Source organism: Chitinophagales bacterium, assembly GCA_041392475.1.
In the GTDB taxonomy this organism is placed as follows: domain Bacteria; phylum Bacteroidota; class Bacteroidia; order Chitinophagales; family UBA2359; genus JAUHXA01.
The window spans coordinates 1-57,671 of the sequence record JAWKLZ010000004.1 but is presented as its reverse complement, the minus strand read 5'-3'; the positions used below and the strand labels follow the sequence as shown (position 1 = coordinate 57,671).

Sequence of the window (57,671 nt, the reverse complement as noted above, 5' to 3'; positions counted from 1 at the left end):
TATCATCAAAGATGACTCTGTGATTGTAGTAATATACCAAGCAATAAATGGGCAGACTTAACATCAATCCTCCAAATACTATTGCTAAAGTAATTTTATCTTTCCCTTCTGTATAGAGCATCATGAAGATTATAAATATTGCCAAACAAAGCACTATTAAACCTGCATTTTTATAAAATTTATTAGCTCTCAGTACATATTGTCCTTTTGAATTTTTACTAACATCTGTATTTACATATGTGCTTATATAGCTCATAATTAAATGAATAATAACTCCCGTAGCTGCAATTGTTATTAAGTTTACCCAGACCATGGCTTATATATTTTATTTATAATAAAAAGTATTTAACCAAAGATATGCTTGTTTTAGTTCCATTTTGGAGATTTTAAACGAAAAAATAAAGCCATTCCCAATACACCCCCCAAACCCGAACTTTGGAGCAAGATGGTGTACATTGGCGTTTTCGGCATCACATACTGCAGGATTATTTTGCGGAGAGGTGTGAACAGAAACGGCTAGATGTAAAGGAACTTACTCATTAAGCGAGGTTCACGCTGTACAAGTGTTCTTTTTTATCTAAAAGTTCCTGTTCAAATTGAATTGGGTTCAAAGCATATTGTTAGCCAACAAATAACGCCTTTCTAACATGGAATCAAAGTGATTAAGGTCAAAAATCTTTATTGTAGCTTGACCTATATTTGTTTTTGCCAAAATGAGTCCACTATCTTCTACCTCGAAGTGATTACTCCAAACATCCATTCTTGGATTGAAAAAGCGTACAGGAACATGAATTCCTTCTAAAAAAGTAGCAACATCTGTCCCTTTGTTCCAATTGCAAATAGGACAAGAATAGGCTAAGTTATTGTTGTCTGATGTTCCCCCATGCTTCTGACTGATAATGTGTTCTATGTGAAAAGCAAGAAATGAATAACGTTCATAAATTCGACAATACTCACAACGATAATCAGCTCTTGTTGCAACGAATTGTCGAACCGATTCAGGAATATATACACTCATAGATTAGCCATTTCTAAGTGATATATCCGCTTTAATTTTAGCAAGTCGAAGAAGCCTTTCCAATACAATAAAGTGATTCAATTCGTCATACTCCTGCTTGCTGATACCTGGACCTCTTGATTTTTCCATCAACAAATCAAACCTGTCTTGCACCTCCTTTGAAGCCTTCAATGCCAATATCTTTTTGGGTTCAAGAAGGGCGATTACCTCTGCAATTTGGTCATAAACGCCATAAATCGTTGTCATAGAATGTTTTTTGATTGAACATTGTAAAATACACAAATACCCTTTAACAACAATTCCAAAAGTTCAAGTGTTTCTTGTGATTGATTTCATTTTCGGAATTTGTTGAAATTCTACCTCACCAAACTCACATTCCCCTTCCGCTCCAAACTCACTTCCTCCCCACACTCATTCACCACCGTTGCCTTCAAGTGCCAAACATAGACCCCAAGTGCCGCCTCTTTGCCTGTATTCAGCGCAACCCCATTCCAAGCCGCATCCACATCTTGACTGCCAAATACTTGTTTGCCCCAACGGTTGAAAACCATCAACTCATAATCCGCAAAAGCATAAGGAAAAACAGGATGGAAAGAATCGTTTAGCCCATCTTCATTTGGTGAAAAAGCCGTCGGAAAACTCAAAATCTGATTCAACCCTGCAAAGTCCAAACACTTCTCTACAAGCGGAACCGAACAGGTTGCCATTGCAGCCTCGCTATTGGCACATTCCACGGCTCCGATTGCAGTCACTTCAATGCTTACCTCGTCCGTTGCCGTTAGGTTTTCTACCGTATAAGTCGTGGCAGTTTGGGTGAAATTGTCGGTCATTGCGCCACTCAAAACAACTTGGTATTCAATAGCGTTTGTCGATGCACTCCAACTGAAGGTGATGCTGTTGTCGGTGATTTCCCCACATTCCACCAAAACCGCTTCCAAAGGTGCAAAGACTTCAATTGTAGCACTTTCGGCATAAGAACAGCCATTGTTGAAGTCCGTGTATGCGTATTGAATCGTATGAATGCCGACACCAGCAGCAGCAGGATTGAAAAAGGTATTGTTTTCGACACCATTTCCAAAGAAAATGCCGCCTGCTGGCGTGGCAGTCAATTCAAAACTTGCTATATCACTGCAATAAAAAGGATTGAAATTATTGATTTCGATAACGAGAGGAGGACAGTCCGCAACATTGCAGGTGGAAACTCCCTCCGCATTTTGACCACAAATCGCACTTCCAAAAGCCACCACACTCAAGGTCACAAAGTCGCTAGGCAGCAAACCCGTGATTTCAAAATTGGTGCTATTCGTGTTGGAAAATACGGAATTGCCCCCATTGATAGAATAGCTAATATCGTAGCCATCTGCTCCTTCAATGGGCGACCAGTCGAATAAAACTGCATCAATAGTGCTGCTGCAATTGACCGTGATAGATGGCGACAAGCTATTGACGGTGATTTCAATATCTTGACTCGTAGTGACAACGCAAGGCGAATTTGGAGTATAAGTAATGGTAAAAACACCTGAGCCACTGGCATCTATATCTATTGTTCCTGTGCTGCTGTCAATTACTCCGCTACCACTCATAGCCCACGTTCCACCAAAAGAACTGCCGCCGAGCAAAGTAGGCTGAACCATATCCCCATTTCCTTCGCAGGTCTCAAAAGACGGAGGCAAGTCGAATTCAATCATTTCGATAGGTAGAATATCTATGACGGTGACGAAAAATTCACCATTAGAACTCGAAAAATAGACCTCATGCGTGCCTACCTGCGATTGGTCAATGAAGATTTCGCCTGTAAAAGAGTCAATTGATAAACCGTCTGAACCCGAAAATAGATAGTCTATACCACATCCAAAAACATCTATAAAAGGGGTTACGCTATTTTCATCTTCACAAAAAACGGTATTGGGATAAAACGCAAATACTTCTCCAAAGCCAGGTGGCATAAAAGACAAAGAAATAGGGGGACAGGACAAATCGAGTATAGGAATGTCGATGCTTGGGAAAAAACTCGATTGACCACAGCCACAATTGCAGTCGCCATTTTCGCATATTGGATGGAAGGTAATCAAAGTATCGTTCACATAATCAATTTGATAAACCCATTGAATCCTGTTGTTCAACTCCAATGGCTGGGAAAACAGTTCAACAAGATTGCCGCCTATTGTTTCCCATGCGCTGAAAGTTACCGAATTGGGACCTGCATATTGGGCGTTGGGTTGGATAATCAAGGTCGCAAAATTGTAAGGCGGAGGCAATTGTGTTGTGTCCTGCAAAGCCAATGAACTGTCGGCGCTGACCACATAATGCCACCGTCCAGCACCCGTTGAATAAGGAATCTCCACAATCAGGGTGTCTGCCACAAAACCCAAAGTGTCGGACTGACAAACATCCCCCAAACCTTCAAAAGAGCATTCACCTCCAATCGCACCGCAAGACCCCAAATCACCCAGCAAAGGCAAGAAAATATCGAAGAAATTAGCCGTCACAACCACCGAATCCACATTCACCAAATCCCCTTGACCACCCGACCAATTCGCCTCGCTGACTGTACATTCGTCAGGTGTAAGGATATTCACTGCAATGTTTTGCGCCTCACAATCGCTCAAAGGATTTTCAACGATGGTTTCGTACAACATCGGGCAACATTCTTGCAGCAAATCCAAACTCCAATCAAAAGTCGGCGGTCCCGTTCCTGCAATCGTTATCGTGTTGGAGCAGTCAGCAGAACCCCCACCAGGACAGCCGTAATCCACCTCCAAACCGATTTCCAAACCACCCGAAACTACATTATCGCTTGGGTCTTCAAAGCCCACTTTCACCGTATCTTCTGCGGCACATTCAGGCGTGTCCATTGTGTACACAAAGGTATAAACCCCACATTCGCTGACCGTTACCGAAGTTTCCGTACTATTCGCATCTTCAAATTCCACCACACCCACACTTTCATCGCAAACAATTGACCATGTACCGCCTTCGGGAGTAGCCATCAAAGTTGCTGTGAATCCACACAAAAGCGTGTCTGTTCCTGCAATTGGAGGGCATTGTGCCTGTATCAAAATAGTGACTTGCAGGCACAAAAAGCCCATCCACGAAATTTGTAAAAATTGTCTCATGTTATTTTTGTTTATATTTTATGATATTTTTTTGTAGCGAAAATTTGCCGTCGTTTGAAAAACACAGCGATATTTGAAAGATGTCACATTACGACCACCTTCACACCTTTTGTCACCTCTCCACTCTCCAAATCCTCCAATTGCAGCCAATACAAACCCTTCTGCAAATCTCGAACATCCAAATCCAAACCTTCGCTCTCCATAATCACCGCCCCATTTTTATCAAACAGTCTTACATTCAATTTATTAGAAAAACCAACAGGGGGCGAAATGTGCAGCCAATCACGAGAAGGGTTGGGGTAAAATTGCAGTTGGGAAAGGGCATTTGCTTCAATGACAGTCGGCAAGTCTTCTTCCACTTCTCCAATCGCAAAACGCACACTTGGCAATTGCACCGCCAAAGGTTTTTGCTTGTCATTCAGTAACTTCACATTCTTCAATCGGACAATCATCGGAATATCTGCGCCACTTTTATCAATACTACCCACCGAAAAAATACAGGCAATCGTACACAAGTCGCCACCCGTTGACACGCCCTTGTGGTCATTTCTGACCATCGCAATATCCCACTCATAGCGGTTGTGCTGCAACAATTGTAAGCTATCCAAAGTCATCATATCTAAGCCTTTTGTACCAATAGCAGAACCCTCATAAAAAATCACAGGAGCTTGAACAAAAACCGTATCAGGCACATCTGCTGCCACCAAAATTTCGATGGTCATCGAAACACCCAGCACATCTTCAAAAGCAGGATGGTTTTCGTCCGTTCCGATGCGGAACATATATTCATAACCCTCTTGAATCGTATCAATCAAATTAGCAGTCAATTGAAGTGGAATACCAAATTCTTCAATCGGGGAAAATCCATCTGTTGAAGCATTGTAGGCAACGTGGTGTTGTTTGTAGTTTTGACGAATCGCCATTGCATCCAAGTCATTCACCTCTCCATCGCCATTTGCATCTGCAAAATGATAGTTGAGGCCATTGTTAAATTCAAACAACCATTCCTCAGATGCTTTCGGCAAAAAATCATTGTTTGTGTTTGTTCGACTCGAACCTTCAAAACCATAAGCCAAACCCACCGCCAACAAATCGTGGTGATTCACCTCGCCATTATTGTCTGTATCGCCTGCCCAGATACTTTCCCCCTGCCATGCTTCAATGAAAAATTCACCTGCCGCAGCATCCCGTCCGTCAATCATCAAATAATACACCTGATTGGCTTCTGTTTGCAGCGTTGCCAAAGCCTGATTGCTCGTAGAACTCATATTGTCGTTGCAAACCAACAAGTTCAATTCACCACAACTACCTTCATAAACAGCGATTTGTGCATCCTTCAATCCATTCTCCACATCCGCCCCATTGTCGTGAATATAAAAACTATAGATTTCGCCATTTCCCTCAAAAACATACCACAACAAATTATCCAAAGAAGCATCTTCAAAACAAACCGCCAAAGAATGTGCTGCTACGGGATTGCCCATATTTTGATTGTTGAAAGGGCCAATAAACTCTGAAGCTGCCATTGAAGGTAGCGCAAAAGGTTCTGCAAGGGTGCATTTATTGTGGTCAAAATGAACGCTTTTGCTCTGCAAACTCAAATCACTTACCCCATCATTCGTCACGTTGCAATGGTAATCGCCCGCCCTCGTAACGATGTAAAAATCCTCTGTTGAAGTTTCTACCCATTGACCATTTCTGTACCAATGGTAGCGGTTGTTGGGTGAATTTCCTGCGGGCATAAACAAAACATCTTCGTTCGTCTTTGTCAAATCTGCCATTTTTTGGGGTGCATATCGGAAAGTCTCAAAAATTGGATTGTTTAGTTGGGCTGCAATGTTTTCCTCCAAACCATCGAAGGTGAATTGATTTTTTTGAATCCAACATATCTTCAAATTTGATAAATGCGCTAAGTCTGGAACCACTCCATTGAGTTGATTGTCATTGAGGTAAAGGTGAGTCAATTGTGGTGCTTGATTAAAGTTAGGAATTGCTCCCTCTAATTGATTACTGCCCAAATTGAGCCATTCTAAATTCGGCAATTGGTCAAAACTGGGAATTGCAGCCGTCAATTGATTGTCTGCCAAACTCAATAATTGTAGTTTTGGCATCACCGAAAAATTGGGAATTTCACCTTCAAGCTTGTTTCCACTCAAAGACAAATTCTCTAAACTGGGCAAATTGAAGTTGGGAATATTTCCTTCAATATCATTGCCGCTAAGGTTGAGCCATTTCAAATTGGGCAAATTCAAATTGGGCAAGACCCCAGTTAAGTTATTGTTGGACAGTGAGAGGCTAATGATGCGATTTTTGGTTTCGTCCAAAGTGATGCCTTTCCAATCCTCTATCTCGCCTTCCAACCATCCTGAATTGTCCATCCAGTTTTTGCCATTTGTAGTTTCGTAGAGTGCTACCAAAGCCAAAGAATCTGACTCGCTTACTTGCGCCATTGAAGGTAGCGAAAGGAGCAAGATAAAAAGGGGGAATGTGATGGTTTGTAAGGTGTTCATAGTAAATGGTATTTTTTCAATCATTTGAATATTAAGCGAGAAAAAATTCTCCGTGCCTCCGAGCCTCTGTGTTCAATTTGATTTCCCTTCAAATCTATCCCTTTTCGCCCACTGCCCCAAAAACATTTTTTCCGAAATTCACTAAAAAAACAGTCTTTGAAGTGAAAAAAGACGGGGGTTCTAAAAAATAGGACATTGACTAACAATGCCTTAACCATTTTCTTAAAAACCCTTATCTTGCAGCACATAACTGCAAAATCAAGCAAAAAAGAACAAGATGTATAAAGATAAGTTGGTTCAATTCCTCAAAACGCTGCCTGCCAAAGAATTGAAGGAGCTAAAAAAGTACATTGAATCGCCTTTTCACAACAACAATCGGCGGGATAAAGTCCTTCAATTGTTCGACTGTTTGTATGCACACCACTCCAATGATTTTACCCACTCCAAATTGCAGGAAATCAATGTTTTCGAGACACTTTTTCCACACAAAAACTACGAGTCTAAAAGGGACAAACAGCAGTTTAGCAACATCAAAAATCAGTTGATGAATTTGGTGAAAGATTTTTTGCTCGAAAAAAAATTGCAGGCAGATACTTCCACCAAAAATCGTTTGTGGTTGGAAGTGCTTTTTGAGCGAAAACTTTTGGAACAACTGCAAAGTGAAATTAGCAGCATCAAAAATCAATACGAAAGTCAGCCAACCAAACAAACGGCAGATTACCAAAACCTTCACCTCCTTCAAGAGTTCGATTTTGCCTTTAACATCGTCACCAAAGGACGAGCCACAAATAGCAATTTTCAGGCAGTAGCCGATAGTTTTGATGCTTATTTCATCGTACAGAAATTGAAGTATTTTTGTGTGATGCTCAATGAGCAATTGTTGACCGCTGTTTCTTATGAGTTTCGATTTGCAGACGAATTGTTGGGCTATTTGGAGGAGAGTCCTTATACCGAAATTCCTTTGGTCAAATTGTACCGTTTGTTGATGTTGTTTTTGAAGGAAGAAAAAGAGGGATTTATTGGAGAATTGAAGGAAGGGCTGCAATTGCATCGGGAAGATATTGCTAAAGGAGAATTACGACAGATATATACTTGCCTGATTAACTACTATAACACCCAATTGACGAGTGGGAAAACAGACTACTCACAAGCTATTTTTGAAGTCTATCAATTGATGGTCGAACAAGAAATCATTTACACCAATGACTTTATCACCCCGCCCGTTCACTTTATCAACATCATTCGTGCCGCCATTTATGCCAATCAATTGAAGTGGGCAAAAGACTTTTACGAATCCAATCAAGACAAAATGAGGACATCACAAGCCTCTTTGAAGGTCTATGCCAAAGCGGTTTTGCAGTTCCATCAACAAGAATTTCAAGCCACAATTGACACCCTTCAAGCCTACAAACACGAGCAGGATTTTTGGCGGTACAAGGAGCATAAAGTGTTGTTGATAAAGGCTTACTATGAACTTGACGACGACGAACAACTCCTCAAATTATTGACCGCCTTCAAACAATACCTCCTCCGACACAAAGATTCGACTTTCACACCTCATTTTCTACAAGTGTATCAAGCTTTTATCGCTTCTGTTGAAGGGCTGTACGCACTGCAAACGATGCCTGTTTATCCTGTGGAGGATAGAAAAAATGCTGCTCAAAAATTGAAGGAAGATATTGAAGGGGCGAAACACATTGCAGAGAAAAAATGGCTGGGGCAGAAGGTTGGGGAGTTTTTACTTCCGTGATTAAAAAGTTACAAATCTTTAGGTGTTATTATCTGAAGGTTGTCTATTCTTTCAAAATGTTTTTGGTTAAGTGTTGCTAATGGTAAGCCATCGTCTTTTTTATCCCCACGATAAACTTCATATTTTACAATAGAGGAAATTTTGAATTGATAATGAGCTGCTAAACGAAATAAAAAACTGTTCTCTTTTTTTGTTTTGCGATAATAATCAATGGGTACCGTACTGTCTAAACAAATTACTTCCATTGGTTAAAATGTGACTTTTTATCAGTGAAAAATTTTAATTCTTCTTGGCTCATAATTGGTCCAGATAACAGTAATTTTTGAAAATCATTCAACTCATTGTTTTTTTGAATTACCTCATTATTTTCCTCCTTACTTTTGAAGGGAAGAATAATGACTTCTACCAAACCAGAAAATAAATTTTTAGGCAAATCAATTTGAAGTTGATTGTTTTCTACTTTAAGTATTTTTCTAATTGCGTGCATATACAGTTATTTTCTTTTTATTAGGTAGTCTATCCAATTACTTAACAAATATTTGATTTGTTAAGTTTCTTCTTACCTCACTAAAGTCAAATTCCCCATCACAACCTCCTCTTTTCCATCTTCATAACGCACCACCGCATAATAAGCATACGTTCCAATTGGCTGATTTTCATTTTTATAGATGCCATCCCAACCCGTATTTACATCCTGTGTGCGAAACACTTCATTGCCCCAACGGTTGTAAATCACCAACTCAACCGCTTCGATATTCAAGCCCCTAATTTGGAAAACATCATTGACCCCATCTCCATTTGGCGAAAAAGCATTGGCAAGCACCAATTGATTTTCATATACCAAGTCCACCGAAACAGAAGTCGTTGCAGTACAGCCATTTTCATCAGTAGCCCACAGGGTATAAGTCGTTGGAATTTGTGGAGTGACAAAAAGATTTGGGCAATTCTCACAACCCAATACCTCATTCTCCGATGAAGACCACAAATAAGTCAAGTCGCCTCTATAAAAACCCTCCACAAAACCTTGAAGCTCTATCGAAGTGCCGTACATAATAGCCGTATCTGCAACCATTTGAAGGTAAAAATCTCCCACAAACACACTGTCACTAACAGCAGCAATGCAGCCATTTTCATCTTCCACGTTCAAGTAAATGAATTGCCAACCTGCTTGATTCCAATTGATTGTAAAAATTCCATTTTCCTCCAATTGTGGCACGGACTCATCTGAAGTCGACCACACATAAGGGATGTCTTCACTGAAACTACTGCTCAAATCAAAGGCAATAGGTTCACCCAAACAAGCCGCATCGGGTAAATTCAGACTGACTTCAGGGCAGCCAAAAGTCATGCAATGACCCAAACCCGCCAAACTGTTGCCACACAATCCATTGCCAATCGCCACTACTTCAATGTCCACCTCATCCCATTCCGACAAATCGTTGATTTCAATAAACGTATCTGGCAACATAGTCTCGATAGCTCCCTGATTGTTAATGTGGTAAACGACATTGTACTCCAATGCTTCTTCAATAGAATCCCAATAAAAATACACACTGTGTTCTGTACTCTGTCCACAATTCACCACGGGAACCTCCAAAGGCGCAACAATTTCCACACTGAAATCGGTGCTATAAGTACAATCTCCTTGCTCCAAAACATACTCCACAAAGTGCGTTCCTTCACCCAAACTTGCAGGGTCAAAAGTGCTTGACAAACTACCATTTACATAAAAATCACCACCTTCGGGTGTAGCCTCCAAAGTCACCGTTTCGGCATCGCTGCAATATTCCAAATCCAAGTTGTCAATACTCAATTCCAAAACTGCACAATCTTGAGCAATACAAGTTTCGGAAGCCGCAGCACTGTTGCCACAAATCCCGTCATTCAAAACAATGACCGTCAATTCTACTTCATCTTGCGGATTCAGGTCATTGACTTCAAAAGTATTATCAGTAGTTGTAGTCATTATTAGATTTTCACCATTGACGGTGTAAGTCACTTCAAACTCAAAACCCGTCATTTCACTCCAATCGAAAGAAACAGAACTCGTTGTACTATTGCTGCAATTGATGTTTACCGCTTCCAAAGGTTCAGAAACATCAATGGTTTGTTCGGAAATCTGAGAAATGCACTCATTTTGAGTAACTTGTAGTTGGATGTTTTTTGTTCCTTCATTGTTCCATTGAACCCTATACATTTCCTGTCCAATGTTTTCCGATATTCCTCCATCAAAGTCCCATTGATAGGTAGCAGTAGAATTGGCAGTGCCAGTATAGGTCACAATAGAAGGATTGCTTATGCATATTGAAGCAGCATCTATTTCAAAATCAGCAGTTGGTAAGGGATTAATTTCTACAAACACATTGGTAGAATAGGTGCAATCACCCAAGGTCAAAATATATTCGATGTTGTGTGCGCCAAGCCCCAAGACCGAAGGCTCAAAAATGGCTGTTTCGTAGGCATATTCAGTGCCATTGATGCGGAAAAGCCCTCCAGATGGACTTGCTTCGAGAGAAAAAGATGCCATGTTTTCACAATAACTATTTTCCACATTGTCAATGCTCACCTCCATTGCAGCACAATCTTGTGCGATACAATTGGCAGTCGAGGCTAAACTATTTCCACAAACACCTTCTCCAATTGCAACAACCGAAATACTGACTTCATCTTGTGGATTCAAACCCGTCACTTCAAAAGGTGGACTGTCCACCGTAGTCACTATTTCGCTGCCATTGTTGATGCTATAAGTTATTTCATAAGCTACTGCTGTGTTTACCTCATTCCAATTGAAGGTGATGCTGTTTGTAGTACTTTCCAGGCAATTCACCAAAGGTACAGGTAACGGTGCCTCAACATTTATCTCAAAAGGAAGCTGGTAAATACAGCCAGTTTCACTATCAGTGTATTGGTATTCAAGGTTATTAGCACCAATCATTGCCGTTGCAGGGTTGAAGAAACTGTTGGTTTCTATCCCTTCTCCAATAAAAATACCTCCTGTCGGTGTTGCAGAAAGTTCAAAGTTGGGTTCATTGCTGCAATACAAAGCATTGAAATTGGTGATTTCGAGCAGAAGTTCGGGGCAATCGTTGGTCACACACATTGCAGTAGCTTCAACGTTTCCACAAGGTTCGGTTCCTATTGCCGTCACAAAGAGTTGAACCGTATCTTGAGGGGCTAAATCATTGACCGTAAATTCAGAATTTTCAATGGATAGCGGATTATTGGTGAATGCCCCATTGACAGAATAACTGATTTCGTATCCTTGTGCATTTTCTACATCTTCCCAATCAAAACTTACTGAATTGGTAGTTGCAGCAATGCAATCTACCTCAAAGGCTTCCATCGGCTCAACCAATGTGATTTCTTGTGAGAAAGTTTCGGAAATACAGCCTTGGTTTTCAATATATAAGGATATTCCACTTGGAGTTTGATGGTTTGTCCATACAACAGTATATGGACCAAACCCACTTGTAGGAGTGGCTACCCCTCCGCCAAAATCCCAGTGAAAGGTAGCATTTAAATCGGCAATTCCTGTGAAAGTAACCACTGCTTCCATGTTTCCATCTGTACAAATAATATTTGGAGTCACTTCAAATATAGCAGTCGGTACGGCAATGACCATCACGCTTTCCGATGTATTGTAGGTACAATCAGTTATAGGATCGGTATAAGTGTATTGAATTGTGACATTACCACCACTTGAAGCAGTGGGATCAAATTCATTACCGTTTACACCTGTTCCGCTGAATATTCCACCTTCAGGATTTGCTTGTAGGAAGACAATACCTTCATCATTGCAATAGGTAGCAGATAAGTTGTCAATACTTACCGAAAGTTCGGGACAATCTTCTACCACACATTCAGCAGTGCCTGTCAGTCCATTGCCACAAGGTTCTTCGCCAATAGGAACTACGCTGATATTCACGATATCGCCAATCTCCAAATCAGTTACATCGAAATAGGCATTGAGGGTGCTTATGGTGATTGGTGTGCCATTGTTGATGGTATAGGTTATTTCGTAGCCAAAGGCAAATGTTATGTGTTGCCACTCAAAACTAACGCTACTGCTACTTGTTTCGGCACAAATCACATTGGGGGCGGGTAAAGGCGATTGCAGCATAATAGATTCCGTCTGAGTATTTGAAGTACAACCATTTTCGGTGATGCTCAGACTGACATTGGCTGTTCCATTGGCGTTGTTCCAAATCACTGCAAGTGGTCCTGAGCCTTCTCCTGATACCAATGTTCCTCCATTAAAATTCCAATTGAAAACAGTACTGTCACCGTAAGTTGTACCTATAAAAGTAACAGTAGCTTCACTGGTTCCATCAGCACACAATATAAAAGGGGTGATTTCAAAATTTGGAACGGGAACAGGATGTATCGTATAAGGGGCTGTTATTGAATATTCGCAGCCATTGGTTTCTGTCACCGTATAGGTCGCAATATGGTTTCCTATCCCTGCAAGGGAGGGATTGAGTTGGTTTCCTGTGATACCTGCTCCACTAAAGATACCACCAGAAGGCGTTGCGAACAACATAAAAGGGGAAGCGTCAATGCAATATTGTTCCTCCAAATTCACAATATTGAGATCCATCGGAGGGCAATTGAGCACCGTACATTCAGTCATTCCCGCACCACTGTTGCCACAGGGAGGATTTCCGATAGCGATGACCGTAATCTGCACGGTGTTGTCGGGCAAAAGTCCTGTGACTTCAAAAGTGGAATTGAAGGTATTGGTATTTATAGGTGAGCCGCCATTGACAGTATAAGATACATCGTAATTGATTGCATTGGTTATGTCTTGCCAATCAAAATTAATGTTGTTGACACCAATTTCTGAACAACTGACGATAGGTGTTTCTAAAGGCTCAGAAAGCTCAATACTTTCAGTATGGATGGTTGATACACAGCTATTTTGAGTGACAGTTAATGAAATATTTTGTGTGCCAGTACCATTGTTCCAAATAAGGGTGTAAGGCCCTACTCCAGTACCAGACAGCAAAATTGCGCTACCAAAATCCCAATTGAAGTTAGCTGAAGAACTGGCTGTTCCAGTGTAAGTAATAGTGATTTCGCTTATCCCATCTGCACAAACTGTTGGTGCAGATATGGTAAAATCAGAAGTAGGAACAGCATAGACTACTACATTTTTAGTAGCCGTATATTCACAGTTTGTCAAAGGGTCTGTATAGTTATATGTTATAAGGTGTCCTGTTTCAAGGGTGACGATGCTTGGATCAAATACACTTACTCCGTTTCCATTAATGCTAAATGTTCCTCCAGATGGTGTTGCAGTTAAATTGATGGGGGCATGGTCATTGCAGAATACAGATAGAATATCTATAGAAGGGTTCAAAATTGGGCAATCGTCTGCAATACAAGAAACAGTGACGGTATTGCTGTTGCCACATACGCCGCTATTGAGAGCTGTGACAGTAATTTCCACTTCATCGTTGGCGGTTAAACCTGTTATTTGGTAACCGGAATTGATTGTATTGTCGGTCATTGCGGGAGTTGCGCCATTGACAGTGTAACTTACATCATAACTACTTGCCCCTAAAATGTCTGCCCAGTCAAAAGTTACAGAATTGGTGGTGCTATTGCTGCAATTGACTACTAGTGGGGGCAGTGGATTTTGAAGGCTAAGAGATTGATTCGCTGTATTAGAAGGACATCCATTTTCTTCAATGTCCAGACTTATATTGACCGTTCCTGTTCCTGCATCTAACCAAGAAACGGTGTAAGGGCCTTCTCCTGTGCCTGTAACGACTGTTCCTCCACCAAAATCCCAATTAAAGGTAGCGGTATTTGTATCTACAACTGTTCCTGTAAATGTCACCGTAATTTCGCTGCTGCCATCGGCACACAATTCTGTTGCAGAAAGGGTAAAATCTGCAATGGGTGTATCGAATATATCTACTACCACCACTACCGAATCGGTACAACCATTACTTTCTGCAAAAATCCAGTAAGTCCCTGAATTGTTAATATTTGTACTACTTAAAACTGCTCCAACTACACCTGAATTGTTAGAATGGTAACTAATGCTGGGAGAAGTAGAATTGGTATCGGTAATAGTGATTGTGCTTAGGTCAAAATTTCCATTACAGCTACTTTGTGGAGGGATAGAATTGTTTATATCGGGATTTTGTTGGATGGTTATATCAGTTGTTGCCGCTTCTGAAGTGCAGCCATTGGCAGTGACTATAAGCGAATATGTTCCTGATTGAATAGGAGATGCATTGATGAGTATTGGATTTTGAAGCGGGGAATTGAAACTATCTGGACCAGTCCATTGAAAGCTGACATCTCCTGCAACGCTGGTGGTGGATCCTATTAGTTGAATGTTTGTTCCTTCACAAACTTCTATATCTGCATTGACAATCGCATCTGGCTGTTGGTAAACAACGACTTCGGTACTTGCAGCAGTAGAAGGACAACCATCTGCCGTAACGGTTAGGTAGTAAGTTCCTGCAATGCTGATGTCCGCATTGCTTAGTATTGGATTTTGTAGGTTGGAAGAAAAATCGTTCGGCCCTGACCAATTGTAGCTAATGTTTGCAACAGTACTAGTTGTTGTTGCTGTCAGTTGAATGTCTGTTCCTTCACAAGCAGGGCTATCGTTATTAGCAGTTGCATCGGGAATATCTGGCGTACTTACTATTGCTTGTTCTACGGATGTGCAGTCGTTGGCATCGGTAACAGTGACAGTATAAGTTCCAGAAGCTAAATTGATTGCAGTAGCAGTGGTTTGAACAGGTGTAGTGTTCCATGCGTAGGTATATGGAGTCGTTCCTTGGGTTACTATTGCAGTAGCTTCACCATCTTGCAGCCCACAAGTAGCATCTATGGTGGTGATGGTAAATTCCACTGAACCAATGGTTACTTGCACGCTTTTGGTATCTGTACAACCAGCCAAGTCGACAATTACCCAATATTGTCCACTTGTACTAACTGTTGAGCCAATGAGATTTCCTATGCTACCTGCATTATCGTTGTAAAAATTGACGGTTGCGGTATTTACATCCAAACCATTGATGTCGGTGAGTACCATGCTACTCAAATCGAAATTGTCTGTGCATGAAATTTGGTCTGGTATGGGAGTCAGGTTGGGTTGTGCGATGAATATTACATCTATCTGAAAAGGTAGACTTTCGCATCCATTACCAAGTGTTTCGGTTATCCAAAAAGAAGTCGTGCCAGCACTTGTATTGTCAATGTGGTCGGAAGGGGAAGCACCAACAGATGGAGTAAACGTAGAACCAGTGGCAATTGGCGCAGTTGTAATTATGGATGGATCAATATTGTACCATTTGATTGTACCTCCATTAGCAGGTATTGAAGTGAGCGGTATTACTGGACTATCTACACAGTATTCGATTGGTGTATTGCCACTTGGAGGAGTATTGGGTATGATTACAGTGACAACTATATTATCAAATGAACTACAAACTCCATCTGAAACTTCAAGGGTATAAATAATTTCTCCTTGAAAACTGGCAGGCAAGCTACTTGTATTGAGAGTAGGGGTAAGTAGCGATGTATTGTTCAAATAGTTGGTAGCACCACTTGGGCTGGCCGTCCAAGTATAAGATATGCCTGCTACGGGATTGGTAACAGAAGCATTTAATTGGAAATCGGGTGAAGTTGTACAAATGGTATAGTCATCTCCTGCAATGGCAGTAAAAGTGCAGGGAGGTAGTATGCTACAATCCAAAACTGCATCCCCCGTCCATGTAAGATTGAAGCCAGAAGATGAGCTTTCAAAATTATCCACCAATATGTAATATACTTCTCCTGGTAGGACATCGAGAGGGGCTACGAATCCATTTCCTCCTGAGCCTTCGGAAACGTCAGTAGCATTGTTGCCTAAACCTGTTTGTGGACAATAAAAGCAGGCATCATCTGCATAAGAACAACGAATGGGACTGCCCAAATTGCCGCAATCAACATCTGGACCATAAATAGCAAAATCGTAGTCTTCTCCTAAACCTCCTGCGGGATCTATAATAAATGCGAGTGATCCACCATCATTGAGTCCTGAGCCAATTTGGATGGAATACCAAGCTGCTTGATGTTCTAAGCTCAAACAACCATTATTATTAAAAGGAGAAGCAAAATCATTTTGACCTGCTCCATTACTATTGTAATTTAACAGACCGCTGCTGCAAACATGTAAAGCATTGACACAATCCGTAGGTTCTGGTTCGGGGCAAACACTTGTATTGATGGCAATATCGAAGTCGGTACAAGAATTTGGATTGATTTGTGAGGAAACTACAATTGTATAGGTTTCACCTGCGGTCAATTCCAATTGTAAGGTTGGATTTCCTCCAAATCCAGGGGTATCCGATGCTAAACATGAAGCGGATGAAGAACTCGGACACTCACTGAGTACGAAAGCTCCTGTATAAGAATCGGTATTGGTAATGTCAATGACATAACAATCTGTTGTTGGGGCGGTGAACTCGATTACAAAATCATTGCCTCCCATATAAGAACTGTTACATGCGCCACCACTGCCAAAAGTATTCTCGACTTGGCAGGTGGATAATCCAACGGCTGAGAAAGGCACAGTATTGACTATGTATGGATTAGTGCAGTCATTCCCCGCAATACAGGAATTGATATATATGTCAAAGCCGGTACAATCAGGTGAGGGCCATGTAGATACAATGATATAGTAGGTAGTTCCATTTATCAAATCTGTACTGAGGGTTGGGTCCCCGTCTATGGATGTAGAAAAGTCAATGCAATTGGTACTGGAGTTATCTGGACAGCCATCTAAAACAAATAAGCCTGTCCAATTCGAGGTATTGTAAGTATTGAACAAATGGCAACCTGATTGAGTGGCAGTGTATTCAAAGACGTAATCTTCGCCATTCATATAGGAGCTACCGCATGTCAAAGCAGCTGTATAATCATCCCCCGTTCCACAAGTAGTTAGGTTGGTTTGGGCAAAAGGTAGGCTATTGATAGCAGTTGGATTGCTGCAAGTATTTTGTGCATTACTTGCAGTCATGTGCCAAATAAAAAATACGACAAAAAAAGATAGGTTTATTCTGTTCACCTTCAATTTTTTAAATAATTACAAGTAAAATAATTTTGTGCGATAAATTAATTTTTCACGTCTATAATTTATCCATCTTCTGCAATGGCCTTTAGGATGGCAGATAAGGAACAGATTATTAAGGTAGTAAATGTTAAGTGTGGGGTAAGATTTTTGAGAATAGTGCTTAATAATAGATAATTGTGTGAATGGAGTTAAAATTAAAAGGCTAAAATTACGGCATTTTGTAAGGAAAAAAAAAAAAGATGCTTTTTTTATAGTGTTTTGTCAAATTCTAAAGGCTTTCATGGTAACTGTGTATATTTTTTATGCTTCTTTCGGTTATCTTTGTGGAAAATAATATTAATTTATTGTATGAATCGTATAGAAGAACTTAAAAAAATAGCAAGTCAAATACGTCGAGATATTATCCGTATGGTGAGCAGTGCAGAATCTGGTCACCCCGGAGCTTCTTTGGGGTGTACTGATTTTATGACCTCGCTTTATTTTGAAGTAATGGATCGAAAAGAGGGCTTTGATATGAATGGAAGAGGAGAAGATGTATTTTTCTTATCTAATGGACATATATCTCCTGTATTTTACAGCGTTCTTGGAAGGAGCGGTTATTTTCCGATATCAGAAATGGCTACTTTTCGTCAAATCAATTCTCGTCTTCAAGGACACCCTGCTACAGAGGAAGGACTGCCAGGTATCAGAGTAGCGAGTGGCTCATTGGGACAAGGATTGTCCGTGGCTATTGGTGCTGCTTTGGCAAAAAAACTGAATGGTGATAATCACCTTGTTTTTTCGCTGCATGGTGATGGAGAATTACAGGAAGGACAGATATGGGAAGCGGCAATGTTTGCAGCACACCACAAAGTTGACAATTTGATAGCTACTGTAGATTGGAACGGCCAACAGATTGACGGATCTAATGAGGAGGTCATGTCTTTGGGTGACTTGCCAGGTAAATGGGCCACTTTTGGATGGGAAGTGCTGCATGTAGATGGACACGATATACAAGCCATTTTGGATATATTGGCAAAGGCAAAAACATTGGTCGGACAAGGTAAACCGATAGTTATTTTGATGAAAACGGTGATGGGCAAAGGTGTTGACTTTATGGAAGGAACGCATCATTGGCATGGTATCGCTCCAAATGCAGCGCAAACAGAGAGTGCGTTGGCACAATTGGAGGAAACACTTGGAGATTATTAGTATGGTGACTGGTAATTGAGTTTTTACGAATATTGTTACATTATTAGACTTTAGACAAAAGATTAAAGACATAAGATAAAAGGTTTTAAATCATTGACAACAAAGGAATTAAGTGAAATTGAATTAAAAGTGTAATTTACTCATAACCAAATATTTACTTCTTTTGTCTTTCGTTCAAAGTACAATTACATTAAAAGAACAAAGTATCAAATAAAAATATGCAAACAACTGCAAATAAATTAGATAAATATATTTCCGTAGGGAATAAAGATACCCGAAGTGGTTTTGGGGATGGATTATTAGAACTGGGGAAGGAAAACGACCAAGTGGTGGCATTGTGTGCCGATTTGACAGGTTCGTTGAAAATGACGGACTTCAAAAATGAATTTCCTGAGCGTTTCTTCAATTGCGGTGTGGCAGAGGCAAACATGATGGGTGTAGCAGCAGGTATGACGATTGGTGGAAAAATTCCTTTTACAGGCACATTTGCCAATTTTTCAACAGGGCGAGTGTATGATCAAATTCGCCAATCCATTGCATATTCTGACAAAAATGTGAAGATTTGTGCTTCCCATGCTGGTCTGACATTGGGCGAAGATGGTGCAACACATCAAATTTTGGAGGATATCGGCATGATGAAAATGTTGCCGAATATGACAGTAGTAGTTCCTTGTGATTACATGCAAACCAAAGTGGCGACAAAAGCCATTGCAGCCCATCACGGCCCTGTTTACCTTCGATTTGGTCGCCCGAAATGGCCCGTTTTTACTGCCGAAAACCAAGAGTTTGAAATTGGTAAGGCACAGATATTGAGTGAAGGAACAGATGTGACGATTATAGCATGTGGACATTTGGTGTGGAAAGCGGTAGAAGCAGCTCGTATTTTAGAAAAAAAGGGTATTTCGGTGGAATTAATTAACATGCACACGATTAAACCGTTGGATACAGAAGCGATTCTTAAATCGGTATCTAAAACTGCCTGTATCGTAACGGCTGAAGAGCATCAAAAAAATGGTGGCTTGGGCGCAAGCGTGGCACAGGTATTGGTGGAGCATCATCTCGCACCTATGGAAATGGTGGCGGTGAATGATGTATTTGGAGAAAGTGGCACGACCGAAGATTTGTTGACCAAATATGGTATCAACACAGACAATATTGTAGAAGCTGTTCACAATGTCTTGAATAGAAAAGGCTAAGCGAAATTTCAAAAACAAAAATCCAATTTGATGGCTCAGACGATTAGCGATAAGGAAATATTAGATAAATTCAACAACCTTGCTACAAGAGAGGCGGGGTTTCGACTCTTGATGGAAAAATACCAAGAAAAATTGTATTGGCATGTCAGGCGTATGGTTGTGAATCACGATGATGCAAATGATGTTTGTCAAAATATGTTTGTCAAAATTTGGAAGAACCTCGAAAAATTTCGAGCGGATTCTAAATTATACACTTGGTTGTATCGAATTGCAACCAATGAATCGCTCACCTTTATTAATAAGCGTAAAAAGCGTGATTCTGCTCCCCTTGCCACCGAAGAGTATGATTTAACTGCTCAGTTGAAGGCAGACCCTTATTTTGATGGTGATGATATACAGATTAAACTGCAAGGAGCCATTGAGTCCCTACCCCCTAAACAAAAACAAGTGTTTTTGATGCGTTACTATGATGGATTGAAATACGATGACATGTCGGAAGTATTGGAGACTTCTGTAGGTGCATTGAAGGCTTCTTATCACCATGCAGTCAAGAAGATAGAAAAATACTTAATAGAAGATTAAACTATTGTAATGGACTGTTATCTAACAGGTGTATATGAGGACAAATAAATCATGCAAATAGAAAAACTAGACATATTATTAACAGAGTTGAGAGAATTGACTCCAATCTTGGCTGCAAAAATTAGCAGTTTGGAACTCAATTATTTTCGCTTACCTGATGCTTATTTCAAGCACCTTCAAGACCATATTTTGGAAGATATTCAGGATAGATTGAAAATAGAGGAGGATGCTCCAAATCTATATCAAATCACTACCGCAAGAACTTTTAACGTTCCTCAAAATTATTTTGAAGAATTGCAAGACAACGTGTGGGATGCCATTGCAGATGAAACCATAGAGGATCAATCACAAAACATTCAAGCTATTGAGCAAAAAGCTACTTTCAAACTTCCGAGTAATTATTTTGAAGAACTTCAAGAACAAGTTTGGAGTGGCATTGAAGTAGAAGAAGGGATTGAAGTAGTAACACCTGTTTTAGATGGTATTTCTAAAGACAGTGATATGTTGACTCCTGCCAATTACTTCGATGGATTGCAGGAACAAGTTTGGAATAGCATTGAAGTAGAGGAAGGAATTGAGGTGGAAACCCCTCTTTTGGATAGCCTTGTTGAAAAACAAACGATGTCTATTCCTTCAAATTTCTTCAATGAGCTTCAAGAACAAGTTTGGAGTGGTATTGAAGTAGAAGAAGGTGTTGAAGCCGTAACTCCCATCTTGGACAGTCTAGCAAAGGAAAATCCTTTTACCCTTCCTGCCGGTTTTTTCAATGAAATGACAGATTCATTGATAGCAGAGGTAGTTGAAAATGAGGATGATTTGGATATGAATGTACTCAACGGCGTTGTGTCTAAAAATCCGATTCCATTCACCCTTCCCAAAGCCTACTTCAAAAAGCTGCAAGAAGAAGTGATGCATCAAATTCGCAAAGAAAAAGGAGTGGCAGGTCGTATCAGACAACTTCAACCTGTGATTCGACAATTAACCCGATATACCAGCATTGCAGCAGCGGCAATGGTTCTCTTGTTTATTGGGATTAATTTTTTCGGAGTTGATTCTAAGGCGGATAGTGATATTGAAAAGGCTTGTTTGGTAGATCCAAATATTTGTATGAAAGAAATAAATGCTTTTTTGGATGGTTTGTCTTTAAACGATTTAGAAAGTTTTGCTTCTAACAATGCAGACATGAACGAAACCTTATCAGATCATCGAGTTTTGGAAGGAGTAGATGTCGCATCTATGAGTTTTGATGCCTTAGATTTTGACATTGACAATACTGATTTAGAAGATTTTATCAAAGAAGATATGGACATCGGAACACTTGATCTTGATATGTCTGATATGGATCTTGAAGGTTTGGATAAAGAAATCAGTGAAGAAGAATTAAAAAACCTTAGCCTCTAATTACTAAAATTGACATAAAAATATATAAGTAATTCTTATGAAAAATATATCCCTTCAAATTGCCCGAATAAGTATGTTGGTACTACTCTGTACCATGACTTTCACCACCTTATCGCCACTACAAGCCCATAGCACTAACAACAAACAAGAAGATATAAAAGCTATGTGGGCAGCTTATGTGGTCAACAAAGCTACTTTGAGCGGAGAAGAGGCAGATAAGTTTTCAAGCATCTTTAGAGATTATCAAGACAAACTGGATGAGGTAAAATCTATGCCTGATGTGTCTGATCAAGAAGTAGCCCGTTTGAAAGCAAAACAAACTTTTATCAGTGAGTTGAAGAACGCCTTTTCGCCAGATAAAGTCAACGAAATCTTGACTGCTTACAAGGAATTTCAAATCAAAATACTAGACTATCTAAAAAAGAAAAAACAGGAAGATTCCAAAGAGTAATCAACCTTACCTCGATTGATATAAACTACTGATTATTAGCTTGAATGATTCATACTCATTCAAGCTTTTTTTTTGCTTTTTTTATCGTTTTAATAAAGTTGGAATGTTTTTTGGGATAAATAAAAGATATAGGCAAGAATGATCGAAGCCCAAAAACAAAATACTAGCCCGTACTTTGTAAATTGATAATTCATTTATCTTTTCATTCTTATTTGGTCATGTCTATTTATTAGATTTCTGAACTATGAAAAATTTAATGACAAGTTTCAAGCCCGAAACAAAACTTTGGAAAAACTGGATACTCTTTCTTTTGTTGGGAATGACATTCACCACAGTCGCATTGGCTCAAGAAGAAGATTCTTGTGAAACAGCAGGATATGTACTGTCCATTGCTGCAAAAAATGCCAGTTGTGTGGGCGAAAATACGGGAAACGCTACCGTAGCAAGTACAGGCTGCAACTGTTTGTATAGCGGATGCACTTATAAGTGGAGCGATGGACAAGAATTTCACACTGCCTTTGACTTATCTGCAGGTGTTTATACTGTAACGGTGACACATCCCAACGGCTGCGTATTGAGTACCGAAGTAGAAGTGAAAGAACCTATGCCATTTATTGAAAATATTGTGGTACACAATGCGACTTCTTGTAAAAGCAATGGCGGTGGAAAAATTGAAGTTGTTCCTACTCAAAATGCAGGGCCGCTATCTTTTGAATGGTCTAATGGCGAAACAACTGCTGTCCTTACCGATGTAGAGCGTGGAACTTACGAACTGAAGGTAACAAACTTTATAGGTTGTGAATACACCGAAACCATTGAAGTAGAAGGGCCAGAAGATGCAGAGGTTTCAGTGGAAACTTTTGATAGCTGTGAAGGTGAAAACAACGGGAGAGCAAAAGTGACAATTAGTGGAGGACTCGCTCCCTATCAATTTTTATGGAATGACCCCAACAATAATAGAGAATCTTTGGCGACAGACTTGCCTCCAGGAGAATACCAAGTGTTGATTACCGATGCTTTGGAGTGTACCTATGAAGCGATTGCGGTGGTGAACGAAACAAATCCAGAAGTGAGTATATCGGCAAGTAAAGACTATGTTTGCCCGAATGAAGAAGTGGAATTAAATGTCATTGGAGGAGTTTCTTTTGAAGTGCTGAATGTTGAAGAGTTGCTTAACAAACAAGCGCATACCGTTTCTGTTTTCCCAACAGAAACAACTACTTACGAAGTCACGATTGAAACGGAAACAGGTTGCGTCACCACCGAAACCGTTGTTGTCCACGTATTAAATGCACCACAACCCAACATCATTGCACCGATTACTTCAATATGCGAAGGCCAGCAAGTACAACTAATCGCTACGGAAAATAGTGGGGCAACTTTTACTTGGTCACCAACTGAAGGCCTGAGTAATCCAAATAACAATGTTACCCTTGCAAGTCCTGCTAATACTACTACTTATACGCTTTCTGCAAGTAATAACACAGGCTGTACAACTACCACGGAAATTACCATTGAAGTATCAGGTTGTGTCAATACAAGCATTGAAGATTGGATAGGTATTGAAGACATTTCTCTTTTCCCGAATCCGAATAAAGGCGTTTTTCAACTTCAATTTGAACTAACCGAAACAAAAAATATCCAGATTCAACTCTACAATACAATTGGCCAGTTGTTGGAGCAATCTGTTAGCAACAACCAGTCAGGTATTTTCAACCAAACATTTGATTTAACCAACAAAGCAGCTGGTTTGTATTATTTGGAGGTAAAAATTGACGGTAGCCGACATTTAGAGAAAATTATGGTCTATTGATGGCTTTGTTTCAAAACTTTTGGCTTTTACTGAGTGTTTAAAAAATCAGTTATCGAATATAATAAACCTTCAAAAGTTTAGATAACACATAAAGTGATATAAAGAAAACAACGAAAACCCCTTGATGATTGACTCATCAAGGGGTTTTGTTGTTTCAAGAAATTTTTTGAAACCTTTCTTCAATTAAATCCCGATAAGACGACTTTATTTTATCAGGTAAAAATCCAAATTGTATAAACTTCAATATATCAGGCACTTTTTCAAAAATGTGATTCAAACTATTTCCTATCGTTTTTGGGTTTAACCTCATGCGTTCTCCAAAAATCAAAAAATCTTTTCGCTTCAATTTACTTTTTTTAGCATTCAAAGGAATAGCCATTTCTTCTGTATCTTCTGGAGTCACCAACTTTGTAGCCACTAAATCATAGGCTGGAGAAAATATGATTTCTTGTTTGTCATTGGTTAATAGGGAAAAATTTTTGAGGTGCATATCTGCATTTCCTGTCAAATAACAGAAAACAGTCAGCTCAAAAAAGCGGATAGCATCAAAAATAGGATTGGTACAATGTTTCAAAATCTCTTTTCCCACCTTTTCCATTGAGCGTTTGTACTTGTTTTCAGTAAGTGTTTCGGTCAATTGACACATATCTTCCATCGCCAATTTATGCCCGCTCGATCTATCAAAACGTTTGGTAATGTACGCCAGTTCACCTGATTTTAAACGAATTAACGCATGTTCAGCAGTTTGAATCCCTGCAATTTTAGCCAAGTGCATAGTCAAATCTTCTATTTCGGGCAAAAAAGGATATTGTTTCACAGGTGGCTTGAGAATGTAATTGCCCCAAAGTCCAACAACGGTAAATCGGTTTTGCCCACTCCCTTGTATATACTGTTCAATTTCAAGCGATAATTTTGGTTGAACGCCTGTTATAGTGGCTCTTCTATTGATGTGCGATTTTGCCAACTCTTTGATGGTTTCCGAACCAAAATCCAAAATTGGAGCTTGTGCATTACCAAATATTTGCTCACTGCATTTGTAGTGATAGTCCACTTCTTTTTGCTCTAATGTTTGATAACAATACAAACAGCGATTCTCCATAATCTAAATTATTTCGTTCAAAGGTTCAATACTTACTGCACCGATACAATCCTTACAAACACTTAACAATAAACCCATTCGGTCTCGTCTATCTATCTTCCACGTATTCACTGCAATGTCCAAAAGCCAACCTTCTGGAATTAAACCATCAAAAAATGGAACCATCGTAGAACTTTCATAGGGTTGCTTTTGAAGCTGTAGGGTTAAACTGACTGCAACTGGGTTTTCAGATTGAAGATAATCAGAATCATAAGTAAAACGATAGCCATCTTCGTATTCCTCCAAAATTCCTGCAAATCGTTGGTGAACATATACTTGCCCTCTTCTATAAATCGTCTTCATCATCAAATTCAAATTTTAAAATTACAGGCCCCAATTCTCGCCCAAACAACTTCAAAACCTCATTCACCTTATCCACTCTAAGCGTAGGTTTTCCTTGTTCCAATTCTCGCACAAAACGCAAACCGACTCCTGCACGGTTAGATAAATCTACTTGTGTCATTTTGAGGTATTTGCGTCGTTCACGAACAAAATCAGCAATGGGGTTCTTTCGATTTTTCTTCATAAAATTATACCCTTTAGGATGTAAAATACAAAAAAATCTTCATTTTATACCCTTTATGGTATAAAGCGAAGATTTCTAATAAAATTATACCCCAAAAGGTGTAATTAGAATTTTCCCGCCAAATCCTTCAATGTTTCCCAATGAACGATATGGTTTCCCTCAAACGTAAGAATTTCATACCTCAACCCTTTGTCTTTCAGTTCTTTCAGATAATTATCAATATCCAGATAGTCCAAATATTTGTCTTGAAGCCCATACACCAAATACAAATTCACTGCTTCAAAAATAGGCTGTGCTGTTTTCCAATCCAAATCATGCGCCATTTTACCCGCCCATAAAATCAAAGAATCTGCATTTATCCCACCATTTGTCAACCATCTTGTCACTGTTGCCACTCCCTGGGAAAAACCGAGAATGTGAATTTTAATATTTGTAGAGGAAGGTACTTTATCCATAATCTGATGAAACAACTGATTGAGGTAGTTCACATAATCCTTGATTTCGTTTTCTCTATCTGTTGAGGTCATCCAAGTCGCTACAGGAGGGCGAGAGGAACTGTGCCAATAAAAACGATTCAATCCTTCGGGAGCAACCACAAAAAATCGGTCGGCATCCAATTCTTCAAAAGGTCGTATAAACTTCCCTGCCAATTCACCATAGCCGTGAATCGCAAAAATAATATGTTGGGTATTTTCGGTGAGTTTACCATGTGTATAAAAACGAGCCGTTCGTTTTACTTCAATGTGTTGTTCGGTTGCCATATTTTTTGGGTAAAGGGTTTACGGATTGTTTAGTGTGGAAAATGATACACCCCATATATCAAGGAGAAACAAAACAAGAACGTCCATAAAATGGTTCTTATCCAGTTCTTTTTTATCAGTCGTAGGAGTAATTCATCGTCGAAATTTCCATTTGCAATTTTATTGTGGATAGGAACAAACTGAAGAAATGTAGAAATCCATAAGGAAATAATCAAAAGTAAGCTCAATTCCACATATTGTGCCATAGGTTGTGAATCAATAACTTTGAACTGAAAAATAGAAATAATTAACTGACCCAACATCAAAGGTAAGACGATATAAGTGAATTGAGTCGTGTATCGTATGTGCCATCCTATCAAATTCTTTTTGGAGTAGTGTCTAAAGCTTGGATAAATCACCAATTGTACTATCCAAATAAGCACCAACAGCCCAAAGTCAAACATCAAACGGTAGATGAACAAACTCATATAGAGGATTTATTTTTCAAAAACAAAAGAGATGAGCCTTGGAAATTCCCCATTATCCTCATCAAACCATTCCTTCAATTCCAACAACTTGAAGCCACACTCTGCAGCGGTATTGGTAAACTCCGTAATATGATGCGTATAAACTTCCAATTCTTCCACTCCTTTTTCGGTTTCGTAGCGGGCTTTGCTGCCAATATATTGCTTGAAAGGATGTAATTCACAAACAAAAAACCTTCCTCCTTCCTTCAGTGTCTGATAAGTCTGCCGAAAAACGCCCTCCAAGTCTGCAATATGCTCCAAAGTCAAATTGCAGCAAATCAAATCTGCAAAACCTTCTGCAATGTTCCAATTTTTCGTCACATCTGCTTGCCGAAACATTACTTTTTCAGAGCCAATTTTTTCCTTTGCTTTTGCCAACATTCCTTCCGAAAAATCGAGTGCAATGACCGATTTAGCTTTTTCTACCAACCATTCTGTATTTTTCCCCGTTCCGCAACCCAATTCTACAACTGAATTAAAATCAAATTTTTGTAGCGTTTCACGGGTCGCTTTTTTGTCCAAATCACGGGTTTTGTTTTGGTTGGAGTCATAGATATTTGCCCAGTTGTTGTAGGCATTTGAGATGCTCATACTTCTTTCAATCATTTTTATTTATGGATTCAAATAGTATTGAAATGCGCCAATAACCGCCGTACAAAATGGCGCAAATTTTCCGTCTTGTCTTTGCTTCAAATCTTCTACAACACCTCTCATGTTTTGCTCAAATTCTTCATCTGTTTGAGTATCTTCCATACAGATTTCAATGTAGGTATCTATGGCAGTTCGTCTTAGCTCAATGAGTTTTTGATTGTTGAGATTCAATAAAGCAATCGTTGAAACACTATTAGCGTCATTATTTTTTGCTTTGATATTGCCTGTGGTCGTAAAATGAAAATAGCTTTCACAATCCGTTTGAAGTGGTGAAATAAGAGGTGGTTCTTTGTCGCCTTTTGTAGCATCACAATACAGAAAGCGTGGTCGAAGGTCTTTTTCACCTCCATGACAAGCAATCAGCAGATTGTCATAATCGAACATTTTACTTGGATATTTGTCTGCTTGCTTGGGAAAAAAATGCTCCATTTTGGTGAGAATACCTTGTAATCCACGATTGCAGTAGCAACAGATAAAACCTTGTTCTTCAAAAAGTATTTCTCGCAGTCTGTCTTTTTCTGGATTCTTCAATTCTCCCCAATCCCAATCTTTCGGATTTTCAGACCAAGTGGGAATTGTGGCATTTTTCCATTCGGTAAAGAAATCGGGTTCTACACCTTTGAGGATTCTTTTCATTGCATCAGTTTTTGCTTGCGTCTTGTCAAAATATCTGCTTTTACAAAAGGAGGGTAATCACTCCCAATTTCTTCCTCCAATTTTGCCCTCAACTCGCCTGCTTCCTGTAACTTCCCTTCTTCAATAAGACTGAAATACTGCTCCAATTCTTCTGTTACTTCTTCATCTCGTTCCTCGGCATCCATCATCACCTTCAAAATCCAATTGCTGTCTCGTCCATAAGAATAAGGGAGAGGATAAATCTTCCCATTTTCGACTGAGAAAACGCTACCTTTCCGCAAATTGCCGATTACTTGTGGTGAATGTGTCGTTACAATGAACTGCAAATTCGGAAAAGTCACCTCCAAATTGTCAATTACCATTCGTTGCCAAGTCGGATGTAAATGCAATTCAATTTCGTCAATCATCACCACGCCTTCGCCCTCCAATGGATTCGCCAAACTTGGATTGGCAATAGACAAACGCTGAGCAATATCTCCCACCATTGCCAACAATACTTTCTCTCCATGCGACAGTTGATTGATTTCCAATTCCTCTTTTCCTTTTTTAACCACCATTGCAGGTTGTCCTTTTCGTTTGACTCGAAGGTGGCTAAAGTTCGGCAAGAAAGATTCGATAGCAGTTCTGATGGTAGTCAAACCTTTATTTCTATGATTTGCATCTTCATTCAACCGCATTTCATTCTCCAAATCTTCCATATTGCGAAACCACTTAAAAAAGCTATTGAAGTTGATGGAAGCATCTAAGGCATTGTCATAAGCCGCAAAAGGATGGGTATTGAGTTCATCGGGTTCTACATCTATTTCATCTACAATTCGGTCGGTGGGGTAGTAGATGATGGTAGGGATGTTGGTAGATGGGTCGGAGAGGGCTTTTTCGCCAAAGTTTTTTAAAGGAGTAATACGAAGAGGAGTGCCGATGCTTTCAGTTGCCTTTGAAGATAATCCATAATTGACAATAAAATCACGAGAGTTGTTAACTATAATTGGATTGAATAAGAATTCTATCCTGTTATTAAGATATGAGCAATTATTATTCACATCTTTTGAAGCTAAAATTACTGGCGAGGTATTTTTGTTGATACTAAAAAGCACGTTATATAAGCCAAACCTTAAAGCCTCCAATATTGAAGTCTTTCCACTCCCATTGTTTCCAATGAAAGCAGTTGTTTGGTTTTCGGAAAATTGAATATCCGCTTTTTCAAACACTCTAAAACCTTCAATTATTACCCGTTTGATTCGCATGATTCTATTTTATTTACAAATTTCACTTACAAAATACGTTTTTTGTAGCACTTTACCAATGTTGAAATACAAAAATAGTCTTTCCTCAATGCCATCTTAACCGCACCCCTCCATAAAAATTCCGCTCTGCGGCAGGTTGATAATACCTTCCGCCAAAAGCATTCAAGTCATTTCCCAAACTATATGCCTCACCCAATAAATTGTTCACTCCCCCAAAAAGTTCCAATCCAAAGTTGTCAAATGTTTTTCGATACCCCATTTTCACATTCACCAAATTGTAGGAGTTGGAAAACACTGTATTCGCATCGTTTAATGGAATTGCATCCGTAAAATTGTAATTGAAGTGGGCGAAGGTACCTGTTGCCATATCCAAATCCAGCCCAAGATTCAAAGTATGTGGCGCAACACCCGTATAGTCATTTCCCGAAAAATCGCTGCCTTCTTTTACATATTTTTTGAAGCGAAAAGGATGGTAAGTATAAGCCAATCTTGCGTTTAATGCGGATAAAAAACCGGTAGTGTTTTGGTTGTGCAATAAGGAGTAAGCCATCATTGCTTCTATACCTCGGTTGGAAGTGCTGCCTGCATTTTCAAACAAAACCGTTCCATTGTCGGCAGTTTTGGTCACGAAAGCATCCCGCAATTGTAGCGAAAACAAACTGACATCTACCTGCAAACGTTTCCAATCCGCCCGAAAACCCAATTCATAATTCACCCCTTTTTCTGCCTGCAAATCATTGTTGATGCTACCTTCACTTGTACGAACTTCACTCAAACTTGGTGGCGAAAAACCCCAACTTACGCCGCCATGCACTGCATATTTTTCTTTCCATGTTTTGACTATTGCCAATCTTGGGGTGAGTGCACCTTCAAATTGTATGTCATTCTCGCTGAAATCGCCTAAATGGTCAATCCTTTCCATGTCATAACGGACATTGTTGTAACTGATTCCGAGGGTTGCTGTCCAGTTTTGTGGAAAATCCATGCTTGCTTGTGTAAAAACAGTTGCATAACGAGGTTCGATATAATCCGCAAATTGAAGTGTGTCTTTTTCTGCTTCAACATTTCCAAATACTTTGGCATCTACGCTTGTAAACTGCGATTCCATACCCGATACCCATTGCAGTTTTCGGTCGGAGTGTTCTGCTATTGAAGTTGTGTAAATCAACTGTGGGCGAATTCCAAAACCCGTTTGATTCTCAGTTTTGTAATTGGTATTGAAGGGGTTGATGAAGTTGATGGTCGTAATGGACATAGCAGCTTTCATTTCCCAATTTTCGCTGATTGGCAACGCATAATCAATGCCTGTCAAAGACATTTGATTTTCAATAGAGGCATTTTGGGTGGCACTTCCTGAGCGAGCTTGACGAGGATTTTCGTCTCTTTGGTCGGCATTGAGTCCACCAGGAATTTGGTAATCCAAAAGTGTGAAAAAAGTTGCTACTCGAACTGTTCCTGCTTTTTCCAAATCAAAAAAGCCATTGAAGTTAAACATATTTCTGTTCAATGCATTGTGGTCACGATAACCATCAGATTCTTGGTGATTGTATCGAAATTGCACCCCATTTTTGCCCCAACTTTTGGTAGCTCCTGCCGAGAATTTCCACAGTCCATAACTCCCAAAGGTGCTGTTTATTTCTAAATTATCCTGCTGATAGAAAAGTGGCAAAGTCTGTAACAACACTGCTCCACCATTGCCCGCCCCATACAAACTACTTGCAGGCCCTTTTATGATTTCTACACGATTTACCATTTCGGGATCAATCAGGTTGATCAGTGTTTCTCCATCCGATTTGGTTATGGGGACGTTGTTCCAATACATTTTGACATTGCGAACATTGAAGGGTGAACTCAATGAACTTCCTCGAATCGAAAGCCGGTAACTGCCGTTTGCACGTTCTTCCATACGTACTCCCGAAAGCGTATTGAAAGCTTGAACGAGGGAAGTTTGGTCGCTTTGCTGCAAAGTCTTCGGGGAAATAGTAGCGATGGCACCTGCGGTTTTCAATAAGTGTTTTTTACCTTCAAAAGCTTGAATGGTGACTTGATTGAGGAGAACATCGTTGGGGGTGAGGTAAATGATTTTGGGCAAATCGTTGCAAGCGATTGACAATTGCAGTGTTTCGTAAGAAACGTGTGAAATGCGGAGGTGTAATTTGTCTTTGCTGCAATTTAGAGTAAAGTTACCCTTTACATCTGTCGTTTGTGTTTCCTCACCTTCAATTAAAACCGCCACATTTTGTATGGGCTGTTCATTTTGAATGTTTTGTAGTGTGATGGTTTGAGCAGATGTAAATTGAAGAAATAGAAGAAAGAAAAGGATTGGAAGTATTTTGTGAGTAATCATTGTCTTTGCTTTAGAAAAAAACGCCAAAATACTACAATATATCACTTCCTCATTGAACGCCTACTCTTTTTCCATTGTACAATTTGAGATTTTTGATTTCAACAGCTACTTGAATATTACTCATACCCAACTTGTCTAAAATAGAACGGATGGAAACAATTACTGAATTTTTGGTGATGTTTGCCATGTCTTTCCGTAAACTTGCATCTTTTGTAAACTGATTGCTTACCTCCTTTTTGGTATAGGATTCTACTTTCTCCCAAAATTCTTTTGCGGGAAGGCTCTTGTCCATCCATGCAAATATGCTAGTGATTTTACTTTGTTTATTACTGATAGATAGGGGATACAATTGTAGGTCGTTGACCAAAACAGATAATCGTTTTTCGTTTTTGTCGTAACTCAACTGCATGTCTTTGGAGGCAAAACCAAAAGGAACACTTGCATCCCATGTGTAGAGGTAATCAACATGTGCTAAAAGTTTTTCACGGTGTTCGGTTTTGGTAAAACTGAGCTTGTCACGAGAGAATACAAACTCTTCGGTAGCTGCCAATTCGTGCTGTACGCTTTCCAAAATGGAAATAGAATTGTCGACAACAAACTGTTGGTAAGCGAAATATCCTCCAACGGCAACGACTGCAACAAGAACTATTATCAATATGTTTTTCATGGCAATGATTTAAGATGTGATGGTTTGAGAAAAGATTGAAGGATTAAGATAAATCAATTGTTTTGATTCTGCAAATCAAGAATTGAAGGTCTTATCTTTCCTTTAACAACCAACAACGGTGTCATGCAATGATTTTTTGATTTTTTAAAAATAAAAAAAACAATAGTTCGGGTAGTTTTTATTAAACACAGAGACAGGGATGCGCAGATATCTGATTATCAAATAGTTACAAACTATATTCTATTGCCTGATTATCAATTTATTAGAAAAAAACTACAAACTATTGAAGTACATCTCCATGAAACATTTGGGAGTTGTTGGCATATCTATTCATTGCCTGCATGGATTATCATGTTGAAGGTTTGGTGTGATTTATGAAAGTCAAAATCCGCTAACCACTTGTTTTTCTTTTTACAGAGTTTAAGAATATTGTCTTTCATATGGTAGGAAGGTACATTCTTAGATGCTTTTTTGAAGTAGTTCGATAAGCCTCCCACACCTTATCTGCTGCTGTATTGTAATAGTCTTGTACCTTTTTTATAGCTCTATCTCTAATTTTTAGAAAGGCGTGTAAGAAACATTCAATGACTTGAATATTTGAATAGAGTTTTTGCCATGCGTTCTGTGTGGCCATCCACCCATCTATATTTACTGTATTAGGTTGATAGTCAACTTACACATCCTCTGCCTCTTGTTTGAATACACCATAAACTTCTTCCAAAGAATCCACATCTGCGCCAGAAGAAACTTCCGCACCCAAAAACAGTTTTGTTCCACAGTTGTAGCCATATAAGCTTTTGACAGTAGTAAACAGGTAATGCTTCAGGCATTACCTGTTGCCTTTTTCGACTGCCGAGTTTTGCCGTTAAGCAAATAACCGTTAGTTATTTCTTAAGAAATCGCCATCGGCACCTCCATCAACAAAACCCGTGCATCTTCGCTTGCTTCAATGTCAATATTTTCGACTTCCCACAAGCCAAAACCATCCCGTTTGCCGAGTTCTTGCCCTTCAATCTTCACCGTTCCATCCAATACAAAAGCATACACACCATTCGTTGTAGGAGCGTTCACTTGATATGAAACATTTGTTCCTTTCTCCAATTTGCCGAGGTGAAACCAAGCATTTTGATGCACCCAAACGCCATCATCGTCTGCGTTTGGCGAAAGAATCTGTTGCAGTTGGTTGTGACTGTCCGTTTCATTCAGGGTAATTTGGTCATAACGAGGCGTTACATCCTTCTTGTTAGGAAATACCCAGATTTGCAAGAATTTCACATCTTTGTCCTTGTTTTTGTTGTACTCACTGTGAAAAATCCCTGTTCCAGCACTCATCACCTGAACATCGCCTTGTTTGATAACCGCCACATTGCCCATGCTGTCTTTGTGTTCCAAATCCCCTTCCAACGGAATCGAAATGATTTCCATGTTGTCGTGTGGATGTGTGCTGAACCCCCGACCTGCCGAAACTGAGTCATCGTTCAAAACCCGCAAAACGCCAAAGTTCATGCGCTGCGGATTGTAGTAGTTCGCAAAGCTAAAACTGTGGTGACTGTCAAGCCATCCATGATTGGCGTGTCCTCTTGTTTGTGCCTTGTGCAATACCGTTTTCATTGTTTTTTCCTCCGTGTTTGGTAAATGATTAAATCCTACTTGCTCCATTAAGCGGTTGTAGGTTGATGTTTGTGAAGCCAAAGCCGTTACACCTGTAGTAGCAGCCAAGCCCAATAATGATTTTTTGAGAAAGTTTTTGCGATCCATAGTGTTTGGTTTACTTATTTAATGTCTTAACATTTAATGTTGCAACATTGTTTTTAAAAAAAGGGAAAAAAATTCAAAAAAAGTATTTTTTTTTCATCCAGACTTACTGCAATTCTAAATACCTCCCAAAAGCCTCCTCCGCTTCTGTATTGCAGCCCAAAAAGGTATAAGCCCAAGTCATTGTTTTGTAGCTTTCTATATCTTTATCAAACCGTTGAAGTGCTTGATTACTGTAATAAAGTGCGTTTTCGGGAAGTTCCATGTTTCGGTAAACAGTCGCCATAGTCGAGTAGGGATTACTCCAATCCTTGCGTAGTTCAATGGCTTGACGGGTATATCGGATGGCTTCTTCAAAAATATTTTTATCGCTGTATGCTTTTCCGATATTGAAGCAAATGACTGCCAATAGGTCTTTCTTCTTCAATGGGTTCAAAATCATATTCTCGCCTACTTGTTCGGCTGCAATGGCATATTTTTCTACATAAAATGCCTTTGACCGAACCTGCCCTTCAGTTGTTTCCCAATAGATTTCCGTGTTTTCGTCTTTCCAAACGACCAGCATGTGAGTAGGCAGCGTCAAGCCATAAATCGGTAATTGAAGTTGTTCGGCAATAGTGAGGTAAAGCAGGCTATTAGACTTGTTCGGCTCGATAATCAGTGAATAATAAATTATTGAAAATATTTAATGATTTATTATTTTATGCTTAAAACACTCATAAACAAATGTTTTGAAAAAGAGTCCTATATTTTGATTATAACAAATGTTTTTCAAGAGGAAAATAATTGCACACAACAAATCACTTTTCACATAACTCTATCATAATCAAATCCGTACAAGTCTATTAATATCGCAGTCAAAAATACGGTATCGAATGCAGGTGCTAAATGCACTTTCATATTCCATTTGTTGCTGACGATTGCGGCGAATGGCGTAATCAATGGTTTGCAAAATTTGAAGTGCTTCTTTTTCAGAATAAGCTGTTTTTGAAGAAATAAGCGGCTGCAATAGATTGATAAAATCGTCTATAAAAAGATATTCATTTGCTTCAACGTTCAGATTTGCCGCCTTCTCCATCTCCAATGCCACAATTCCAATCGTACAGGAAGTGTCTATAATTTCCCACAAAGAAGGCTGCAATATAGGTTGGTTCACCACCGTTTTGTTGTTGCTTTGATTGCAGTTGGTGAAAAAAAGTAACAGAAAAATTATCCAATATATATGCTTCACGTTTGGCAACTTATTAGTTTGGACTCATGAATATTTTAGTGTAGCAGATAAAGACGAACTGTATTAAAAAGCAAGCAAAAATCGGATTATTTTTTAAATTGGTTATTTTATTCAATATGTTCTTTGAATTTATTGTGATAATCATCTTGAAATTTGACACCTGATTTAACGACGGCAAAAGTTTGCCTAAGCAGCTTGTTGATAACAGCAACTTTAGCTACCTTGTATGGCTTTCCTTTTGATCGGAGTCTATTGAAAAGTTCTTTACATTCTTTATTGAATCGTATAGCTGCTCTTGTAGCATTGAAAAGAACTGTCCTAATTTGAGCTGGACCAGCTTTTGAAATGCGTCCTTTTCGATACACAGAAGAACCCGATTGATGAGTCAAAGGCACGGTGCTTACAAACTTAACCAATTGTTTAGAATTTGTAAATAATTCAAAGCCATTAGTATATGTGTATAGTAATTGGGCTGATTTTTCGCCAATACCCTTAACAGAACAGGCAAGTTCTTTGAATTTATCGAAACCAATGTCAGTCAAGGCATCCAATTCTTGTTTGATTTTTCGAATATTGTCTTGTATCGTATTCAATACGTCTTGAAAAGCTTCTAAGACAACATCTGGTGTGTAAAGACACTGCATAAGGCTATGAATTTGATTTTTAGTCTGTCGTTCCTGCTTTTCAAAGGCATTAAGAGCCATTTGCATTTTTTTCTCTTTTGAATATCCTCATTAGGCATTTGAAAATCAGGCAAATCAAGTGTCTTTCCAGCTATTGCTAAAGCTCTTGCTGCTTGCTTATCATCTTTTGCAGTAATGCCTAAGACTTTCATAAAAGCACTGCTTTTTTGTGGATTAATCAATTTAATAGAGCAGTTGGATTTGTCTAAAGAATGAAGCAACTTATCACTGTAAGTGCCAGTAGGTTCTAAAACAAAAGTAATATGTTGTTCATCAAAACCTTGTAAGAATACCTCTATGGATTTCATTGTATTTTCGATTTGATAATCAACCCAGTGGTTATCTTCTTGATAAGCAATGTCTAAAGTCTTGTTACTTACATCTATACCGATAATTAGAGAATTCATAAAGTAATAAATTGAATGTTAAACTAATAATGATGAAATATATCCTATGAAATCTGCGTCGTGACTCAGGCTTTATGCCTACTGAACTGTCCGATTTTTATGGGATATAAAGAACGAGGGGCTAACGTCTAATACGGTCTCTAAGGACTACTTTTGAATCAGTTTACCCTCGTTCTTAATTTTAATCAATATATTATTTTTTATTACAACTTTTGTACTTTTTCCTCTTGGGCCAATGTACGACTTTTGTAGCTTCCTTTTGACAGCATACTGATTTTCCAACATTCCATATCTTTAAGAATAAACTACAAAAGTCTCATTCCACTAAAATCTTCGATGAACCTTAATTTATTTGCGTTAACTTTGAGCAAAAAGTAAATGTTTACATTCAAAATACCACATCTCATGAGAAAAATTGGCCTATTCCTATTTATTTGTTTGATTACGTCAGGATTTTATGCTTGCCAGCAAGAAGGCGGAGCGACTAAAGAAGCAGTAGCACCCATCACTTCAGCGGAGTACAACTATTTAACAGAAACTTACGCAAAAAACGATGCTGCTGCAATGGAAAATAATTTGGAGAAAAAGGAAGTCTATAATAAAGACATCAAATCCAGTTTTCACAGCGAAGATGCCAACTATGTTTTTACAGCTTACGATATCAATCGAAAAGGAGAAAATGCACCCATCGCTATTCTGATAAAAATGGATGTTGATCGCCTGTTTTCAACTTTGGGAGATTATACCCGCAAGCAAGAAAAAATCTATTTGTGTATTCCTTCTGGCAAAGCGGATGCGGCTTTACATACGAAGTACAACGAGGAGGTCGAAAAAATGGGCTTCAAGGATTACGAGATTTATTTGAGTAATTTGAGTAAGTTATTAGCGGAGTTATATTTATAGATTAGTCTTTTCTCCCCCACCACCAAGCCAAACTCAATCCTGCTACCATGTGCCAAATGCCCCACCATGCCGCAACGATTGCCATGCCGCCTAAACCGCCAAAAAAATTGAAAATCAGCACCAAACCCAAACCCGAATTTTGAATGCCCGTTTCGATAGAAATGGTTTTGGCATCTTGATGCGATAGCTTCACACTTTTCGCCAAAGTATATCCACTTACAAGTGCAAGACCATTGTGAACCAACACGATTCCTGCAATGAGGTGGATGTACCCCAAGAAAAATTCAAGATTGCTGGCAAAGGCAATAACTACAAAAGCTGCAAAAAAGACGATGGATAGTAGGCGAATTGGGCGACTGATTTTTGCAGTCCATTGAGGAAAATAATGGGCAAAACACATTCCGATTATCAAAGGTACTCCCAAAAGCATCAAAACGGTTTGCAGCATTTCACCAAAACTGAGGTGAATGACTGTCAATAATTCCGCTGTTTCTGGAACTTTACTGCTCCAAAAAGCAAAATTGAAGGGTGTGAGAAAAGTGGCTAAAATGGTTACAAATGCCGTCATACCAACCGATAACGCCACATTTCCTTTGGCGAGCAAGGCGATGAAATTGGAGATGTTTCCGCCAGGGCAAGCAGCTACCATAATCATTCCGAGTGCAATGCTCGGTTGTGGCTTCAAAAGTAAAATGAGCAGAAAGGTCAATAAAGGGAGGAGGAGTAATTGGGAAACCAAGCCTGTAATCAATGCTTTGGGTTGTTGGAACAAAGTCCTGAAATGCTCCACCTTCAATGTCAAAGCGACTCCAAACATGATGAATCCCAAGCAAATATTTAGGAGGAAAAGGCTCTCGGGAGAAAAGTTGAGATGGATTTGGTCTAAAGAATTTGTCAAAATTGAAAGTGAAAATTTTAGTACTGTAATTATTTAAGCAATCCATTTCACTAAAGCAAACACGCCAATATTAATGCCTATCAACAACCAAACAAGCGTCAAGTCAGGCTTCAATAGTTCGTCTTCAATGTATTGGTCGGCATCATGAGCAAGGCGCATGGCCACTGCTTCTGAGTTTTCGGGTGTAATCTCCACATCTACATTCATTTTCTCCAACACTTCAACAAAGGGTATTTTGTCCTTCAAAAAACCGATAATCCAACGCATCACAAAAGGCACATTATCAAGTTTTTCCAAAAAATTGCCCGCCAATTGTACTACACTTTTATCGCCTGTCTTTTTTTTCTCTACAAATGACAACATCCTGTCTGATATGTACTTATAAAAAGTTTCTTTGTTTTTGACATAGACATAATAAATCGCACTTTGAAGGCTTTGTTTGTAGCTCAAAAAAATGTATGCTATCGGAAAAAGAACCAAAAACGAAACGCCAATGGCAAAAGCCAAAAAACAATGGCTTATTAATTCTTGAAAATATGCAATCATTCCTCCTTGCTGACTTTGCTGCAAATCACACATATCAGGCAACATAAAAAACAAGACCCAATTGATGACCACACCAAGGAAAGTAAAAAAAATGATGCGACTCACCACTTTCCATGTAATTCCCACACCGAATCGAATGATAGAAGTTAATGCCATACCAAAAATGATGAATTTTGAGTTTTAAGAATTTTGAATGAGAAATAACCCAATGCAAGTTATAACTTTGCAGCTCATTTTCAAATTAAGATTTTTTATTTTCACTTTCATTTTAATTTTCATTTCTGAATATGATACTGATTGACGACAAAATTTTGAGTGATGATATTGTAGAAGAACATTTTGTATGCAATCTAAATGCCTGCAAAGGAGTATGCTGTGTATTGGGAGAAGGAGGTGCGCCTTTAGAGGACGATGAACTGGGCATTATTGATGATATTTACGATGATGTAGAACCCTATTTAACTGAAGAGGGAAAAGCTGCCATTGAGAAACAGGGGAGGTATATTCATACCGAGACGAATGAGTATAGTCAGTTTGAATTACCCTTGGTGAAGGAAGGTGGAGCCTGTGCCTATTTGACTTTCAATGAATTGGGAATTGCCATTTGTGGTATTCAAAAGGCATACTTAGCAGGAGATATTGATTGGGTTAAACCCATTTCTTGCCATTTGTATCCGATTAGGGTGAACCAACACGAAGATTTTACGGCAGTGAATTACAGTCGCTGGGACATTTGCAGTCCTGCTTGTCAGAATGGCAAACAATTGAAGGTGAAACTCTACGAATTTTTGAAAGAACCTTTGATTCGCAAATTTGGTAACGAATTTTACGAGCGATTGGAAGGGATTGAAAAGGAATGGAAGGCATAAAGCGCCAATTAAATACATTTCTGTTGAAGCATAAAGACTTTTGAAGTTTTCTTTTGAGAAAATACTGGTTTTCAAATATTCCATCTCTTTCAGAATAAACTTCAAAAGTCTAAATCGGGATATTGTTTTATCGGCAATCTAATGTTAATTTACCCCCAATTTTTCCTTCAATTTGGAAGCATCTTTTATATCTGCAACCGTATAAGCACTACCTGTCCATACTTTTCCTACCAATTCGTTGTTGCTGGCATATTGACCATCAGGGGTAGTTGTTTCAGATTTATTGTAAATCAACAAGTCTAAAAAACCATCTTTGTTGGCATCTGTAATCCATGTTTGGATTTTGCTGTATGTATTAGTAGTAGTCAATACGCTACTAATTAATTCTTTGCCAACTATTTTTTTGTTGGCTTGGTCATAGACATACAGATAGATGTTGTTGTCGTTGTGAAACGCCCCTTTACCAGTTCGCATCATATAAGCGGTATAAGTAGGGTTGATATCAAAACTACCTATGCCGAAATATTGAAAGGTTTTGTCTGCATTATTTTCAAAAAATGCCAAAATAGCAGGAGAAAGTTTTTCGCCTTCTAACATCGTATTCACAAAACTGTTGCTGATCGTTGGATCGTAAGCTTCTACTTTGAAAATATGGAAGTTCATTTTTTCAAAAACTTGGTTAACCGTACCCACACTAGCCGCTGCTATAGGAGCAGGTTGGGTGTAACTGTTATCCGACACATTCTGAATAGGCGCATTTTGTTGATTGGTATTCAATATTTTAGAGCGTTCTACTTTTCTCAGGCCTGCTGTATTATAACCTTGCGCTTGCACTTTTTTGAGGGTTAATTCTGCCAATGCAAGATCGTCAAATACTCCTATATAAATTCTTTCTCCACCATCCACTTTTTGGCGAAACAGTTCGCCCATACTGCGGATTGCTGCTGTATTGTGCAAAAGATTGACGGATTCGAATGCCCCCAATTCCACCAAAAAAACTTCATTCTTAGATTTATCTAACTCATTGTTAGAGATAGGTTGTATGGTAGTGTTTATAGAAGGTACTTCAGGGTTGTAAGTTTCTATTGATGATACAACTTCCTCTGCTTTGTAAGTTGTATAAAAAGCATCTTTGTAGCCTTTGGCTTGAACAATTGCCAAAGCAGTTTTTGCAGATGCTTCATCATAAAGATCCTTTATAAGTACTCGATGAATGTCGTTATTGCTTTTTTCGATAGTAATGGCATGACCTACATTGTTGAAATTGTCCAGTTGAATCAGTTGCGGATTTTTATAGGCAGCTAATTGGATTTGGTAGCGGGTTTCTACTTTCGGTGTGTTTGTTGAATTAGTACTTATTTGAGCTACAAGTATATTATTCATACAAAAGATAAACAATATCACCGATAATGTTATTTTTATTAATTGACTCGTGTAGTATCTCATATTATTGGTTTTATTGGGGTTTGTTTTATAAAATAATTAGGAGAACGTCAGGGGCTACACACATCATTCTCCAAAGTTAACATTCACCATACGAATAAACGCTTTGGTGTATCCAAGTGTTTTGAGTCGTTTTAGAGCTTGTTCTGCGGCATTTTGGGTTCGGTATTTACCAACTGCTACTTTGGTTAATTCATTTGATTTTTCGAGATAAATGTTCCCAACATTGGCGATGTCTAAAAAATTGGTGAAATCTATGTTGCTATACACAGCTACTTGTATTATATACGCTTCATCTGCATTTTTGTTGGCAGAGTTTGTTAAATCTCCCGACTCGGCAGGAGTATTAAAGGTAGTAGGATTCAATAGTTTTCGAGACTTGAATGGCACTACCACCTTGTCTTCAAACACATAAGCATCCTTATACCCCGCATTTTGGATGAGTTGCAATGTTTTATTGGATTCTTCCTTTGTGGCATAATCGCCAATGATGATTCTCCACAAACCACTTTTGGTTTCTTCTCTATAGACAGAGCCAATATTGTAGAACTGTTCAAAGTTGTTCCACTCAGGATAACGATAAGCTCCAATCTGTACTTTGTAGATAGTTTGAGCCGTTTTGGTTGTTACCTCATTTTTTGTTTGGGGGGAGTAATTCTCTTTTGTTTGAGCATGTGCTAGTGTCTGAACCAACAGACCCATTAGCATAGTCATCACTACTAATTGAAGCGTTTTATTCATCTTATTAGGTTTATGTTATTGCCTCAATATAAAGTATTTTTTTGAGTTGCCAAAAAAATATTTTAAACGCACAAAATTTAGTTGATAGTCACTGCAATAACTTCTGTATCATCATCTGATACTTCACCTCCTCCACAAGGTTGTCCATTCAAATGAACAATTAGAAAATAATTCCCACTTGCCTGATTAACAGGAATATCAATCTGATCAAATGTCAATCGTACATTGTCACCAGTTCTATTCGTTTGGCTATTGTCTAAGAAAGCAACCAATTGAGTATCTCCTCCAAAATTTTGATCATTTGACAAATACCACTGTACCATACTTTGTAACTGCAAATTGTCTAAACCAATAGTTTCTTTAAAACTGACTTCACCTGTCAATGTTGTTCCTGCATCAAAATTGGTGTCAGACACATCTGTATTTGTGATATTGGTAGAGCAGGTATTCAATACTTCCGTTTCACAAGCATTGAAGGTCAATAAAATACCCAATAAGAAAATGCCAAGGATTTTGATAGAAAATAATGGATAATGATGGTTGTTGTTCATATATCTAATCTATTTTTTTAAGTGAAAAAAAAATTACTTTGAAGGTCATCAATTGTTTTTGAATCTTAGTTAAGACCTCCACAAAATTAGGACGTTTAAAGGTAAACTTTTTTTTAGAAATCATTAATTAGGTTTTTTTTGTAATGGTTGTTGGGAATTTCTTAGTAATTTTTCATACATTTAGCAAGAAAAATCCAAAAGAAAACACAAATAATATCTCACTTTTTTAAAAAACCTTAACTTACACATTATGAAGGCATTTGACACAAACAAAATCAAGAATGTTGTCTTGCTTGGACATCAAGGCTCTGGTAAAACGACTTTAGCAGAAGCCATGTTGTTTGAAGCAGGCGAAACAACGAGACGAGGAACCGTAGAAGGTCAGAATACGGTTTCTGATTACCATGAGATTGAGCAGAAAAGGGGCAATAGTATGTTTGCTACTTTGTTGCACTTGAATTGGAAGGAGGACAAAGTCAATATTATTGATACTCCGGGTTTCGACGATTTTATTGGAGAAGTAATTTCGTCTTTGCGTGTGGCAGATTTGGGGGTGATGGTGTTGAATGCTCAAAATGGTGTGGAAGTGGGAACTGAGATTATATGGGAATATATCCAAAAATTTCTAACACCTACTGTATTTGTAATCAATCAACTTGACAATGACAAAGCAAATTTTGATGATACGGTAGAACAAGCAAAATCAAGATTTGGCAACAATGTAACAGTTGTGCAGTTTCCTTACAATTCAGGAACAGACTTCAATGGCATTGTGGATGTGCTAAAAATGGTGATGTACCAATTTCCTGATGATGGGGGAAGGCCCGAAAAAGTAGAAATCCCTGCTGAGGTAAGAGGCAGAGCGGAAGATTTGCACAATGAATTGATTGAAGCCATTGCAGTGAACGATGAAAGCTTGATGGAACTTTATTTTGAACAAGGTGAATTGACGGAGAATGAGATGGCTAAGGGCTTAAAAAAAGCCATTGTTCAACAAGATATCTTTCCTTTGTTCTGTTGTTCTGCAAAACAGAATATGGGGAGTGGGCGTGTGTTGGGTTTTATTGCAGATCACGGCCCTGCACCTCACGAAGTTCCTGCTATCAAAACCATTGAAGGAGAAAAATTGGTTTGTGATGCGAGTGGTGAACCTGTTGTGTTTGTATATAAAACAGCACATGAACAAAACTTGGGCAATTTATCTTTTTTTAAAGTCTATTCGGGAACACTCACTTCTGGAACAGACTTGATCAATACTGCAAATAGTTCGCATGAGCGTATCAATCAAATTTATACGCTAAATGGTAAGCAAAGAGTGAACTTGAATGAAATGAAGGCAGGCGATATTGGGGTAACAGTGAAATTGAAGAATACAGGCTCTAATACGACTTTGTCTCCTAAACATCACGAGGTTGTTATTGAACCAATTGTGTTTCCTTCTCCACGTATTCGGGTAGCTATTGATGCTGAGAACAAAGCGGATATGGAAAAATTAGCCCAAATTCTCCATCAATTGCATGGAGAAGACCCTACACTTCAAATTGAGTTTTCAAAAGAATTGAAGCAAACGTTGATAAGTGGCCAAGGAGAATTGCACCTTCAATTGACCAAATGGCGCATCAATGAACAGAACGGCAAGTTGGCATTTGATTATGTTAGACCCAAAATAGAGTTCAGAGAAACCATTACCAAGTCAACCAATTCGGTCTATCGCCACAAAAAACAATCAGGTGGCGCAGGGCAATTTGGAGAAGTACACATGTTGATAGAACCATATTATGAAGGAATGCCTGCTCCTAAAGATTTGAATGTGCGGAATACAGATGAAATTGACCTTCCTTGGGGCGGAAAATTGGTTGTCAACAACTGTGTGGTTGGAGGAGCAATTGATGCCAAATACATGAATGCGATTACGAAGGGGATTCAGGAAAAAATGGAAGATGGTCCTTTGACGGGTTCTTATGTGCGGGATGTGCGGGTGAGTGTCTATGACGGAAAGATGCACGCTGTGGACTCCAATGATATGTCTTTCAAATTGGCGGCTTCTCAAGCGTTTAAAAATGGTTTTCAAGATGCGAACCCTCAATTGATGGAGCCTGTATGTGATGTGGAAGTCATGGTAACGGAAGAGGGAATGGGCGATGTGATGGGTGATTTACAAACCCGAAGAGCCATGATTATGGGTATGGAGGCAGCTGGACACTACCAAATTATCAAGGCAAAAGTACCTTTAATGGAGTTGTACAAATATTCTTCCACCCTTCGCTCGCTTTCGCAGGGTAGGGCCAAACATAGACAAGCGTTTGCGGAGTATGCAGCTGTTCCTCGTGACATTCAAGACCGATTGATTGCTGAACACAAATCTTCAACAGACGAGGAGTAGAGGATTGAAGTTCAAACCTTAAAAGACAAATGGCGAAATAGATGAATTCTATTTCGCCATTTTCAGTAGTAAAATTTGCTAGAGTTTCTTAACCTCTTGTTCACTCAATCCTGTAACTTGAGAGATAATAGCACTATCCATTCCTCTTTCATATTTTTTGCTACTTGTTCAAGTCCTTTTTTTATTCTTATTTCTTCACCTTTCCTTATTCCTATTTCCTCGCCTTCTTTCAACCCTTCTTCTTTGGAAGTATCTACTACATTTTTGAGATCTCGGTAATATTTCAAACTGATTTGATAAGCTTCTCGTTCGGCGGGTGTAAATTTTGCAATTTCAGCTGCCTCAAACAATCTTTCAAAAATTCTTTCTTGTAAGGCTTTAGGCCGTTTTTGTAGTTCTGCTAAATGTCGAAAAACAAATACCCATTTATCAAATCTACTAACCAATTCTTTTTCTGTTTTTTTAAATTTTGGAAGCTCTAAATAAATGAATTTCAGTTTATCGTAAAAAACTGTACCGTCTTGATTCTTCAATTCTACAAAGTGAAGCAAATTATCATCTTCAGTATGGTCGTCAAAAATAAAATCCAATATACTAATGGTGTAAACAGCCGCCAATTTAAAATTCCAATCACCCCTCTTAGCTTGTTCTTGAACAGGAAAAGTAGCATAATAAATGCTTCTATCTTTGAAGTAAGTCTGCTTGGCTTTTTGTACTTCAACAATGAATTTTTCACCTGTAATACTATCACAATAAATATCAAAAATAGCTTTTCTGTCCAAAAGAGTTTCACCAAGATGTTCATTCTTGGTATAAGTGAGATTTTTAATGGTGTGCTTAGGAGGTAAAAACAAATTTAAAAAATCTATTAACAAATCTTTATTTGGTTCGCTTCCAAAAAGTTTTTTAAAACCAAAATCAGTTAGAGGATTGATATATTTATCTGGTATATTGCTTGTCATTTTGATAGGTTCATTTGCTACAATGTAAGATATAAAATTACCTCAGTTTAACAATACCTTTCAAAGATATGTTTCTTAGGAATAGGTCAACCATTTACCAATCTCTCTAAATGTCACCTTCTTACCACGCATCAAAATGCCTACCTTGTATATTTTTGCAGCTAACCAAACGGCAAACAATGCGGCCGCAATCATCAAGACTCCCGAAATAAGCAATTGCCAAATCGGAGGCATCCCAAACGCCAAACGTGCGGGCATGATAATAGGGGCAGAAAACGGAATGATAGAAGCCCATACTGCAATGCTGCTGTTGGGGGAATCCAACATTCCCGACAAAATGATGATGGAGATAATAATGGGAATCGCAATCGGAAAGGTCAATGTTTGAGCATCGCTTTCATCGTTGATAGCCGAAGCCAAACCTGCATACAAAGCAGCATAAAACACATACCCTGTAATGAAATAAAACAAAAATCCGATAATAATCAAACCTATAGGTAAGGTAGCAAACTGCATTTGCAGCGTTTCAATCATTTCCATAGCCGCATCCATATCTTGTGGGCTTGCACCCCCGACTTGATTGGGATTGATAGAATCACCTACCAAAAAAGCCATTACAAAATTGATAATCACCAACAACACAATCCAAATAGCATATTGCGTCAACCCAACAGCCCCAACCCCCAATATCTTACCCATCATCAACTTAAAAGGCTTAACCGATGAAAGAATAATTTCAACAATGCGATTCGTTTTCTCCTCCATCACACTCCGCATAATCATCGCACCATACATAAAAATAACAATGTACATCAAAAAACCCATCCCAAAACCAACTATCGCCGCCATTCCCGAACTCGCTACCGTTTCACCCGTAGCACTTTGATCACCAACGTTTACCCGAGTCTTTTGGATATTATTATAAGTTTTGTTGTCCAAACCTTCCATTTCCAAACGCCTCTTAATGAGTTGGTCACTCAATTCATCTTCAATGTAGTCCTTGATTTTCATTCCCAACGATTTGTCAGAAATATATTTCACCCCATTCGGATTGTCAATATTGATTTTAGGAATATAAAGAATCCCATTGTATCCATCCTCTATGTAGCTTTCCTTCAATTCCTCCAAAGGCGTATTCACCGCTTTGAAACGAATCATTCCCGAATCAGAATCCGCCAAGGTAAAAATATTACTCTCGTCTTTTACCAAAATGCGGGCATCTTCCGAACTCCACAAGATAATTCCTATCTGGAAACCAAACATGGCGATAATGCCCAGAGGTACCAACAAAGTGACAATAATAAAAGACTTCTTCCGAACTTTTGTTAGGTATTCACGCTTGAAAATCAGGAATATTTTATTCATTCTTTTTGGATTGAGTTAATATATTGAAAGGTGAATATTGTTTTATATTGGGTTTGAAGGTCCCGTTTGTGGTTTATTCAAAAACGGATACACTGCAATTGAAGCAATAATAATCAACGCACCAATGTAAAAACCCAAGTGCATTCGCTCCGAATCTCCAAAAATCCAATACGCCAGAATAATGGCATAAACAGGCTCCATATTGATTGCCAAAGCAACGGTATAAGCCGACAATCGCTCTAACAAATAATTCATCGCTATAAAAGCATAAGTTGTACAAAGTAACGCCAATATCAATACATAGAAAATATCCATTGCAGGAATATTCATTGGCAACACGCTGATACTCTGAGTAAAGGTAAAATAAAGGGCAATAAACACAAATCCTGACATCATTTCATACATCGAAACAATACCTGCATCGTACTTGCGAACCAAGTGTTTGTTCATCACACCAAACAGTGCCGCCAAAAACGCAGAAGTCAAAGCCAAAGCAATGCCCCACAAATATTGAAGCGCAAACTGGGTGATGATGTACAAACCAATGATAATGACCAATCCCAAAACTACCTCGCTTACCGCAATACGCTTTTTATCAAAAATTGGTTCCAAGAAGCTCGTAAATAAGGTCGCACTCGCCATACATCCCAAAGCCACAGACACATTTGAAGCTTTGATAGCTCCAAAAAAAGTAATCCAATGCACTGCAACAATGATGCCTACGCCAAATATTTGCGCCAAAACCATTCTCGGCAAACGCAGCCTTTTCTTGGTCAATACCGCAAAACCAAACATACCAATTGCGGCCAACAACATCCGGTAAAATACCAAATCGGCAGCGGGAAGCGTAATCAGTTTACCCAGTATACCTGTAAAACCAAAAATTAGGACAATAAAATGAAGGTGTAAATGGTCTTTCATTGTGGAAAGATAAGTAGAAAAATCAAAATCAGCATATAGGCTACTTTGAAATAATATTACAGGATTTTTCGAAAAAAAGAAAACAATTTTTTTTCGAGATTACACAAAATCACAATCGCCTCAAAATCCATTGATAGTAAATCCTCCATCTACTGCAATACACTGCCCTGTGATATAACTCGCCGCAGGCATACACAAAAACGCCACCGTTGAAGCCACTTCAATCGGTTCTCCAATTCGCTTCAATGGCGTTCGGTAAATCACCTCCTCCAAATAATCAGGCTTTCCCAAAACCCCTTCTACCAAAGGCGTGCGAATGTACCACGGTGCAACCGTATTGACACGAATCCAATCAGCCGCCCATTCCACCGCCAAGTTTTTGGTAAGATGAATCATCGCCGCTTTCGTCATACCGTAAATGACCCCACTTTTGATGCTCATCATTCCCGCCACCGAAGAAATATTCACCACACTCGCCTGATTGCCTACCTTCAATAAAGGATAAGTCATTTTGCAGAGTTCATACACCGAATCCAAATTGGTCTGCATAATATGCCTATATTCCGAATCATCATAATCCTGAATCCGTTTGCGAATATTCGTTCCCACATTGTTCACCAAGATATCCAAGCCGTTCCACTCCCTTTTCACTGCTGTAATAAGAGCTTGCCTATCTTCCTGTTTACTCATATCTGCTGCAAAGCCTGACACCTCAAAACCTTCTTGTCGCCATTTTTCAACCTGCAATCCTACTTGTTCTCCATTTCGGGCCGTAATAAACACCCTTGCACCCAATTGCAGCATTTCTTCCGCAATCGCCAAACCAATTCCCTTTGTTCCTCCTGTCACCAAAGCCCTCTGCCCTGTAAGTTTCCAATTTTTCATTTGCTATAACATTTGAAGATTATGCACCCGAAAGTACAAATTTTGCAACACCTGTTTCCTCCATTTCGTTTATATTTGCAGCAATTGCATGAAAATTATCTCTATCATATTAGCTATGTTCATTTTGGGGCTAACCATTCGCCCTTCCTCCAATGGTTTCTGTTGTATGACCTTACAACAAGAAAACCATCAGGAAACGAACCCTCATGCTCATTGCAGCCAAACAAATCATACCGACAATAAGAATGATTCCAACACAAAACACGATTGCAATTCCTCTTGCAGTTGTATTTGTTGTAATATTCATATTACCATCCATCAACAAATATTCATAAACATTTCACCCAGAATTCTTTACAACCTCTCTCCCACTTCTCATTTTACTTTTCAATACTCCTTTGAGTATTTTCGTCCGATATGGCAACCGCCACAAATTGGTTGATTTTTTCTTAGACCCTACATTTCGATAATTTTTTTTTATAATAAAATGAAAATCAAATTATTAAGAAATTATTTTTATCTCAATTGATAGATTTTTAATTATTATTAAATTTGATTTTCAATGCTCTGTGAAATATGACCGAAACGTAGGTTAGACACAATGCGAAAAAAAAAGAGAAATGAAAACCTCTTTTATCTTTTTTTCTATGGTTCAGCAACACAAAAACTTTTGTCTTCTTTGTGCCTTTTGTGGTTCAAAACACATTATCAACCAATTAAAAACATCAAAATGAAATCAATATATCTATGGCTATTAGCCATTTCAACATTCCTTCTTTACTTCAATTTATCAGCCCAACCAAAAGACAACTCTCTCACTATGGAAGTCAACGGAGTTTGTGGAATGTGTAAAAAACGCATAGAAGATGCTGCTATTCACACCAAAGGCGTAAAAACGGCTGATTGGAATGTATCAACCAAACAGCTACAAGTTTCCTTCCATCCCAAAAACTTCAACGAAGACCAACTTCACCAAAACCTTGCATCCGTAGGACACGACACCGAGAAAGTGAAAGCAAGCGATGAAGTCTATAACAACCTGCATGGATGTTGTAAATACCGTTCAGAAGCCGTCATTGAATCCCATAAGGAGGAAGCATCAAATAGCAACAATTCAACTATCCACATAGAATTAGGAGAACTCAAAGGAAAAGTCTATGCCGCAGACGAAAACGAAAATTTGCAACCCTTATACAGTGCCAATGTGTATTGGGCGAATACCATCATCGGTACAACGACCGACGAAAATGGACAGTTTTACCTACCTAAAACTTCCGAAACCAACTGGTTAGTAGTCAGTTTTGTGGGCTTAGGAAGCGATACACTCAACATGGAAGGTTTGTCCAACGTGCAAATAGAACTGGAAAACAGTCTCACATTGGAGGAAATTGAAGTAGCTTACCGCAAGAAAACAACCGAAGTTTCGTTCCTCAATCCCATCAAAACCCAACAAATCGGGGAAGGAGAATTGTTGAAAGCTGCTTGCTGCAATCTGTCCGAAAGTTTTGAAACCAATCCTTCGGTAGATGTGAGTTTTACGGATGCAGTCACAGGCACACGACAGATTCAAATGTTGGGTTTGGCAGGCCCTTATGTCCAAATTGGGCGGGAAAACATGCCCAATATTCGAGGTTTGGCGGCTTTGTATGGTTTTACTTATACGCCAGGGCATTGGATTGAGGGTATCCAGCTCAACAAAGGCACAGGCTCGGTCGTCAATGGCTTTGAAAGCATTGCAGGACAAATAAATGTGGAACTCAAAAAGCCCCAAAACAGCGAAAAAGTGTATTTGAATCTATACGCCAATGAAGGCGGACGTTTGGAGGCAAATGCCAATTTTAGTCACCGTTTGAGCGACAAATGGCAGACAGGTCTTTTGTTGCACGGCAAATACCAACAAGCAAAATTCGATAAAAATGAGGATGGTTTTTTGGACAATCCAACTGGCAATCAATTCATTGCTATCAATCGCTGGAAATTTACGGGCAAGAATGGTTTGGAAGGGCAATTTGGCGTAAAAGCAACTTTGGTGGACAATACGAGTGGACAGGAAATTTTTGACGGTGGGAATAAGCGGATTGGAATTGGGTTGTGGCGTGCAAATATTGAAACAAACCGCTTTGAAGGATGGCTCAAAATGGGTAAGGTTTTTCCGAAAAAACCTTTTTCCAGTTTTGGTTCTCAGTTTTCTGTTGTTCACCACGACCAAAAAGCCTATTTTGGTTTGAGAAACTACGATGCTACACAAAAATCACTGTATGCCAACTTGATTTACCAAAGTATTTTTGACAATACCAACCACCAATTCAAAACAGGGGTGAGTTTTCAGTACGACAAATTTGATGAAAATGTGGAATCTACTCAATATGAACGCAACGAAGCTGTGCCGGGTGCTTATTTTGAATACACCTATACCCAAAGTGAAAAATTCAGCGCAGTAGTGGGACTTAGAGGCGATTACCACAACAACTACGGCTTTTTCGCTACTCCTCGTATGCACTTGCGGTATGCGCCTACTGAAAAAACGGTTTTGCGGGCTTCAATGGGTCGTGGACAAAAAACAGCCAATATTTTTGCAGAAAACATCGGCGTTTTTGCCTCCAATCGCAGCATCATTATTGACCATCAAAACACAGATTTACCCTATGGTTTGGATGCAGAAGTGGCTTGGAATTTTGGTTTGAATTTGACGCAAGAAATTACTCTTGGCGAAAAAACAGCAAGTTTGGGTCTGGATTATTACCGCACCCATTTTGTGAATCAAATCATTGCAGATTACGAACAAAGTCCCCAAGAATTGCATCTTTACAACCTCGATGGAAAATCTTACTCCAACAGTTTGCAGGCACAAGTGGACATGGAAATTCTACCGAGATTGGATGTGCGCTTGGCGTATCGCCTGAATGATGTAAAAATGACCTTCGATGGTAATTTATTACAGAAACCATTAACTTCCAAACATCGGGCGTTCATCAATTTGGGCTACCACACTGAAAGCGAATGGAAGTTTGACTTCACGCTCAATTGGCAAGGTGAAAAACGGATTCCTTCAACGGTAAGCAACCCTGAACCTTATCGCTTGGAAACCTATTCACCCGCTTTTTTTACGGCCAATACGCAAGTCACCAAAAGTTGGGCAGAGCGTTTTGAAGTCTATGTAGGAGCAGAGAATTTGTTCCATTTCCGACAAGAAAACCCCATTATCGCAAGTAGCGACCCTTTCGGAGAATATTTTGATAGCTCTTTGGTTTGGGGACCTATTTTTGGAAGGATGGTGTATGGGGGATTGAGGTATAGATTGAAGTAAAACAAAGACTGTGGAACACACTTAATATTCAACGTTCTTTTTTAGACACTACTGCAAAAAAAGTATTTATGACCGCAGATACATTGAGTTTGGTCAAGTCTAAATTTGGAAAGGAGTGGATTAAACCAAAAAATGATTAACAATACAAAAGCCAAGTTTCTTTATTCTACGAAACTTGGCTTTTTTTATGATATTCAACCGAAAGAGAAAATTTACGCCCCTTCGTTTTGTCTTTAATTAGACTATGCCTGACGGCTTTTTCTGGCATCAATAAAACTCTTGATGAAATAAACCAAAGCCACAATAGTCGAAAGTATCATCACCCCTACTCTTACTATTGCCATCGCATCATCTCTATCCATTGCCCCCATCAGTGGTTTCACCAGGCCAAAGAGAATTAATAAGGTAAGCAACACTGCAAGGTGAGCAATAATTTTGTTTTCCTTTTTTACACCACTATTCATAGCTACGAGTATAACGCCAAATATTACAGGAATCAAAGCCGTTGGGGAAGGAGTGGCAGAACCAAAATAACCCCAAGCACCCAGTACAATCAACAAAACGGCATTTATCAAACTTGCTGTATGAGCTTTCATTATTTATATTTTTTGAGTTTTGAAAAAGTAATAATACGAAATTGATGAAATAGTTTGGCCTAATAAAGCAATATTTTTTCAGAAATACAGGATGCCTTCGAAACTATCTGGTATTTTGTTTAGCTTGCAATTGCATTTACATGACAATAAAAGAATGTATCTTCAAATATGTCTAACAACCTAACAAACTTCAAAGCAGCTGCCGAAAAAAAGGCCTTCGACTCCAAACACCGCAAAACCATACAATTTAATATGGGAAAATATGCAGCAACAGTCGAAAAAGGCAAAGCGCAATATACTCATTTAGAAGCGGCTCGCAAATGGGCAAAAAATACGAAGTGGGAAGCGATTGAAAACTTAGGGGAAAATTTAGAACAGTTTGAACGTCAATTTACCAAAAGAGGCGGCAAGGTGATTTGGGCTGAAACGACCGAACAGGCATTGGCTGCCATTGAAGAAATCGTGAAATCCAAAAATGCCAAGTTGGTGGTCAAATCGAAGTCTATGGCAACCGAAGAAATCGAATTAAACGAACATTTGGAAAAGCTGGGCATTGAAGTAGCAGAAACGGATTTAGGGGAATACATTGTACAACTGGCAGGAGAAAAACCCTACCACATCGTCACTCCTGCAATGCACAAATCCAAAGAAGACGTTGCCAAACTTTTCCACGAAAAACTCAATACTCCTCTCGATGCAACACCTTCTCAACTCACCATGGTAGCCCGTGAAAAATTAAGGCAGAAATATATGGATGCAGATATTGGCATCACAGGAGCCAACTTTATTGTGGCAGATATTGGAGCAATTTCTATCACCGAAAACGAAGGAAATGCCAGAATGACCACCGCTTTTCCAAAAGTGCATATCGCCATTGTAGGTTTAGAAAAAGTAATTCCTTCCTTCAATGACCTATCGGATTATCTCCCTTTGCTTGCTACTTTTGGGACGGGTCAAAAAATCAGCGTTTACAACACCCTATTTCTCGGCCCCCGTCAACCGAACGAAACGGACGGCCCGGAGGAAATGTACGTAATTTTGCTCGACAACAATCGCACAAAATTGTTGGCTGACATCGAAAAAAGAGAAGCACTCTACTGTATTCGCTGCGGTGCTTGCCTCAATGCTTGTCCTGTTTACAAAACAATCGGAGGGCATACTTATGGTACAACTTATAGTGGTCCAATTGGTTCGGTGATTACGCCACACCTGAAAGGACAAAAAGATTTTGGTCATTTGAGTCAGGCCTCCTCGCTCTGCGGGAATTGCTCAGAAGCTTGTGCGGTAAATATCAATCTACACAATTTATTACTCTATAATCGACGGGATGCGATAGAGCAAGAATTTGCGGCTCAGACAGAAACTTTCATTTGGTCTATCTGGTCGAAAACGATGTTGGACAGAAAAATGATGAATCGAGGTGGAGCTTTTGCGAAGAACTTTCTTTTTCGTTTGGCTTTCGGCAATAGTTGGGGTGATAGGCGGCTATTGCCAAAGGTGGCGAAACAGTCTTTTAATGAATGGTGGTTGTCGGAGGAAAAAAATAAAAAATAATTGGCTTTTTTTTTCAAAAACTTGTGTGTTTATTAGAAAACGTTCTATATTTGCACACGCTAACGGAAACGTTGGCAAACGACTATAATTCTAGTTCGGTTTGGTAGTTCAGCTGGTTAGAATGCCTGCCTGTCACGCAGGAGGTCGCGGGTTCGAATCCCGTCCAGACCGCTTAGATGCGGTTCATAACCCTTGTAAATGAATAATTTGCAAGGGTTTTTTTATTCAACTAATTGAATCGACAGGCAACTCGTTAGAATATCAGTCCCAAATCATTGGGAAGGTCGCAGGTATAGTCCAGTCCACTTAGAATCGTTTCAACCCCTTAACAATCATTGATTTTCAACAAATTTTCTGTCGAATTAATGACATTGTTATACCCTTAAAAACCTACTTTCCCGCCAAGTCAAAAGAACATTTTTTTCTATACTGGCTATACTTCAAATTATAAATTCAAACCTAAACCTCAATAATTAATTCCCACAATTGCAACTTTTTTTCTTAGAATGATGTTGGTTTGACCAACTAAACATTGCTATATTGGCATTGTTTAGTTACCATCCAGTATGAAATAGAATCAATGTATGTCAGATAATTCAGAATCAAAAGTACGGGTAGACAAATGGTTGTGGGCAGTACGGGTATTCAAAACCCGCACCTTAGCAAGCGATGCGTGCAAAGCAGGCCGTGTAAAAATTGAAGGAAAAAGTGTAAAATCTTCCAGAATGGTGCAAGTTGGAGATACCATCTCCTCCCAAAAAGGACAAGAAAAGAAAGTATTGAAGGTAGTCAAATTGATTGAAAAAAGGGTCAGTGCAAAACTTGCAGTCGAATGTTACGAAGACTTTTCTCCTCCTCCTATTCCCCGTACTCCAAGTGAGCTGCAAAAATCAGCTTTTTGGGAATATCCTGCGGGGACTCGTGAAAGAGGAACAGGGCGACCAACCAAAAAGGAGCGGCGGGTATTGGATGATTTTTACGATGATTTTGACGAAGAAGATGCAGATTAATCCATTCTAAGGAACTTTAGCCGTGCCATTATTCGTTGTTTGGTGGGTGAATACAAATTTCACTCTTTTCATTAACCCATTAAAACCAACAATAATGCCGTCAAACATCCTCCAATTTTCTGCACACTTAGACAATGCCTACTTTTTTCAAGGTAGCAACAAGCGTGAAATTTACCTCTATGCGACCCTCAAAGCAGGGAAAGCACCGACTGCTCAAGAACGAGTTCCATTGAACATTTCTTTAGTCGTTGATAGAAGCGGTTCTATGGAAGGCGATAAGCTCAACTATGTCAAAAAAGCCGTCGATTTTGTGATTGACAACCTCAATTCCAACGATTACCTTTCTATCGTTCAATATGACAATGAAGTAGATGTGGTCAGCGCATCCACTCTCGTGACCGACAAAGCCAATCTACACCGAAAAGTCACCACCATTAAAGCCAGAGGCATGACCAATCTAAGTGGTGGCATGTTGGAAGGTTATAATCAGGTCAAAAACACCCAACAATCGGGCTTTGTAAACCGAACACTTTTACTCTCCAATGGACTTGCCAATCAAGGCATTACCGAACCTGATCGATTGCAGCAAATCGCTCAAAAGAAATTTAGAGATCAGGGAATCGCCCTTTCCACTTTTGGCGTTGGGGCAGACTTCAACGAATTGCTGATGACACAACTTTCTGAATTTGGCGGTGCAAATTATTATTTTATCGAAAAACCCGACCAAATTCCTCAAATTTTCGCCAAAGAATTGGAAGGTTTGTTGTCGGTTGTTGCCCAAAACACCAAACTTACGCTTCAATTTCCGAACAGTCATTTTCGTCCTAAAAAAGTGTATGGCTATCCTGCAATGATTGGACAATCAGATATTACCGTCAATTTCAACGATGTTTTTGCAGAAGAAGAAAAGGCCATTCTCATTGCTTTTGACGTTTTACAGCCCATTGAGGCTCCTTATCATTTCCAATTGCAGTTGGGTTATGAAGATGTGGTAGAAAAATTGGAAACCATTGAAGAACAATTGTCTTTAACCCTTCAAATAACAGAGAATCAAGAAACTTACCAAACAGGAGTTCATTCCCTTGCCCTTCAAAACGTAGCCTTATTTGTAGCCAATGATTTGTATGAGCAGTGCATGGAAGCCGTTGACAAACAACAATACGATGAAGCCAAATCCCTTTTGCAGCAGGCCAAAACTTATTTGGAGGCCTACATGAACCTCTATGCCTCCGAAGAATTGCAGCGACAATATGAGCAGATTTTGGCATACGAACAAAAATTGGAAACCCTCAAAGAGATGCCTAAAACGGATTTTATGATGGTTCAAAAGATGTCGAGAGGATCAAATTATATGTCAAGAAAGAAACGGTAAACAACCTAAATCCTCTATCATTTGTTTACACATAAATTACCGTTTATGTTCAACAAATCAAGCATACAAAGCCTTATACAACAATCCCTTAGTCCGAAATTCAAAACGGCAGGGTTCACCTATATAGATAATCCAAAATACCTACAATTCAAAAAAGAATTTCAGGGCGGTTTTCAAGACTGTATATTCACAATTCTGGAAAACGAACAAACTTTTTGGATTGAATTAAGCGTAGGGGTACGAATAGATATAGTCGAAAAACTCGCCAATCAATTCACCCTTACACTCAAAGACTATCATGAAGAATCACATACCATACTCAGTACCTACGGACGAATAATGGGGCAACCTTATTTTCGATTCAAAGTGGAGAATCAAGCAGAGTTGGTAGAGGCTTGTAAAAAAATACAAGATTTTTTGAAGGAAATTGCTTTCGATTTTATGGAGGACAATTCACAAATTTCTGCGATTGACAAACTCATCAACCGCTATCCCGAAAAACCTTCTCGGTTTATCTTCAATGAGTCGCATCGTTGTATCAAAGGAGTCATCATCGCACAAATGGCTCATAATCCGCAGCTTCCTACATTGATTCAAGCCTATCATATTGTACTACAAAGACATTCCTTACGGGACAAAATGATGCCTCAATATGAGAAATTGGTGGAATATTTGAGTGCTTTTTCGGTGAATTGAATTGGTATCT

The 57,671-nt window shown here is 39.0% G+C and carries 50 protein-coding genes and 1 tRNA gene (1 of these 51 running past the window's edge); 17 read left to right on the top strand and 34 right to left on the bottom strand.

Going from position 1 to position 57,671, the window contains the following annotated elements; translation table 11 throughout:
* The 5 genes from R3E32_29675 to R3E32_29655 form a co-directional block, all read right to left on the bottom strand.
* Positions 1–313, bottom strand: partial view of a hypothetical protein gene (locus R3E32_29675; GenBank protein ID MEZ4888933.1) — the 5' portion only. Its footprint begins 239 nt before the window's first position; only the first 313 of its 552 coding nucleotides appear in the window; its start codon is at positions 311–313; the stop codon falls past the left edge of the window.
* A 294-nt stretch (positions 314–607) separates the two neighbouring features.
* Entirely contained in the window at positions 608–1,018 is a 411-nt protein-coding gene (locus R3E32_29670) for an HNH endonuclease signature motif containing protein (protein MEZ4888932.1), read from the bottom strand.
* Between the two features lie 3 nt (positions 1,019–1,021).
* The gene (locus tag R3E32_29665) at positions 1,022–1,264 is read right to left on the bottom strand and encodes a hypothetical protein (protein ID MEZ4888931.1); all 243 of its coding nucleotides are present in this window, start codon (positions 1,262–1,264) and stop codon (positions 1,022–1,024) included.
* Between the two features lie 110 nt (positions 1,265–1,374).
* Complete coding sequence (locus R3E32_29660; GenBank protein MEZ4888930.1) at positions 1,375–4,134, bottom strand: gliding motility-associated C-terminal domain-containing protein; 2,760 nt, start codon at positions 4,132–4,134, stop codon at positions 1,375–1,377.
* Positions 4,135–4,217: 83 nt separating this feature from the next.
* Positions 4,218–6,644, bottom strand: a complete 2,427-nt coding sequence (locus R3E32_29655) for a T9SS type A sorting domain-containing protein (protein ID MEZ4888929.1) — start codon at positions 6,642–6,644, stop codon at positions 4,218–4,220.
* A 277-nt stretch (positions 6,645–6,921) separates the two neighbouring features.
* Between R3E32_29655 and R3E32_29650 the strand changes: the two genes are divergently transcribed.
* Positions 6,922–8,394: a hypothetical protein gene (locus tag R3E32_29650; protein MEZ4888928.1), complete on the top strand. Its 1,473-nt coding sequence runs from the start codon at positions 6,922–6,924 to the stop codon at positions 8,392–8,394.
* A gap of 8 nt (positions 8,395–8,402) precedes the next feature.
* Here the strand turns inward: R3E32_29650 and R3E32_29645 are convergent, their stop codons facing one another.
* The 3 genes from R3E32_29645 to R3E32_29635 all read right to left on the bottom strand — a co-directional run bounded on the left by R3E32_29645 (position 8,403) and on the right by R3E32_29635 (position 17,467).
* The gene (locus R3E32_29645) at positions 8,403–8,639 is read right to left on the bottom strand and encodes a hypothetical protein (GenBank protein MEZ4888927.1); all 237 of its coding nucleotides are present in this window, start codon (positions 8,637–8,639) and stop codon (positions 8,403–8,405) included.
* A complete protein-coding gene (locus R3E32_29640) occupies positions 8,630–8,881 on the bottom strand; it encodes a hypothetical protein (protein ID MEZ4888926.1) in 252 nt (83 codons plus the stop codon). The genes R3E32_29645 and R3E32_29640 overlap by 10 nt, the downstream gene beginning before the upstream one ends.
* A 72-nt stretch (positions 8,882–8,953) precedes the next feature.
* Positions 8,954–17,467 (bottom strand): gliding motility-associated C-terminal domain-containing protein, encoded by an 8,514-nt coding sequence (locus tag R3E32_29635; GenBank protein MEZ4888925.1) that lies wholly within the window; start codon positions 17,465–17,467, stop codon positions 8,954–8,956.
* 354 nt (positions 17,468–17,821) lie between these two features.
* On the opposite strand from R3E32_29635, the gene R3E32_29630 reads away from it, so the two are divergent.
* From R3E32_29630 to R3E32_29605, 6 genes are all read left to right on the top strand, one after another.
* A complete protein-coding gene (locus R3E32_29630) occupies positions 17,822–18,664 on the top strand; it encodes a transketolase (GenBank protein MEZ4888924.1) in 843 nt (280 codons plus the stop codon).
* 218 nt (positions 18,665–18,882) lie between these two features.
* Positions 18,883–19,860, top strand: a complete 978-nt coding sequence (locus R3E32_29625; protein ID MEZ4888923.1) for a transketolase family protein — start codon at positions 18,883–18,885, stop codon at positions 19,858–19,860.
* Between the two features lie 30 nt (positions 19,861–19,890).
* Positions 19,891–20,442, top strand: a complete 552-nt coding sequence (locus R3E32_29620) for an RNA polymerase sigma factor (GenBank protein MEZ4888922.1) — start codon at positions 19,891–19,893, stop codon at positions 20,440–20,442.
* 51 nt (positions 20,443–20,493) lie between these two features.
* Positions 20,494–21,843 carry a hypothetical protein gene (locus R3E32_29615; GenBank protein MEZ4888921.1) on the top strand — a complete coding sequence of 450 codons (1,350 nt, stop codon included), beginning with the start codon at positions 20,494–20,496 and terminating at the stop codon, positions 21,841–21,843.
* Between the two features lie 37 nt (positions 21,844–21,880).
* Positions 21,881–22,294 (top strand): hypothetical protein, encoded by a 414-nt coding sequence (locus tag R3E32_29610; protein ID MEZ4888920.1) that lies wholly within the window; start codon positions 21,881–21,883, stop codon positions 22,292–22,294.
* A gap of 256 nt (positions 22,295–22,550) precedes the next feature.
* Positions 22,551–24,107: a T9SS type A sorting domain-containing protein gene (locus R3E32_29605; protein MEZ4888919.1), complete on the top strand. Its 1,557-nt coding sequence runs from the start codon at positions 22,551–22,553 to the stop codon at positions 24,105–24,107.
* A gap of 154 nt (positions 24,108–24,261) precedes the next feature.
* On the opposite strand, the gene R3E32_29600 is transcribed toward R3E32_29605, so the two are convergent.
* From R3E32_29600 to R3E32_29525, 16 genes are all read right to left on the bottom strand, one after another.
* Complete coding sequence (locus R3E32_29600) at positions 24,262–25,206, bottom strand: HipA domain-containing protein (protein ID MEZ4888918.1); 945 nt, start codon at positions 25,204–25,206, stop codon at positions 24,262–24,264.
* Between the two features lie 3 nt (positions 25,207–25,209).
* Positions 25,210–25,551: a HipA N-terminal domain-containing protein gene (locus tag R3E32_29595; protein MEZ4888917.1), complete on the bottom strand. Its 342-nt coding sequence runs from the start codon at positions 25,549–25,551 to the stop codon at positions 25,210–25,212.
* A complete protein-coding gene (locus tag R3E32_29590) occupies positions 25,532–25,771 on the bottom strand; it encodes a helix-turn-helix transcriptional regulator (protein MEZ4888916.1) in 240 nt (79 codons plus the stop codon). Before R3E32_29590 ends, R3E32_29595 begins: the two co-directional genes overlap by 20 nt.
* Before the next feature lie 104 nt (positions 25,772–25,875).
* Positions 25,876–26,532, bottom strand: a complete 657-nt coding sequence (locus R3E32_29585; GenBank protein ID MEZ4888915.1) for a hypothetical protein — start codon at positions 26,530–26,532, stop codon at positions 25,876–25,878.
* Positions 26,533–26,561: 29 nt separating this feature from the next.
* A complete protein-coding gene (locus tag R3E32_29580; GenBank protein ID MEZ4888914.1) occupies positions 26,562–26,999 on the bottom strand; it encodes a hypothetical protein in 438 nt (145 codons plus the stop codon).
* Positions 27,000–27,008: 9 nt separating this feature from the next.
* Positions 27,009–27,629: a class I SAM-dependent methyltransferase gene (locus tag R3E32_29575; GenBank protein ID MEZ4888913.1), complete on the bottom strand. Its 621-nt coding sequence runs from the start codon at positions 27,627–27,629 to the stop codon at positions 27,009–27,011.
* Between the two features lie 21 nt (positions 27,630–27,650).
* Positions 27,651–28,325: a retron system putative HNH endonuclease gene (locus R3E32_29570; protein MEZ4888912.1), complete on the bottom strand. Its 675-nt coding sequence runs from the start codon at positions 28,323–28,325 to the stop codon at positions 27,651–27,653.
* A complete protein-coding gene (locus R3E32_29565) occupies positions 28,322–29,569 on the bottom strand; it encodes an AAA family ATPase (GenBank protein ID MEZ4888911.1) in 1,248 nt (415 codons plus the stop codon). Before R3E32_29565 ends, R3E32_29570 begins: the two co-directional genes overlap by 4 nt.
* A gap of 85 nt (positions 29,570–29,654) precedes the next feature.
* Entirely contained in the window at positions 29,655–31,916 is a 2,262-nt protein-coding gene (locus R3E32_29560; GenBank protein MEZ4888910.1) for a TonB-dependent receptor, read from the bottom strand.
* Between the two features lie 49 nt (positions 31,917–31,965).
* On the bottom strand, positions 31,966–32,583 hold the full coding sequence (locus R3E32_29555; GenBank protein MEZ4888909.1) for a hypothetical protein: 618 nt from the start codon (positions 32,581–32,583) through the stop codon (positions 31,966–31,968).
* Positions 32,584–33,019: 436 nt separating this feature from the next.
* Positions 33,020–33,217: a hypothetical protein gene (locus R3E32_29550; GenBank protein MEZ4888908.1), complete on the bottom strand. Its 198-nt coding sequence runs from the start codon at positions 33,215–33,217 to the stop codon at positions 33,020–33,022.
* 257 nt (positions 33,218–33,474) lie between these two features.
* A complete protein-coding gene (locus R3E32_29545) occupies positions 33,475–34,341 on the bottom strand; it encodes a pirin family protein (protein MEZ4888907.1) in 867 nt (288 codons plus the stop codon).
* A gap of 103 nt (positions 34,342–34,444) precedes the next feature.
* The gene (locus tag R3E32_29540; protein MEZ4888906.1) at positions 34,445–34,969 is read right to left on the bottom strand and encodes a transglutaminase family protein; all 525 of its coding nucleotides are present in this window, start codon (positions 34,967–34,969) and stop codon (positions 34,445–34,447) included.
* 195 nt (positions 34,970–35,164) lie between these two features.
* Positions 35,165–35,569, bottom strand: a complete 405-nt coding sequence (locus R3E32_29535; GenBank protein ID MEZ4888905.1) for a hypothetical protein — start codon at positions 35,567–35,569, stop codon at positions 35,165–35,167.
* Positions 35,570–35,676: 107 nt separating this feature from the next.
* Entirely contained in the window at positions 35,677–36,273 is a 597-nt protein-coding gene (locus tag R3E32_29530) for a transposase (protein MEZ4888904.1), read from the bottom strand.
* Entirely contained in the window at positions 36,180–36,659 is a 480-nt protein-coding gene (locus tag R3E32_29525; protein MEZ4888903.1) for a transposase, read from the bottom strand. Before R3E32_29525 ends, R3E32_29530 begins: the two co-directional genes overlap by 94 nt.
* Before the next feature lie 405 nt (positions 36,660–37,064).
* On the opposite strand from R3E32_29525, the gene R3E32_29520 reads away from it, so the two are divergent.
* Positions 37,065–37,562, top strand: a complete 498-nt coding sequence (locus R3E32_29520; GenBank protein ID MEZ4888902.1) for a hypothetical protein — start codon at positions 37,065–37,067, stop codon at positions 37,560–37,562.
* A 1-nt stretch (position 37,563) separates the two neighbouring features.
* On the opposite strand, the gene R3E32_29515 is transcribed toward R3E32_29520, so the two are convergent.
* Together R3E32_29515 and R3E32_29510 are read right to left on the bottom strand one after the other, a co-directional pair.
* Positions 37,564–38,460, bottom strand: coding sequence for a bile acid:sodium symporter family protein (locus tag R3E32_29515; protein ID MEZ4888901.1), 897 nt, complete (start codon positions 38,458–38,460; stop codon positions 37,564–37,566).
* A 33-nt stretch (positions 38,461–38,493) separates the two neighbouring features.
* Positions 38,494–39,162, bottom strand: a complete 669-nt coding sequence (locus tag R3E32_29510; GenBank protein MEZ4888900.1) for a hypothetical protein — start codon at positions 39,160–39,162, stop codon at positions 38,494–38,496.
* A 131-nt stretch (positions 39,163–39,293) separates the two neighbouring features.
* Between R3E32_29510 and R3E32_29505 the strand changes: the two genes are divergently transcribed.
* Complete coding sequence (locus tag R3E32_29505) at positions 39,294–39,875, top strand: DUF3109 family protein (GenBank protein ID MEZ4888899.1); 582 nt, start codon at positions 39,294–39,296, stop codon at positions 39,873–39,875.
* A gap of 144 nt (positions 39,876–40,019) precedes the next feature.
* Here the strand turns inward: R3E32_29505 and R3E32_29500 are convergent, their stop codons facing one another.
* From R3E32_29500 to R3E32_29490, 3 genes are all read right to left on the bottom strand, one after another.
* On the bottom strand, positions 40,020–41,258 hold the full coding sequence (locus R3E32_29500; protein ID MEZ4888898.1) for a hypothetical protein: 1,239 nt from the start codon (positions 41,256–41,258) through the stop codon (positions 40,020–40,022).
* A gap of 126 nt (positions 41,259–41,384) precedes the next feature.
* The gene (locus tag R3E32_29495) at positions 41,385–42,059 is read right to left on the bottom strand and encodes an SPOR domain-containing protein (protein ID MEZ4888897.1); all 675 of its coding nucleotides are present in this window, start codon (positions 42,057–42,059) and stop codon (positions 41,385–41,387) included.
* Positions 42,060–42,136: 77 nt separating this feature from the next.
* Complete coding sequence (locus R3E32_29490) at positions 42,137–42,610, bottom strand: hypothetical protein (GenBank protein MEZ4888896.1); 474 nt, start codon at positions 42,608–42,610, stop codon at positions 42,137–42,139.
* Between the two features lie 250 nt (positions 42,611–42,860).
* Here R3E32_29490 and R3E32_29485 point away from each other — a divergent pair, with 250 nt between their 5' ends.
* Positions 42,861–44,993: an elongation factor G gene (locus R3E32_29485; GenBank protein MEZ4888895.1), complete on the top strand. Its 2,133-nt coding sequence runs from the start codon at positions 42,861–42,863 to the stop codon at positions 44,991–44,993.
* 104 nt (positions 44,994–45,097) lie between these two features.
* Here R3E32_29485 and R3E32_29480 read toward each other — a convergent pair whose 3' ends face one another.
* The 4 genes from R3E32_29480 to R3E32_29465 all read right to left on the bottom strand — a co-directional run bounded on the left by R3E32_29480 (position 45,098) and on the right by R3E32_29465 (position 49,126).
* Positions 45,098–45,955 (bottom strand): Rpn family recombination-promoting nuclease/putative transposase, encoded by an 858-nt coding sequence (locus R3E32_29480; GenBank protein MEZ4888894.1) that lies wholly within the window; start codon positions 45,953–45,955, stop codon positions 45,098–45,100.
* A 75-nt stretch (positions 45,956–46,030) separates the two neighbouring features.
* Entirely contained in the window at positions 46,031–47,320 is a 1,290-nt protein-coding gene (locus R3E32_29475; protein ID MEZ4888893.1) for an ABC transporter permease, read from the bottom strand.
* Positions 47,321–47,362: 42 nt separating this feature from the next.
* Complete coding sequence (locus R3E32_29470; GenBank protein MEZ4888892.1) at positions 47,363–48,241, bottom strand: DMT family transporter; 879 nt, start codon at positions 48,239–48,241, stop codon at positions 47,363–47,365.
* Between the two features lie 120 nt (positions 48,242–48,361).
* Positions 48,362–49,126, bottom strand: coding sequence for an SDR family oxidoreductase (locus tag R3E32_29465; protein ID MEZ4888891.1), 765 nt, complete (start codon positions 49,124–49,126; stop codon positions 48,362–48,364).
* An 88-nt stretch (positions 49,127–49,214) separates the two neighbouring features.
* On the opposite strand from R3E32_29465, the gene R3E32_29460 reads away from it, so the two are divergent.
* Positions 49,215–49,568, top strand: a complete 354-nt coding sequence (locus R3E32_29460; GenBank protein ID MEZ4888890.1) for a hypothetical protein — start codon at positions 49,215–49,217, stop codon at positions 49,566–49,568.
* 288 nt (positions 49,569–49,856) lie between these two features.
* Complete coding sequence (locus tag R3E32_29455) at positions 49,857–52,433, top strand: TonB-dependent receptor (protein ID MEZ4888889.1); 2,577 nt, start codon at positions 49,857–49,859, stop codon at positions 52,431–52,433.
* Positions 52,434–52,675: 242 nt separating this feature from the next.
* Here the strand turns inward: R3E32_29455 and R3E32_29450 are convergent, their stop codons facing one another.
* The gene (locus R3E32_29450; GenBank protein MEZ4888888.1) at positions 52,676–53,029 is read right to left on the bottom strand and encodes a hypothetical protein; all 354 of its coding nucleotides are present in this window, start codon (positions 53,027–53,029) and stop codon (positions 52,676–52,678) included.
* 168 nt (positions 53,030–53,197) lie between these two features.
* Between R3E32_29450 and R3E32_29445 the strand changes: the two genes are divergently transcribed.
* The 5 genes from R3E32_29445 to R3E32_29425 all read left to right on the top strand — a co-directional run bounded on the left by R3E32_29445 (position 53,198) and on the right by R3E32_29425 (position 57,661).
* The gene (locus R3E32_29445; GenBank protein MEZ4888887.1) at positions 53,198–54,583 is read left to right on the top strand and encodes a LutB/LldF family L-lactate oxidation iron-sulfur protein; all 1,386 of its coding nucleotides are present in this window, start codon (positions 53,198–53,200) and stop codon (positions 54,581–54,583) included.
* A gap of 97 nt (positions 54,584–54,680) precedes the next feature.
* Positions 54,681–54,754: transfer RNA gene (locus R3E32_29440), tRNA-Asp, on the top strand.
* Between the two features lie 413 nt (positions 54,755–55,167).
* Entirely contained in the window at positions 55,168–55,593 is a 426-nt protein-coding gene (locus tag R3E32_29435; GenBank protein MEZ4888886.1) for an RNA-binding S4 domain-containing protein, read from the top strand.
* A 94-nt stretch (positions 55,594–55,687) separates the two neighbouring features.
* Complete coding sequence (locus R3E32_29430; protein ID MEZ4888885.1) at positions 55,688–56,965, top strand: VWA domain-containing protein; 1,278 nt, start codon at positions 55,688–55,690, stop codon at positions 56,963–56,965.
* A gap of 45 nt (positions 56,966–57,010) precedes the next feature.
* Positions 57,011–57,661, top strand: coding sequence for a hypothetical protein (locus R3E32_29425; protein ID MEZ4888884.1), 651 nt, complete (start codon positions 57,011–57,013; stop codon positions 57,659–57,661).
* Positions 57,662–57,671 lie beyond the last annotated feature (10 nt).

Bases quoted from the DNA above. Each gene is read 5' to 3' on its own strand.
- R3E32_29670 (MEZ4888932.1), bottom strand. From the start codon at position 1,018: ATGAGTGTATATATTCCTGAATCGGTTCGACAATTCGTTGCAACAAGA.
- R3E32_29665 (MEZ4888931.1), bottom strand. From the start codon at position 1,264: ATGACAACGATTTATGGCGTTTATGACCAAATTGCAGAGGTAATCGCC.
- R3E32_29660 (MEZ4888930.1), bottom strand. From the start codon at position 4,134: ATGAGACAATTTTTACAAATTTCGTGGATGGGCTTTTTGTGCCTGCAA.
- R3E32_29655 (MEZ4888929.1), bottom strand. From the start codon at position 6,644: ATGAACACCTTACAAACCATCACATTCCCCCTTTTTATCTTGCTCCTT.
- R3E32_29650 (MEZ4888928.1), top strand. From the start codon at position 6,922: ATGTATAAAGATAAGTTGGTTCAATTCCTCAAAACGCTGCCTGCCAAA.
- R3E32_29645 (MEZ4888927.1), bottom strand. From the start codon at position 8,639: ATGGAAGTAATTTGTTTAGACAGTACGGTACCCATTGATTATTATCGC.
- R3E32_29640 (MEZ4888926.1), bottom strand. From the start codon at position 8,881: ATGCACGCAATTAGAAAAATACTTAAAGTAGAAAACAATCAACTTCAA.
- R3E32_29630 (MEZ4888924.1), top strand. From the start codon at position 17,822: ATGAATCGTATAGAAGAACTTAAAAAAATAGCAAGTCAAATACGTCGA.
- R3E32_29625 (MEZ4888923.1), top strand. From the start codon at position 18,883: ATGCAAACAACTGCAAATAAATTAGATAAATATATTTCCGTAGGGAAT.
- R3E32_29620 (MEZ4888922.1), top strand. From the start codon at position 19,891: ATGGCTCAGACGATTAGCGATAAGGAAATATTAGATAAATTCAACAAC.
- R3E32_29615 (MEZ4888921.1), top strand. From the start codon at position 20,494: ATGCAAATAGAAAAACTAGACATATTATTAACAGAGTTGAGAGAATTG.
- R3E32_29610 (MEZ4888920.1), top strand. From the start codon at position 21,881: ATGAAAAATATATCCCTTCAAATTGCCCGAATAAGTATGTTGGTACTA.
- R3E32_29605 (MEZ4888919.1), top strand. From the start codon at position 22,551: ATGACAAGTTTCAAGCCCGAAACAAAACTTTGGAAAAACTGGATACTC.
- R3E32_29600 (MEZ4888918.1), bottom strand. From the start codon at position 25,206: ATGGAGAATCGCTGTTTGTATTGTTATCAAACATTAGAGCAAAAAGAA.
- R3E32_29595 (MEZ4888917.1), bottom strand. From the start codon at position 25,551: ATGATGAAGACGATTTATAGAAGAGGGCAAGTATATGTTCACCAACGA.
- R3E32_29590 (MEZ4888916.1), bottom strand. From the start codon at position 25,771: ATGAAGAAAAATCGAAAGAACCCCATTGCTGATTTTGTTCGTGAACGA.
- R3E32_29585 (MEZ4888915.1), bottom strand. From the start codon at position 26,532: ATGGCAACCGAACAACACATTGAAGTAAAACGAACGGCTCGTTTTTAT.
- R3E32_29580 (MEZ4888914.1), bottom strand. From the start codon at position 26,999: ATGAGTTTGTTCATCTACCGTTTGATGTTTGACTTTGGGCTGTTGGTG.
- R3E32_29575 (MEZ4888913.1), bottom strand. From the start codon at position 27,629: ATGAGCATCTCAAATGCCTACAACAACTGGGCAAATATCTATGACTCC.
- R3E32_29570 (MEZ4888912.1), bottom strand. From the start codon at position 28,325: ATGAAAAGAATCCTCAAAGGTGTAGAACCCGATTTCTTTACCGAATGG.
- R3E32_29565 (MEZ4888911.1), bottom strand. From the start codon at position 29,569: ATGCGAATCAAACGGGTAATAATTGAAGGTTTTAGAGTGTTTGAAAAA.
- R3E32_29560 (MEZ4888910.1), bottom strand. From the start codon at position 31,916: ATGATTACTCACAAAATACTTCCAATCCTTTTCTTTCTTCTATTTCTT.
- R3E32_29555 (MEZ4888909.1), bottom strand. From the start codon at position 32,583: ATGAAAAACATATTGATAATAGTTCTTGTTGCAGTCGTTGCCGTTGGA.
- R3E32_29550 (MEZ4888908.1), bottom strand. From the start codon at position 33,217: ATGGCCACACAGAACGCATGGCAAAAACTCTATTCAAATATTCAAGTC.
- R3E32_29545 (MEZ4888907.1), bottom strand. From the start codon at position 34,341: ATGGATCGCAAAAACTTTCTCAAAAAATCATTATTGGGCTTGGCTGCT.
- R3E32_29530 (MEZ4888904.1), bottom strand. From the start codon at position 36,273: ATGGCTCTTAATGCCTTTGAAAAGCAGGAACGACAGACTAAAAATCAA.
- R3E32_29525 (MEZ4888903.1), bottom strand. From the start codon at position 36,659: ATGAATTCTCTAATTATCGGTATAGATGTAAGTAACAAGACTTTAGAC.
- R3E32_29520 (MEZ4888902.1), top strand. From the start codon at position 37,065: ATGAGAAAAATTGGCCTATTCCTATTTATTTGTTTGATTACGTCAGGA.
- R3E32_29510 (MEZ4888900.1), bottom strand. From the start codon at position 39,162: ATGGCATTAACTTCTATCATTCGATTCGGTGTGGGAATTACATGGAAA.
- R3E32_29505 (MEZ4888899.1), top strand. From the start codon at position 39,294: ATGATACTGATTGACGACAAAATTTTGAGTGATGATATTGTAGAAGAA.
- R3E32_29500 (MEZ4888898.1), bottom strand. From the start codon at position 41,258: ATGAATAATATACTTGTAGCTCAAATAAGTACTAATTCAACAAACACA.
- R3E32_29495 (MEZ4888897.1), bottom strand. From the start codon at position 42,059: ATGAATAAAACGCTTCAATTAGTAGTGATGACTATGCTAATGGGTCTG.
- R3E32_29490 (MEZ4888896.1), bottom strand. From the start codon at position 42,610: ATGAACAACAACCATCATTATCCATTATTTTCTATCAAAATCCTTGGC.
- R3E32_29485 (MEZ4888895.1), top strand. From the start codon at position 42,861: ATGAAGGCATTTGACACAAACAAAATCAAGAATGTTGTCTTGCTTGGA.
- R3E32_29480 (MEZ4888894.1), bottom strand. From the start codon at position 45,955: ATGACAAGCAATATACCAGATAAATATATCAATCCTCTAACTGATTTT.
- R3E32_29475 (MEZ4888893.1), bottom strand. From the start codon at position 47,320: ATGAATAAAATATTCCTGATTTTCAAGCGTGAATACCTAACAAAAGTT.
- R3E32_29470 (MEZ4888892.1), bottom strand. From the start codon at position 48,241: ATGAAAGACCATTTACACCTTCATTTTATTGTCCTAATTTTTGGTTTT.
- R3E32_29465 (MEZ4888891.1), bottom strand. From the start codon at position 49,126: ATGAAAAATTGGAAACTTACAGGGCAGAGGGCTTTGGTGACAGGAGGA.
- R3E32_29460 (MEZ4888890.1), top strand. From the start codon at position 49,215: ATGAAAATTATCTCTATCATATTAGCTATGTTCATTTTGGGGCTAACC.
- R3E32_29455 (MEZ4888889.1), top strand. From the start codon at position 49,857: ATGAAATCAATATATCTATGGCTATTAGCCATTTCAACATTCCTTCTT.
- R3E32_29450 (MEZ4888888.1), bottom strand. From the start codon at position 53,029: ATGAAAGCTCATACAGCAAGTTTGATAAATGCCGTTTTGTTGATTGTA.
- R3E32_29445 (MEZ4888887.1), top strand. From the start codon at position 53,198: ATGTCTAACAACCTAACAAACTTCAAAGCAGCTGCCGAAAAAAAGGCC.
- R3E32_29435 (MEZ4888886.1), top strand. From the start codon at position 55,168: ATGTCAGATAATTCAGAATCAAAAGTACGGGTAGACAAATGGTTGTGG.
- R3E32_29430 (MEZ4888885.1), top strand. From the start codon at position 55,688: ATGCCGTCAAACATCCTCCAATTTTCTGCACACTTAGACAATGCCTAC.
- R3E32_29425 (MEZ4888884.1), top strand. From the start codon at position 57,011: ATGTTCAACAAATCAAGCATACAAAGCCTTATACAACAATCCCTTAGT.